At 59.8% G+C, this 57,671-nt stretch carries 44 protein-coding genes and 8 pseudogenes (1 of these 52 running past the window's edge); 31 read left to right on the top strand and 21 right to left on the bottom strand.

Annotated features, from left to right (window positions below):
* A protein-coding gene (locus tag M0D69_RS21995) for a metal-dependent hydrolase (protein WP_301784013.1) crosses the window boundary here: on the bottom strand, nt 1–154 show its 5' end (the start). It extends 353 nt beyond the left edge of the window; 154 of the gene's 507 nt are visible here — the first part of the coding sequence; its start codon is at nt 152–154; its stop codon lies off the left edge, out of view.
* A 93-nt stretch (nt 155–247) separates the two neighbouring features.
* Between M0D69_RS21995 and M0D69_RS21990 the strand changes: the two genes are divergently transcribed.
* The 3 genes from M0D69_RS21990 (at nt 248) to M0D69_RS21980 (ending at nt 2,020) form a co-directional block, all read left to right on the top strand.
* The gene (locus M0D69_RS21990; RefSeq protein ID WP_301784012.1) at nt 248–619 is read left to right on the top strand and encodes a hypothetical protein; all 372 of its coding nucleotides are present in this window, start codon (nt 248–250) and stop codon (nt 617–619) included.
* Between the two features lie 2 nt (nt 620–621).
* Nucleotides 622–801 (top strand): hypothetical protein, encoded by a 180-nt coding sequence (locus M0D69_RS21985; protein ID WP_301784011.1) that lies wholly within the window; start codon nt 622–624, stop codon nt 799–801.
* Nucleotides 802–964: 163 nt separating this feature from the next.
* Nucleotides 965–2,020, top strand: coding sequence for a serine hydrolase (locus M0D69_RS21980; RefSeq protein ID WP_301784010.1), 1,056 nt, complete (start codon nt 965–967; stop codon nt 2,018–2,020).
* Nucleotides 2,021–2,117: 97 nt separating this feature from the next.
* Here the strand turns inward: M0D69_RS21980 and M0D69_RS21975 are convergent, their stop codons facing one another.
* Both M0D69_RS21975 and fliM read right to left on the bottom strand, forming a co-directional pair.
* Nucleotides 2,118–2,330 carry a hypothetical protein gene (locus M0D69_RS21975; RefSeq protein WP_301784009.1) on the bottom strand — a complete coding sequence of 71 codons (213 nt, stop codon included), beginning with the start codon at nt 2,328–2,330 and terminating at the stop codon, nt 2,118–2,120.
* A gap of 276 nt (nt 2,331–2,606) precedes the next feature.
* On the bottom strand, nt 2,607–3,602 hold the full coding sequence (gene fliM / locus M0D69_RS21970; RefSeq protein ID WP_301784008.1) for a flagellar motor switch protein FliM: 996 nt from the start codon (nt 3,600–3,602) through the stop codon (nt 2,607–2,609).
* Nucleotides 3,603–4,217: 615 nt separating this feature from the next.
* Here fliM and M0D69_RS21965 point away from each other — a divergent pair.
* From M0D69_RS21965 to M0D69_RS21955, 3 genes and pseudogenes are all read left to right on the top strand, one after another.
* Nucleotides 4,218–5,183 (top strand): chemotaxis protein, encoded by a 966-nt coding sequence (locus tag M0D69_RS21965; protein WP_301784053.1) that lies wholly within the window; start codon nt 4,218–4,220, stop codon nt 5,181–5,183.
* 270 nt (nt 5,184–5,453) lie between these two features.
* Nucleotides 5,454–7,200, top strand: a pseudogene (locus tag M0D69_RS21960) (methyl-accepting chemotaxis protein).
* Nucleotides 7,201–7,274: 74 nt separating this feature from the next.
* Nucleotides 7,275–7,793: a chemotaxis protein CheW gene (locus M0D69_RS21955; protein ID WP_301784052.1), complete on the top strand. Its 519-nt coding sequence runs from the start codon at nt 7,275–7,277 to the stop codon at nt 7,791–7,793.
* Between the two features lie 193 nt (nt 7,794–7,986).
* On the opposite strand, the gene zwf is transcribed toward M0D69_RS21955, so the two are convergent.
* The 5 genes from zwf to M0D69_RS21930 all read right to left on the bottom strand — a co-directional run bounded on the left by zwf (nt 7,987) and on the right by M0D69_RS21930 (nt 14,562).
* Entirely contained in the window at nt 7,987–9,468 is a 1,482-nt protein-coding gene (gene zwf, locus M0D69_RS21950; RefSeq protein WP_301784007.1) for a glucose-6-phosphate dehydrogenase, read from the bottom strand.
* A 174-nt stretch (nt 9,469–9,642) separates the two neighbouring features.
* A complete protein-coding gene (locus M0D69_RS21945; protein WP_301784006.1) occupies nt 9,643–10,590 on the bottom strand; it encodes an ABC transporter substrate-binding protein in 948 nt (315 codons plus the stop codon).
* Nucleotides 10,591–10,689: 99 nt separating this feature from the next.
* Nucleotides 10,690–11,727: a ribose ABC transporter permease gene (locus tag M0D69_RS21940; protein ID WP_301784005.1), complete on the bottom strand. Its 1,038-nt coding sequence runs from the start codon at nt 11,725–11,727 to the stop codon at nt 10,690–10,692.
* Nucleotides 11,728–11,774: 47 nt separating this feature from the next.
* Nucleotides 11,775–13,325, bottom strand: a complete 1,551-nt coding sequence (locus M0D69_RS21935) for a sugar ABC transporter ATP-binding protein (protein ID WP_301784051.1) — start codon at nt 13,323–13,325, stop codon at nt 11,775–11,777.
* On the bottom strand, nt 13,312–14,562 hold the full coding sequence (locus M0D69_RS21930) for an ROK family transcriptional regulator (RefSeq protein ID WP_301784004.1): 1,251 nt from the start codon (nt 14,560–14,562) through the stop codon (nt 13,312–13,314). Before M0D69_RS21930 ends, M0D69_RS21935 begins: the two co-directional genes overlap by 14 nt.
* Before the next feature lie 310 nt (nt 14,563–14,872).
* Between M0D69_RS21930 and M0D69_RS21925 the strand changes: the two genes are divergently transcribed.
* Nucleotides 14,873–15,085 (top strand): AbrB/MazE/SpoVT family DNA-binding domain-containing protein, encoded by a 213-nt coding sequence (locus tag M0D69_RS21925; protein WP_301784003.1) that lies wholly within the window; start codon nt 14,873–14,875, stop codon nt 15,083–15,085.
* Nucleotides 15,085–15,480, top strand: a complete 396-nt coding sequence (locus M0D69_RS21920) for a type II toxin-antitoxin system VapC family toxin (RefSeq protein ID WP_301784002.1) — start codon at nt 15,085–15,087, stop codon at nt 15,478–15,480. The genes M0D69_RS21925 and M0D69_RS21920 overlap by 1 nt, the downstream gene beginning before the upstream one ends.
* Before the next feature lie 128 nt (nt 15,481–15,608).
* Here M0D69_RS21920 and M0D69_RS21915 read toward each other — a convergent pair whose 3' ends face one another.
* Complete coding sequence (locus M0D69_RS21915) at nt 15,609–16,361, bottom strand: IS6 family transposase (protein ID WP_301784001.1); 753 nt, start codon at nt 16,359–16,361, stop codon at nt 15,609–15,611.
* Here M0D69_RS21915 and M0D69_RS43840 point away from each other — a divergent pair.
* Complete coding sequence (locus M0D69_RS43840) at nt 16,345–16,476, top strand: group II intron maturase-specific domain-containing protein (protein WP_367619745.1); 132 nt, start codon at nt 16,345–16,347, stop codon at nt 16,474–16,476. The two genes, M0D69_RS21915 and M0D69_RS43840, sit on opposite strands and share 17 nt — an antisense overlap.
* Nucleotides 16,431–16,622, top strand: a pseudogene (locus M0D69_RS21910) (DDE-type integrase/transposase/recombinase); the annotation flags it as partial. The gene M0D69_RS43840 and the pseudogene M0D69_RS21910, both read left to right, overlap by 46 nt.
* A gap of 116 nt (nt 16,623–16,738) precedes the next feature.
* Here M0D69_RS21910 and M0D69_RS21905 read toward each other — a convergent pair.
* The 3 genes from M0D69_RS21905 to M0D69_RS21895 are packed head-to-tail and all read right to left on the bottom strand — an operon-like array spanning nt 16,739 to nt 21,133.
* Nucleotides 16,739–19,438 carry a CoA-binding protein gene (locus M0D69_RS21905; RefSeq protein ID WP_301784000.1) on the bottom strand — a complete coding sequence of 900 codons (2,700 nt, stop codon included), beginning with the start codon at nt 19,436–19,438 and terminating at the stop codon, nt 16,739–16,741.
* A gap of 27 nt (nt 19,439–19,465) precedes the next feature.
* Entirely contained in the window at nt 19,466–20,752 is a 1,287-nt protein-coding gene (locus M0D69_RS21900; RefSeq protein ID WP_301783999.1) for an ATP citrate lyase citrate-binding domain-containing protein, read from the bottom strand.
* A 27-nt stretch (nt 20,753–20,779) separates the two neighbouring features.
* Complete coding sequence (locus tag M0D69_RS21895) at nt 20,780–21,133, bottom strand: 2-hydroxycarboxylate transporter family protein (RefSeq protein ID WP_301783998.1); 354 nt, start codon at nt 21,131–21,133, stop codon at nt 20,780–20,782.
* Between the two features lie 61 nt (nt 21,134–21,194).
* On the opposite strand from M0D69_RS21895, the gene M0D69_RS21890 reads away from it, so the two are divergent.
* From M0D69_RS21890 to M0D69_RS21880, 3 genes and pseudogenes are all read left to right on the top strand, one after another.
* Complete coding sequence (locus M0D69_RS21890) at nt 21,195–21,347, top strand: hypothetical protein (RefSeq protein WP_301783997.1); 153 nt, start codon at nt 21,195–21,197, stop codon at nt 21,345–21,347.
* 166 nt (nt 21,348–21,513) lie between these two features.
* Nucleotides 21,514–21,957: pseudogene (tcuB, locus tag M0D69_RS21885) on the top strand (tricarballylate utilization protein TcuB); the annotation flags it as partial.
* Nucleotides 21,958–22,066: 109 nt separating this feature from the next.
* Nucleotides 22,067–23,383 (top strand): MFS transporter, encoded by a 1,317-nt coding sequence (locus M0D69_RS21880; protein WP_301783996.1) that lies wholly within the window; start codon nt 22,067–22,069, stop codon nt 23,381–23,383.
* A gap of 364 nt (nt 23,384–23,747) precedes the next feature.
* On the opposite strand, the gene M0D69_RS21875 is transcribed toward M0D69_RS21880, so the two are convergent.
* The gene (locus tag M0D69_RS21875; RefSeq protein WP_301784050.1) at nt 23,748–24,860 is read right to left on the bottom strand and encodes a porin; all 1,113 of its coding nucleotides are present in this window, start codon (nt 24,858–24,860) and stop codon (nt 23,748–23,750) included.
* An 862-nt stretch (nt 24,861–25,722) separates the two neighbouring features.
* On the opposite strand from M0D69_RS21875, the pseudogene M0D69_RS21870 reads away from it, so the two are divergent.
* The 4 genes and pseudogenes from M0D69_RS21870 to M0D69_RS21855 all read left to right on the top strand — a co-directional run bounded on the left by M0D69_RS21870 (nt 25,723) and on the right by M0D69_RS21855 (nt 32,136).
* Nucleotides 25,723–26,398, top strand: a pseudogene (locus M0D69_RS21870) (IS6 family transposase).
* A gap of 556 nt (nt 26,399–26,954) precedes the next feature.
* Nucleotides 26,955–27,515, top strand: a complete 561-nt coding sequence (locus M0D69_RS21865; protein ID WP_301783995.1) for a DUF2760 domain-containing protein — start codon at nt 26,955–26,957, stop codon at nt 27,513–27,515.
* Complete coding sequence (locus tag M0D69_RS21860; protein ID WP_301783994.1) at nt 27,512–29,359, top strand: Hsp70 family protein; 1,848 nt, start codon at nt 27,512–27,514, stop codon at nt 29,357–29,359. The genes M0D69_RS21865 and M0D69_RS21860 overlap by 4 nt, the downstream gene beginning before the upstream one ends.
* A gap of 5 nt (nt 29,360–29,364) precedes the next feature.
* Nucleotides 29,365–32,136: an Hsp70 family protein gene (locus M0D69_RS21855; RefSeq protein ID WP_301783993.1), complete on the top strand. Its 2,772-nt coding sequence runs from the start codon at nt 29,365–29,367 to the stop codon at nt 32,134–32,136.
* A 789-nt stretch (nt 32,137–32,925) separates the two neighbouring features.
* Here the strand turns inward: M0D69_RS21855 and M0D69_RS21850 are convergent.
* Nucleotides 32,926–33,213 carry a hypothetical protein gene (locus M0D69_RS21850; RefSeq protein WP_301783992.1) on the bottom strand — a complete coding sequence of 96 codons (288 nt, stop codon included), beginning with the start codon at nt 33,211–33,213 and terminating at the stop codon, nt 32,926–32,928.
* A gap of 1,399 nt (nt 33,214–34,612) precedes the next feature.
* Here M0D69_RS21850 and M0D69_RS21845 point away from each other — a divergent pair.
* The 5 genes and pseudogenes from M0D69_RS21845 to M0D69_RS21825 all read left to right on the top strand — a co-directional run bounded on the left by M0D69_RS21845 (nt 34,613) and on the right by M0D69_RS21825 (nt 41,004).
* Complete coding sequence (locus M0D69_RS21845) at nt 34,613–34,837, top strand: HlyU family transcriptional regulator (RefSeq protein ID WP_301783991.1); 225 nt, start codon at nt 34,613–34,615, stop codon at nt 34,835–34,837.
* A gap of 142 nt (nt 34,838–34,979) precedes the next feature.
* Nucleotides 34,980–35,993 (top strand): hypothetical protein, encoded by a 1,014-nt coding sequence (locus M0D69_RS21840; protein ID WP_301783990.1) that lies wholly within the window; start codon nt 34,980–34,982, stop codon nt 35,991–35,993.
* 193 nt (nt 35,994–36,186) lie between these two features.
* Nucleotides 36,187–36,660, top strand: a pseudogene (locus M0D69_RS21835) (tyrosine-type recombinase/integrase); the annotation flags it as partial.
* Nucleotides 36,661–36,802: 142 nt separating this feature from the next.
* Complete coding sequence (locus tag M0D69_RS21830; protein WP_301784049.1) at nt 36,803–40,201, top strand: DEAD/DEAH box helicase; 3,399 nt, start codon at nt 36,803–36,805, stop codon at nt 40,199–40,201.
* A 116-nt stretch (nt 40,202–40,317) separates the two neighbouring features.
* On the top strand, nt 40,318–41,004 hold the full coding sequence (locus tag M0D69_RS21825; RefSeq protein ID WP_301783989.1) for a DUF6880 family protein: 687 nt from the start codon (nt 40,318–40,320) through the stop codon (nt 41,002–41,004).
* Nucleotides 41,005–41,152: 148 nt separating this feature from the next.
* Here the strand turns inward: M0D69_RS21825 and M0D69_RS21820 are convergent.
* Nucleotides 41,153–41,890, bottom strand: a pseudogene (locus tag M0D69_RS21820) (IS630 family transposase).
* 553 nt (nt 41,891–42,443) lie between these two features.
* Between M0D69_RS21820 and M0D69_RS21815 the strand changes: the two are divergent.
* The 5 genes from M0D69_RS21815 to M0D69_RS21795 all read left to right on the top strand — a co-directional run bounded on the left by M0D69_RS21815 (nt 42,444) and on the right by M0D69_RS21795 (nt 45,924).
* Complete coding sequence (locus tag M0D69_RS21815; protein WP_301783988.1) at nt 42,444–43,109, top strand: hypothetical protein; 666 nt, start codon at nt 42,444–42,446, stop codon at nt 43,107–43,109.
* Entirely contained in the window at nt 43,106–43,711 is a 606-nt protein-coding gene (locus M0D69_RS21810) for an RES family NAD+ phosphorylase (RefSeq protein ID WP_301783987.1), read from the top strand. Before M0D69_RS21815 ends, M0D69_RS21810 begins: the two co-directional genes overlap by 4 nt.
* 727 nt (nt 43,712–44,438) lie before the next feature.
* Nucleotides 44,439–44,843, top strand: coding sequence for a hypothetical protein (locus M0D69_RS21805; protein ID WP_301783986.1), 405 nt, complete (start codon nt 44,439–44,441; stop codon nt 44,841–44,843).
* Complete coding sequence (locus tag M0D69_RS21800) at nt 44,843–45,067, top strand: transcriptional regulator (protein ID WP_301783985.1); 225 nt, start codon at nt 44,843–44,845, stop codon at nt 45,065–45,067. The genes M0D69_RS21805 and M0D69_RS21800 overlap by 1 nt, the downstream gene beginning before the upstream one ends.
* 56 nt (nt 45,068–45,123) lie before the next feature.
* Nucleotides 45,124–45,924 carry a Fic family protein gene (locus tag M0D69_RS21795; protein ID WP_301783984.1) on the top strand — a complete coding sequence of 267 codons (801 nt, stop codon included), beginning with the start codon at nt 45,124–45,126 and terminating at the stop codon, nt 45,922–45,924.
* A gap of 51 nt (nt 45,925–45,975) precedes the next feature.
* On the opposite strand, the gene M0D69_RS21790 is transcribed toward M0D69_RS21795, so the two are convergent.
* The 5 genes from M0D69_RS21790 to M0D69_RS21770 form a co-directional block, all read right to left on the bottom strand.
* On the bottom strand, nt 45,976–46,998 hold the full coding sequence (locus M0D69_RS21790; RefSeq protein WP_301783983.1) for a hypothetical protein: 1,023 nt from the start codon (nt 46,996–46,998) through the stop codon (nt 45,976–45,978).
* Nucleotides 46,999–47,168: 170 nt separating this feature from the next.
* On the bottom strand, nt 47,169–48,320 hold the full coding sequence (locus M0D69_RS21785; protein ID WP_301783982.1) for an ABC transporter ATP-binding protein: 1,152 nt from the start codon (nt 48,318–48,320) through the stop codon (nt 47,169–47,171).
* A gap of 8 nt (nt 48,321–48,328) precedes the next feature.
* Nucleotides 48,329–49,645, bottom strand: coding sequence for a sugar ABC transporter substrate-binding protein (locus M0D69_RS21780; protein WP_301783981.1), 1,317 nt, complete (start codon nt 49,643–49,645; stop codon nt 48,329–48,331).
* Between the two features lie 73 nt (nt 49,646–49,718).
* Nucleotides 49,719–50,639: a carbohydrate ABC transporter permease gene (locus tag M0D69_RS21775; protein ID WP_301783980.1), complete on the bottom strand. Its 921-nt coding sequence runs from the start codon at nt 50,637–50,639 to the stop codon at nt 49,719–49,721.
* 19 nt (nt 50,640–50,658) lie between these two features.
* Complete coding sequence (locus M0D69_RS21770) at nt 50,659–51,630, bottom strand: carbohydrate ABC transporter permease (protein WP_301783979.1); 972 nt, start codon at nt 51,628–51,630, stop codon at nt 50,659–50,661.
* 267 nt (nt 51,631–51,897) lie between these two features.
* Between M0D69_RS21770 and M0D69_RS21765 the strand changes: the two genes are divergently transcribed.
* The 3 genes and pseudogenes from M0D69_RS21765 (at nt 51,898) to M0D69_RS21755 (ending at nt 56,237) form a co-directional block, all read left to right on the top strand.
* Nucleotides 51,898–53,313 carry an alpha-glucosidase/alpha-galactosidase gene (locus M0D69_RS21765; RefSeq protein ID WP_301783978.1) on the top strand — a complete coding sequence of 472 codons (1,416 nt, stop codon included), beginning with the start codon at nt 51,898–51,900 and terminating at the stop codon, nt 53,311–53,313.
* Nucleotides 53,195–54,403, top strand: a complete 1,209-nt coding sequence (locus tag M0D69_RS21760) for a LacI family DNA-binding transcriptional regulator (RefSeq protein WP_367619744.1) — start codon at nt 53,195–53,197, stop codon at nt 54,401–54,403. The genes M0D69_RS21765 and M0D69_RS21760 overlap by 119 nt, the downstream gene beginning before the upstream one ends.
* Before the next feature lie 789 nt (nt 54,404–55,192).
* Nucleotides 55,193–56,237 (top strand): annotated as a pseudogene (locus tag M0D69_RS21755) (YhcG family protein).
* 565 nt (nt 56,238–56,802) lie between these two features.
* Here M0D69_RS21755 and M0D69_RS21750 read toward each other — a convergent pair.
* A complete protein-coding gene (locus M0D69_RS21750; RefSeq protein ID WP_301783976.1) occupies nt 56,803–57,249 on the bottom strand; it encodes a DUF29 domain-containing protein in 447 nt (148 codons plus the stop codon).
* A 147-nt stretch (nt 57,250–57,396) separates the two neighbouring features.
* Between M0D69_RS21750 and M0D69_RS21745 the strand changes: the two are divergent.
* Nucleotides 57,397–57,671 (top strand): annotated as a pseudogene (locus M0D69_RS21745) (helix-turn-helix domain-containing protein); the annotation flags it as partial.

Genomic DNA, 57,671 nt, shown 5'->3' with positions numbered 1-57,671 from the left:
GCCAGTCCGGTGCGGTGCCGCCGAACACGCCTGCGCAAAGACTCAGCGCGCTCCAGAGGTAATACGGTCCGGCTGCGCCGGACTTGCTGACGACTGCTGCTGCGATCAAACCTGCTGCCCACCCAGTCGCGTGATGCGCGTTCTTCGAAGCCATGAGTTGATGCTACGTATAGCAATGAAATAAGGTCGGGCATGTTGACACAAGAGCCGCGCGTTGTGCGCAATGTCGTAGTATGTTGAACGGAGGGTGACGGTTTTTAAACCATGCGTCGGGCAAGCAGGGCGGATCCACAGGGCAAAGATCGGGCTCGCGATTTGCTGTAAGAAGATATCGCCACTTTTATTAATGGCCATGTCTCGTTCAGTCATTACCGTTGCTTCGTGGCTCGGAATACTGCTGAACAGTGCGGTGTTTGCGGCGACCCACGACGAGCAGGCCGCAGCTTGCAGACGCGACGCGATCCGCTACTGTGCAGTGCACATTCCCAACGAAGCAAAAATCACTGCCTGCATGGAAGCGCATCTTCAGAAGCTGAGCCCCAAATGCCGGGCGATGTTCGAGCAGCCCGCGCCGAGCAATCAACAAGAAGGCGATCAAGCCGGCACGAACAAGGAGTAGTGATGCTGACGCAGACCTTCGAAACGATTCTCGCGCTGTGCTCGTTCTGCTTTCTTCGACTGTCGGCGCTTACGTCCGTGGGTATCGTGCAGGGGTTTGGCGCGGTGCTGGGGATCTTTGTCGGCGTGGTTATTCCGCTCGGTCTGGCAATGACCACGCGCAGGCAATCGGACAGGCTTTGAAAACTCGACCGGCTTACGCGGGATCGCTGGAAGAAGGGCGCTTGCGTTCGCCGCAAGCGTGTTTTTGTCTCCGATCGGTTCAGCGGACGTTTCCCGGTAGTCTTCGAGGTGCGCCAACAAAATCCGGGTGCTTTGAGCTTGCATCGATAACCAGGAGAAGGGTTTGGATTTTCTACGACCGGAAGTCTTGACTGCAGTCTTGCACGAGCAGTACGCGGCAATGGCCCTGTTTGTCACGGGCAAAAACGTGCCGAAGCCTTGGGGCACCGCGGCGGGGATGGCGGATGCGTCTACCGCCAGAGCGCTGACCATCGACACGCCGCTACGCGTCGCGAGCAATACCAAGACATTCGTAGCGGCGACGGTCCTGCGGCTGTGGGAGCAGGGTGAACTTGCCCTCGATGAGCCCATCTCGCCGCTACTCACGCCAATGCTGGACCGCTTGTTGAAGTCCCGCGGATATCGCACGGAGAAGATCACGGTTCGGCAGCTTTTGAGCCACAGCGCGGGCGTATACGATCATGCCGATGACCCGCGTTACTTCAAGACCGTGATTGCGGACCCTAAGCATCGCTGGACCCGTGAGGAGCAGGTTGGCCTTTCCTGTCATTACGCCGGGCCAACCAACGAGCCCGGGAAAGAGTACAGATATTCCGATACCGGATACGTTCTGTTGGGTGACATCGTCGAGCGCGTGACGCAAATGTCGCTGGCCGAGAGTGTTCGGCATCAGTTGCGTTTTGACGAGCGGCGGCTGGGATCGACATGGTGGGAAATCGCCGAGTCTCAACCTGCCGGGACGGAGGCTCGTGCGCGTCAGTTTCTTGACGACGCCGCCATAACCGACGTAACCGATCTAAGTGCGACATTGGACCTTTACGGCGGAGGCGGTCTGGTCATGTCGGTTCGTGATCTTGCCACGTTCCACCAGGACCTGTTCGAGAAGCGTGTATTCGACGATCCACTTACGCTCGCGGAAATGCTGCGCAAGGGCGACCATGAGGGCGCGGAAGATTACCGGCTGGGAGTTTCGGTGAAGCGCGTGGGCGGGCGAGCATGTTATACGCACGCCGGATTCTGGGGAACGGCGGTCTACTATGCACCGGATGCCGGGGTATCGATTGCGGGCTTTACAACCCATCGTGCCGAGCGGCCCGCGTTGACCGCGCTCATCGAAGAATCGATCAGTTCGGTTGCGGACGGCATGGATTTTGACTGAAGCAATTTTGCTGACTCGATTTTCGCCTCAATTCCATGATAGGTTTCTGGTGAAAATAGGTGGGGTGACCGAGAAGTTTCCTATATTTGAGGATACCTTATCGATATAACTGAACAGCATTCCAGACATCAGGCGCAGCGGCATCTTTGAGCCCGGGAACGGAGAGGTTGAACTGCCCCTTGCGAATGCGGTGCATCAACTCGATACGGGCAATCATGGTCGCGGCACTCCCGTACTGTTTGAAGCCGAGCACGTCACGGTTAAAGTAACGGCCCGGGAACAGCCCGTCCAGACTCGTCAGTTTGCTCATCACGGGCCCTCAAACTGGTCAGCCTGACACTCTAACAGATTCGTCAATCGCTATTTGCACCACAGCCCCTCGGTTGCCACCTTCGTTGCGGTGGTCGACATTATGGCGCTATTGTTAGAGCTGGAAATGGTACATGATGACGCCAATGTTACCGAGTGGCCAAAGTTGCTGCGGGAGATTGGATATTGGCACGCTTTCATTTAGCAGGGCCGGCGGATAGACCGTTGATCTTCTCAGGCATCGCGCCGATCTTTACCCGTCGGGCCATCAGTATTGCTAATATTCAACCGCCTTCATCGCTTGTTCTGAAGCGATCATTTTGTTCACGCGTAACGCGTATTGGCCATTGAAAATCCCATAGCCGCACTCCATGACCGGCACGGAGTCAACTTTGGCGGTGACGTATTGGCCGAGGTTAATCGGAATCACGTCGCCTGTGCGCATGCTCAGGATCTTCTCGAACGTCGTCGGTATGTCGACAAGATCAACGGTCACCTCGAGCTCAGCCGCCTGCAATTGCGTGGCGAGCACGCGTCCCCATCGTTGGTCGATGTCAAGCGTCTCTCCTTGATGCGGTGAAAACAGCAAATCACGAATGGGCTCGATCATTGAATACGGCAGGCAAACGTGGAGCGTTCCTCCGGTCGTGCCAAACTCGATGGAAAACTCGGTGACAATGACGATCTCATTGGGTGTCGCGACGTTCGCGAACTGCGTATGCATCTCTGACCGAACGTACTCCAGGGCCAGGGGGCGTACGTTTATCCACGCGGCCATATAGTGTTCAGAAACCACGTCGAGCAGCTTGCCAATGATGCGCTGTTCAGTGGCGGTGAACTCGCGCCCCTCTACACGAACGTGAAACCGCCCGTCGCCCCCAAACAAGTTATCTACCACGAAGAACACCAGATTTGGATCAAACACAAAGAGCGCGGTACCGCGCAGCGGTTTGACATGCACTAGATTCAGGTTGGTGGGAATGGGGAGGTTGCGCGTAAATTCGCTGTATTTTTGAACCTTGATCGCTCCGACCGAAATCTCTGCGGTGCGGCGCATCAAGTGAAAGATCCCGCCGCGCAGGAGGCGGGCGAAGCGATCGTTGATAATTTCAAGACCTGCCATCCGACCGCGCACTATCCGCTCCTGGGCGGAGAGATTGTAGGGACGTGGGACCGACGAAGAGGTTTGCTCGACGACCATGTCGGTCTCGCCGGTGACGCCCTTCAACAGCGCATCGACCTCCTCCTGCGACATGAATTCTTCGTGCGCCATTCCTGCCCTTTGATTTGATTGGTCGCGGTTTTCTAAAGCGGTACTTTGTCGCTTCGGGGAAAGGCCGGTACCTTGTGCAGCAAGTTCTTAATTCAATACGCTCCCGGTCCTTCATTTAAACGTAAGCCAAGCTTAGCCTAGTGCAGGGAGCGCAAGACCGCAAAGAGAGGCGCGATTGTGGCTTAGTTCACCGGCTTGGATGGCTACGCGGGTGCGTGAGGGACGGGGAACCACCGGTGAATATTGAATCGCCTTGTTTTTTTCGCATCAGGATGCCGACGTTGCGCACCGCTAGGCTCAAAAACCGGGTATGGCGGACAACCAGACGCTGAATCTTCAAGGACGTCCCATAGGGAAAACCTGAGGGGGCTTAAGAAAATCAAAAATAAAGCTGCTGAACTGTGTGTCGTTAACACATATGAAGCAATGGCTAGGCGACACACGTCCGCACGATGGAATTCGAAGTTCGACCAACGCTTACGGAACCCATCGGCGGCATTGGGGATTCTCACCTTGCGCAGCTCGTTTTCAGCCGAAGCAGAAAGCTGCGTCATCAACTATATAGAGGCGTGCTCCGAACGATCGGTCATGCCGCACAGAATCGAGGCGAATCAGATGAGTAGTTCCCAGCATGATGTTGAGCAACGGACTAACCTGGCGGGAAACAACCGGTTCGAACTGCTCCTATTCCGCCTTGGCGAGGCACCAAACTCGACGCAGCGTGAACTTTACGGCATCAACGTGTTCAAGGTTCGGGAGATCATTGAGATGCCTGCCTTTACGGTCATCGCAGGCGCATCGGACAACATCCTCGGCATTGCTGATATTCGCGGGCAGATCATTCCTGTCATTGACTTGCCCCGGTTGACGGGTTGTACACCGAGGGGGAAACCTCGGATCTTGCTGGTCACTGAGTTTGCCAGGACGACCCAAGGCTTTGCTGTCGAAGAGGTCGATGACATCGTTCGCCTTGAGTGGGATCAGGTGCTGTCTGCGGAGGCGCATTCGAGCGGAAAGACCGTGACTAGCATCGCACGTCTCGATGGAAACGTAGACGGCTCGCGTCTGGCTCAACTGCTCGACGTCGAGCAGATTTTGCGGGACGTGCTTCCGGGAAGCGAGCCTGATATTACTGAGGCTACCGTTGGCCGCGTCAATATTGCGCGTGGCGCCAAAATTCTCGCGGCTGATGATTCGGGTGTAGCGCGCAGCTTGATTGAGCAGAGTCTCACTGCAATGGGCTTGCCGTTCATCATGGCGAAGACGGGGCTCGAAGCGTGGAACGTGCTGGAGGCTGCGGAAAAACGCGCGCACGCGTCGGGGCGCGCGGTAAGTGACGAAATCGCACTGGTTTTAACGGACCTCGAGATGCCGGAAATGGACGGCTTCACCTTGACTCGCAAGATCAAGGGTAACGCCGCGCTGCGATCGATCCCGGTCGTCATCCATTCGTCGTTGTCCGGATCTGCCAATGAGGAACACGTGAGAAAAGTCGGCGCCGATGCGTATATCTCGAAGTTCGTTGCGCAGGAGCTAGCCACCATGTTGCGCGAAACGCTGGGGCAGGCCGTCGCAGCGTGATTCGCTGAATGGTGGGGTGCACCGTGACGATGTGCCGAGTGCGTCGGGTCCATGGATGCAATTGCATGTGCATGTTGGGATGCGCTCGGCAAGGGTTTGTTCCTCTACAGGAGAGGCGCGCGTTGCCGTAAAGCAGCGACACAGTCGTACCGCCTGCCGTTTGCCGCAAAGAGCACTGCCGCGTCGGATACACCACGCAGGCTGACAGGGCAAAGGCGCGTTCCCGGCAATCAGGGATTTCTCTTTTTATGTTGACCGGAGCACAAACATATGAATCTCAAACAGATGACCGTCAAGGCGAAGCTGAGCGCGGGCTTTGGCGTGCTTGCCGCTATTGTCATGGTTGTATCGGGCCTGTCAGTGAAGTCATTGAACGACTCGACCGAGCGATTTTCCAGTATGTCGCGGGCATCAGCGCGCGCGCTGACATGGCGGAGCGTGTTCGGACCGTCGTCGATCGGCGCGTCATCGCTACTAATAACCTCGTACTATTGACCACGCCCGCCGACCTCGAAACCGAGAAGGCCGCAGTCATCCAGGCGCGGGATGAAGTCCAGTCTCGCCTTCGAAAGCTGAACGAAATGATAGCCGGCGCGACTGACACGAGCGAAAGCCCGCAGTCTCGTTGCTGAGATCAACCGTATCGACGCGGCCTATGGGCCGGTAGCGCAGGCCGTTGTCATTCACGCCCTCGACAACAAGCGTGACGAAGCAGTGACGAAGATAAACGAGGAAGGGAGACCGCTGCTTGCGTCACTGATCAAGGCAACCAACGACTATTCGACGTTCACCGCTAGCCGTGCGGCGCAGATGGTGGAAGCGTCCGCGCAGCACGGCGCGAGCCAGCGCAATCTGCTTATCGCGATCTGCGTGGCCGCGCTTGGGGTGGCCGCGTTAGCTGGCGTACTGATTACTCGCGGCTTGACGCGTGCCTTGGGTGCCGAGCCTGCCGCCTTGGGCGAGGTCGCTGAACGCATAGCCGGTGGCGATCTGAGTCCCGTGCCGGGTGTACAGCACACGCCGGCAGGCAGTGTGCTCGCGCCCATGGGCGAGATGCAAGGCAGCCTGGTCAAGCTGATCGGTCAGGTTCGAAGTGCGACGGAGAGCATCGCTAGCGGGTCGAGCCAGATCGCGGCGTGCAACGTGGACTTGTCCTCGCGCCGAAGAACAAGCGGCATCGCTGGAAGAAACGGCAGCCGGCATTGAAGAGCTGACGTCGACGGTGAAGCAGAATGCCGAGAGCGCGCAACAAGCGAGTCCACTCTCGGCCAACGCATCCGACGCAGCGCAAAAGGGCAATGTGGTGGTGAGCCGGGTCGTCGACACGATGGGCGAAATCAGCCAAAGCTCGACGAAGATCGCGGATATCACCGGGATCATCGAAGGGATTGCTTTCCAGACCAACATCCTTGCGCTGAACGCGGCGGTCGAAGCCGCCCGTGCCGGCGAGCAGGGGCGTGGCTTCGCGGTTGTTGCCAGCGAAGTGCGCAGCCTCGCGCAACGTTCGTCGAGCGCGGCGAAGGAGATCAAGAATTTGATCGCCACGTCGGTGCTAAAGGTTCAGGATGGTTCGGCGCTGGCTGCAGACGCGGGCAAGACAATGTCAGACGTCACGCAGGCCATCTCCCGCGTGACCGACATCATCGGCGAGATCGCTGCCGCCTCCGGGGAGCAAAGCCGCGGAATCGAGCAGGTCAATCAGGCGATCACGCAGATGGACGAAGTCACGCAGCAAAACTCTGCGTTGGTTGAGGAAGCCGCAGCGGCCTCTCAATCGCTGGAAGAACAGGGACGGCATTTGACGGAGTCGGTGGCTTTTTTCCGACTTGGTGCGGCGACTCCCGATCACGCAGCCGATCGAGCAACGGCGGCACCGCGCCGCTTGGCGCCGGCTAAACGCCAAACGGCGCCGACCACCAAGACAGCGGCTTCCCTTGCTAAACGGCCGACCGCGAGAGCCGTACTCGCCCCCGCAGGTGCCACTACGTCCACCGGCGCGGCGTGGAAAACGTTTTGAGCCCGGCTTACATTTCGCACTCGGAGGATCTGATCGTGGAAGCGAATCAAGCGGGCGCTCGCGCCGCGACGGTCTTGGCAGCGCCCTCCGCGCAAGCGGGGGAACAAGCCCGGGTGGCTGCGTCGAAAGCGAGTGGCGAGTTCCTGATTTTTAACCTGGGGGCCGAAGAGTACGGCATCGATATTCAGCACGTTCAGCAAATTCGCTCGCACGATCCCGCGACCAGCATCGCAAACGCGCCTGCGTTCGTCAAAGGGGTGATCAATCTACGGGGCGTTATTACACCGATCCTGGATCTGAGGATCAAATTTGGTCTCAAGTCGGTGAAATACGACGAGCTTACCGTTGTCATTGTCGTGAATGTCGGCAAGCGTGTCGTGGGCGTCGTGGTGGATTCGGTCAGCGACGTACTGGCTCTAGATAGCGGCCAGATTAGCCCCGTTCCGAAACTTAGCTCTGCAGCCGATGTTGGTTTCATCACGGGTATCCGTTCGGCGTCCGGCGACGGTCATGAACGGATGCTCATTCTCGTCGACATCGACAACTTGATTTCCTCGGCAGATGTTGGCTTGCCCGAGATGGAATTGCATTGAGCGTATAGGTCTGGACTCGCTTGGGGACGAAGCGTCCCCGTAGGGCCAGCCGTACTTCGCTATTAGAGTGAGAGAGCCGGCTGATTCGGTACAGCGCGTGCTACCGGAAAAGCACGTCATGATCAGGTCGATTGGAGTGACGCTGGCCTGAGCGCGCGCGAGCGGCTTCGGCCACGAAACGTCCACCTCGCACTCAGTTCTCTTCTTCCTGCCAGCAGGTGTTGTGCCGCGCGAGCAGAGCGCTGGCTGCCGCCGGTCCCCATGTGCCGGATGCGTAGGATTTCGGAAGGCTTCCCTGCGTGGCCCAATCTTCGATGATTGGCGCGACCCAGCGCCACGCGGCCTCCTGTTCGTCACGCCGCACGAAGAGCGCGAGCCGCCCGGCGATCACATCGAGCAACAGACGCTGATAAGCCTCCATCCGGTCCTGCTTGAAGAATTGATCGAAGGCCAGATCGAGGTGCACGCCTTGCAGGGTCATCCCCATGCCCGGCTGCTTGGCGAGCACGCTGAGCCGAATCGATTCGTTCGGCTGCAAACAGATCGTCAGCCGGTTCGAACCAGGACGCAACGCTATCTCTCCCAACGCGGAGTGCGGCACTTGCCGGAAGTTGACGACAATCTCGGCAATGCGGCCCGCGAGCCGCTTGCCAGTGCGCAGAAAAAACGGCACACCCGCCCAACGCCAGTTTTCCACCTCGACTTTCAACGCGACGAAAGTCTCAGTCGGGCTGCCCTCGCTGACACCGGGCTCCTCGTGATAGGCGGGTACCGTTGCGTCCTTGATGGCGCCGGCGTGATATTGTCCACGGACCACGCTCCGTCCGATCTCGTCGCTAAGCAACGGTTTGAGCGCGCGCAGCACGCGCAGCTTCTCGTCGCGCACCGCATCCGCGTCCATCGACTGCGGCGGTTCCATCGCAATGATGGACAGCAGTTGCAGCAGGTGGTTCTGCACCATATCGCGCAGCGCACCCGTCTGGTCGTAGAAGTTGCCGCGGCCTTCAACACCCAATTCTTCGGCTACGGTGATCTGAACGCTCTCGACCCATTCGCGGCGCCACAACGGTTCGAACAACGAATTGCCGAAGCGCAGCGCGAGCAAGTTCTGAACCGCTTCCTTGCCGAGGTAGTGGTCGATCCGGTAGATCTGGTCTTCCTTGAATATCTGGCCGACTGCATCGTTGATCGCATTGGACGATTCCAGATCGCAGCCGAGCGGTTTCTCCAGAACGACGCGGGAGCCTTCGGTGAGCCCGGCCGATGCCAGGGCGCGGCAGATCGGCACGAACAGCGCGGGCCCGGTTGCTAGGTAAAAAATGCGTCTGCCGCGTACTGCGGCTAGCGTATCAGCCAGCAAGGAGAATGCTTCGGGCTGACTGGCGTCGAGCGCGACGTATGTGATGCGCTCGAGAAAACTTCGCCACACTGAATCGTCGATTGCTGTTGCCAGGACGTATGGCTTCACGTGCTCGTCGACCCATCGCAGATAGCTGCTGGTATCCAGTGCTGTCAGCGCGACTGAGACGATCTTGCCACCTGGCGCGAGCATACCGTCGCGGTGCGCCGCACAAAGCGCGGGCAAAATCTTGCGCATCGCCAGATCGCCCGTTCCGCCGAACAGGACGAAGGCGAATTGGGGGTGATCCGGCCCGCTGGTAGAGGGTTTCGTCATAGTATTCAATGATGGAAATCGATACGAAGGCTTTCGGAGGTTTTGTCGCGGAAAGGAACACGGTGAAACTGCGATCACTATGCAAAGGACTACCTATGTTGTCAGGCCGTTGAATTGAGCTCAACGTTAGGAAACCGGCGAGCGGCAGAGCGAACACCGCTCACCCGGTTACGTTCAATGCGGCGCGGTCCAGCCCTTGTAACTGGCTACGTTGTCGCGCGTCACGAGCGTCGACGGCATCAACATAAGCGGGTTGGCCGGCTTCTTGCCGTTCATGATGTCGTAGCCAATGGTCACGGCGTTCTGTGCCATCGTCCAGGGATCCTGGCTGGCCGATGCCTGAACCAGCGTGTCACTCTTGAGCGCCGTCTCAATGTCCGGCGCGCCATCCACCGACGTAATGAAGAGTTCCTTCCGATGCAACTGCTTCGCGGCAAGATCGCTGCCGACCGCCTGCGGGTCGTTGATCGCGAATACTGCATCCACCTTCGGGAAGCGCGTCAGATAGCCCTGCATCGCAGCCATGCCGCCTTCGCGCGATCCCTTGGCGTCCTGGTCATCGGACAGGATCTTGATACCCGGGCTCTTGGCCAGCACAGATTTACAGCCCTTCACGCGATCTAGCACAGCCGAAACGGGCGGTCCATTTTCAATCACGACGTCGCCCTTGCCGTTGAGCTTCTTCACAATAAACCCGCACGACAGTTCGCCGGCCTGGACGTTGTTCGTCTGAACGGTGGCATCGGCGCCGGCGGCGGCCACGTCGACTGCAATAACCACGATCCCTGCGGCTTGCGCCTTCTTCACTGCCGGCTCGATGGCCTTCGGGTCCGCTGCGTTCAACAGGATCATGTCCACGTGAGCGGCGATAAAGTTATCGATCTGCGTGAACTGTTTGCTCATGTCGTAGTCGGCCGATACAGCCGTCACGGTCGCGGCTGGGTTGATCTGCTTTGCCTTGGCCTCCGCACCTTTCACGATCGTGACGAAGTAGGGGTTGCCGAGCGATCCGACCGTGATGCCGATCGACTTGAGTTGCTTGTCGGCGGCGTGTGCCGGGGCAGTGAGGCTGAAGCCGAGCGCCAATGTAATGCTCGCGGCCGCGATTTTTTGTTTCAACATTTCGTTGTCTCCAAGGGGGGTCCGGTGTATTTTTCGGGCGCGAAGGGACCGTTTCGCGTCCGTCCTCTACCTTCTATAAGGCAAGATTCGATGGATACTTCAAGTGCGCGCTGAACCACGCTGGCGGAATCGGTCGAGCGTAACTGCGCCGATGATCACCAGACCTTTGATGATGTACTGCCACACGTCCGACACGCCGAGCAGCACGAGACCGTTGGTCAGGACCGCGATGATCAGCGCGCCCACCAGCGTACCGATGATTGATCCCACGCCGCCCACGAAACTAGTGCCGCCCAGGATCACTGCGGCTATGGCGTCGAGTTCGTACGATTGCCCCATCTGCAAACCATTCGCTGCATACAGGCGGGCCGCCGACATCACCGCGCCGAGACCTGCGAGCAAGCCGGAGATGACGTACACGAACATCTCGATGCCCCACACCCGGATACCTGAAAGGCGTGCCGCTTCGGGGTTACCGCCGACGGAATAGATCCGCAATCCCAGGACCGTCCGGCGCAGGATGAACCACGAGATTGCCACGACCGCGATGGCGATGATGACCAGCCAGGGAATGCCAAAGAGCGATTCGTTGCCGATGAACGCAAACGACAGTTGCGGGTTGAAGATCGTGGTGTCATGTCCCATCAACCGGGCGATGCCGCGCACCGCCGTCAGTGAGCCAAGCGTCACAATGAACGGCGGCAGTCTGAGCAGGGAAATCAGTGCGCCGTTGACCAGTCCGAAGCCGGCTCCGACCGCGAGCGCGACCGGCACGGCCAAGCCACCGAAGCCCGGAATATTCGATGCCAGCAAGGCCGCCACCGCCGCGGCCGACAGCACGGATCCCACCGACAGGTCGATACCTCCTGTGAGGATTACGAAGGTCATGCCCGCAGCCAGCACCACGTTGATCGACGCCTGCTGCGTGACGATCGACAGGTTTTGCAGGCTGAAGAAATTGCCCGTCGTGATCCCGAAGCCGATGCAAAGCAGAATCAGGATCGGCAGCATGCCGGCAGTTCGCATAAGCGCCTGCATGCGCTCGTGCCGCAAGATGTTCGCTTGCCGCTGAACCGGATTGGTCGCGCCCTCTACAGGGGTTGTGCCAACTTCCTGCGGCTTGAGTGAATTGCTCATGTCGTCCTCCAGAATATTCGTGACGTCTGATTTGTTCGGTGTATGGATCAAGCTGCCTGGTCGACCGGGGGCCGGGAGCCTGTTGCCAATTCGATGATGGCTTCCTGCGTGATCGGCGTGCCGGTATGGCCGCCGAGCTGGCCGGCGAGTTCGCCTTCGCGCATGACGAGCACGCGGTCGGCGACGCCGATGACTTCCGGTAATTCGCTCGAGATGACGATGATGCCAACGCCGGATCGAGCTAGTTCGTTGATGATTCGATAGATCTCGGACTTGGCGCCGATGTCGACGCCGCGCGTGGGTTCATCTAGGATGAGGACGCGCGGTTTCGTTTCCAGCAGGCGCGACAGCAGTACCTTCTGCTGGTTGCCGCCGGATAAGGAGCCCGCGTTGACTTTCGCGCTTGCCACGCGAATGGAGAGCGCGGAGATCGCGTCGCGGGCGCGCACCGCGCCTCGGGCCAGGTCGAGCACCCCAAGACGGGCGTCGCGGCCGCACACGGCAACGTTGATGTTGTCGCGCACGCTCATGTCGAGGAACAGGCCCTGGCGCTTGCGGTCTTCGGTCAGATAGACCACACCTGCATCGATCGCGTCGCGCGGCGAGCGCATGGCGAGTGTCTTGCCATCGACGGTAATGTCTCCTCGAATACGCGGCTCGGCGCCGAAGATCAGCCGGGCCAGTTCGGTGCGGCCCGCGCCGACCAGCCCCGCAATTCCGAGCACTTCACCTGAGTGAAGTTCAAGGCTGCAACCTTTGACGCGGCGGCCGTCGGCGACATCGCGGACCGACAGCACAACCTTGCCCGGGTCGTAGGGTGCATGCTGCTTTTTATAGAAGCCGGAAATATCTCGGCCGACCATCATTTTGACGAGACTCTCGGCTGACAGGTCCGCGCGATCGAGCGTGCCGACGTAGGCGCCATCGCGCAGCACGGAGACACGATCCGACAATTCGTAGATCTCGGCCATCCGGTGACTGATGTAGATGATCGCCAGTCCTTCGGCACGCAATGTCCGGATCAACTCGAACAGCCGGTCGGTTTCACGCGATGACAAGGGCGTGGTCGGCTCATCCATCACGAGGATCCGCGCGTTGGCGTGAACCGCCCGCGCGATCTCGACGAGCTGTTGCTCCGCTATCGACAGATCGCCGACGAGCGTCTGCGGCCGAAAGCTCGCGCCCAGCCGCTTGAGCACGTCCTCGCAGCCGCGCTCCATGCCCGCCCTGTCCACCAGCCCGAAGCGACCACCCTTGCGCAATTCGCGCCCGGCATGGATATTCTCGGCAACTGAAAGGTTGGGCGCGAGGCTTAACTCCTGATAGATCACGGCAACGCCGATTGCTTTCGCTGCAAGCGGGCCGTCGATGCTGGTCACTTTTCCATCGACCAGAATTTCGCCGCCGGGGTCCGCCTGGTAGGCGCCCGAGAGCACCTTCATCAATGTGGATTTGCCGGCGCCGTTTTCGCCCATCAGCGAGTGCACTTCGCCCGAATAGACGGTCAGCGACACGTTGTCGAGAGCGCGCACACCGGGAAAGGTTTTACTGATGCCGCGCATGGCGAGGATTGGGGACTTTGACTCAGACATGGGCATGATTGACCTCTTTCGATTTCGCGCTGGCGCTCTGGAGCAACCCGGCGTTTGGCGAAAAGTTAAAGAACATGGGCAGCGTGGCCGCGCCGATGGCGCCCGCATCTGATCCAAACGACCCCCGAACCAGTGCCGGGACGCTGCGGGCTTCTGGCACCGTGGCCGTCATCGCGGCCTGCAATCGTTCGAGCAGCGTATCGAGGAGTCCGCTGTCGACATCCGCATCGAGCACGATTGTCGGCACGTCCACCACGCACAACGTTGCGTGGAGCGCCGGGGCGAGCGCTTCGACGCAATCGTCGATCCACTCGTCCACCGCAGGCAGTTTGCGCTGGATGCAGGTGCTGAGATCGAAGCGATTTTGAATTGACTCGCCGCTATATCGCAGATGGCGCGCGAGCGCATTCAGCGACGCACGCGACAACAGGATGTCCCATTGCCCGCCGGGGAGCGGGGCGGAAGCGAGGCGGCTTGGGGGCACCGGCATGATGCCAATATCCCCCGCGTTGCCAGTCCCGCCGCGCAGGCAATCGCCATCGATCGCGATGCCGCCCCCGATCGCCGAGCCGAGGAAGAGATAGACGAAGTCATGACACTGGCGTCCGCAACCGTAAAATAGTTCAGCGATAGCGGCCGCGTTGCCATCGTTTTCGGTAAAGACGGGAAGGGACATCAGCTTGCTTAATTCGGCGGAGAAATCGATCTCATCCCACGCCCGGAAGCGTTCAGCCGACAGCCCAAGTTCGCGTGCCCAACTGCCCAGGTGGAACGGCTGGGCGACACCTATACCTGTCAGCCGCTGGCGCTCGCCCGGGGTGAGCAATGCCAGCATGTTCTGAATGTCGCGCTCAAGGATTTTCAGGACTTCGGCGGGGTGGGGAAGCACCCTGTCGAGGGTGCTGCGCGCCAGGACATCGCCAGAAAAATTCACAAGCACGGTTTCAATGCTGGTCCGGTCGATTCTTATGCCAATGCCAAACGCGCCGCGCGGGTTCAACCGGATCAGCGAAGCGGGCTGACCGCGCTGGCCTTCGAGCCGACGACCAATGTGTTCAATAAGACCGGCCTGGTCTAGCGACGTAATAATGCTTCCGACCGCCGTGCTGGTCAGATTGGCCTGACGCGCGAGATCCGCCTTGGCAGTAGGCTGCGAGCGACGCAGAGCCTGTAGTAAAAGCCGCTCGTGATAGAGGCGCAAGTTTGCCGAATTGCTGCCACGTCCAATGTGGGGGCTTCTCACTGTCTCCTCCTAAGAATTTGCTGAGTAATTATTAAATCAACATGATTTATTTAATCTGGATTGTGAGTGGATGTATAGGAGGGAATTCCCGGAGAATAGGTCGATGAGAGAGAGTGCCGCTCGCAGGCGCGCAGCGTCACGGAGGGCGGTCCTGGTTTCAGTGCAACGCAGCATTGATCGGCGGTCCTGAGCCGGCGCTGGGTATCAGTCCATTCAGCTGACTCTGGCAGACCGCTGGCAAGGCTAGATTGAGAGTGCGCGCGATAAAGTGTATTCTTACTTATAGGATATCGATTGATTTGGAGTAAAAATGACCGCGCTTGCAACGTTATCAAGCAAGTTTCAAATTTCTATCCCCAAGGAAGTTCGCGACGAACAGCATTGGCAAGCAGGCCAGGAATTCGTTTTCATTCCCAAAGGCAAGGGCGTGCTGCTGATGCCCGTGCCCGAGTTGAGTCAACTGGCTGGAATGGCGAAGGGCGCAGACACGAGTGATTACCGTGACCGGCAGGACCGGTACTGATGACGGCTCCGTTTCGAGTAGTGGACACCTCGGCCTGGATCGAATGGCTGACGGGTAGTGTGCTTGGCAAAAGGCTCAGCGACACGCTGCCGGACAAGTCCCGCTGCATCGTGCCAACGATCGTGCAGCTCGAACTGTCAAAGTGGTTGATACGAGAAGTCGGGGAGGAAAAAGCCGACGAAGTCATCGCCTACACACAAAAGTGCCGGGTCGTCCCGCTAGACACGACGATCGCGTTGCTGGCCGCTGACCTGTATCGGGAACACAAGCTGGCGACGGCAGACGCGATCGTCTACGCGACGGCGCGGCATCAAGACGCGGATTTACTGACCTGCGACCGGCATTTCGAGGGTCTGGCAAACGTCGTGTTCTTTCCGAAAACGAGCAACGACTAAGCGAGAATTAATGACGGATCGCCTTGCGCATGGGTCGATGATGCCGCAGTAGGGCTGTGTCAACTTGGTTGGCGTCGATTACCTGTGAAGCTAAAGAGTAGTTATCCTATAAAGAGTAGTTATCCTAATCAGATAATTTTCTCGATTGCGCCAGCAATAGTCCAACCATGCCATGTGGCGAAGCCTTCTTTGAGAACAGCACGATGACAGGCCGCATTCATTTGACGTCTGGGCAATGCGAAGTGTTGTCGGATTGGGCCAGAGCATGAAAGAAACGCCTGCGTGCGACGCGCATCGCGAAAGCCGCACATCTGGCGTTCGCGCCTGCGGGTCGGCTGGTGGCTGTTCTCGGCACGGTTGTTCACGCGTGCGGCCGCTTTGACGAAAACGTGCTTCACATGAGCGAGCTCGGGAATATCAGCCTTCGCCGCCGGATAGCTGCGCAACTGATCGGTGACGATCTTGCGCAGCACCGGGTTTGAGCGCAGCACAAGCTTGAAGAAACGTTTGGCGGCGGCCTTGTCGCGCTGCTCTTGTACCAGCACGTCGAGTTCGCCACCATGCTCGTCGACTGCTCGCCACAACAGATGCGGCTCGCCGCGCAGCGTCACGAACATCTCGTCCAGATGCCATGTGCTGCCTGCCTTGCGCCGCGCCGCTTTGGCGCGCTTGGCGAATCCTGCGCCAAACTTGTCGCACCAGCAACGGATCGTTTCGTACGTGACCACGACACCACGATCGAGCAACAACTCCTCGATATCGCGCAGGCTCAGGCTGAACCGGAAATACCAGCGAACCGCGCAGCTGATGACAACGGCAGGGAAGCGGTGACACCCCCCCAACAAGACGGCTAAACAGGCTAGCCTGATAAGGCTGCTCAATCCCGTTCTCCGAGGATGGGCGAATTACCACAGCCACGAAGGGGGCAGCAGCGCAGCAATGCGCTGCTACTACCCGACCAGGACCATCGTCACATCAAGTCCGGAACGAACGTGATGCGCGGGTTCAAACGGTTCAGGAGTGCCGCGACCACGATTTCAGGCATCGAGTTGATGCATCGTATTCGCAAGGGGCAGTTCGACCTCGCCATCGAGGGCGTCACTGCGCCCTCTGTCTGGAATGTTGTCCTGTTAAATCGATAAGGTATCCATATTTATAAGAAACATCTTGGCCATGCTACCTATTTGCACCAGATCCCCGCCGTGTCGAAGCCGATCAATCGGGCCGGGTCGATGCGCGATTTATCAGCCATGGTCAATCAGGCGACAAACTGGCACTGCGACGCCGGCGTGCGCGTGTCCATGTTGCGGCCACGGTTCATGTGGTCGTCAATCTCAGCGGCACAGCCGAGCATGCGTGGGTACAGGAAGATCGTGAACGCCGCCGTCTCAAGGGCCGCCCCCGTATATTCGCCCCTACGGTAGGGCTGCCATAGCATCTTCAGCAGCAGCGCGGCAATCACTGCGTCGATGTTGACGCAGTAGACATTGCGCGACACGCCTGTGTCGAACAAGCACTGGACGAGCGTGGCGTAGAAGTCATGGAAGACGTTGTATTCCTGGCGCCCGGCCAGTAACTCGCGAATGAAAACCTCGCGCGGATCGTGATTGACCGGCTTGTCCTTGAACACGGGATGATTGATGCCGGGAATCTTCTGGATGTCCAGGCTACCGGTGTTCTTCTTGTTCGACTTGTAGCGGGCATACGCCTCGACATACTTCAAGGCCAGCGCCTTCAGATCGATACCATGGTTGGGGTCGCCCGGATCGACCAGGCCCGTGTCCTTGAACTGCTCGATCAGAAAGGCGATACCTTCGTAGCCGTTGCCGCCGTGGGTGTAGCCGGTGTGGGTAAGGAAGCCGACCAGGCCCTTGTTGAGCTGCACACGCTCGGGGTCTTCGGGCCCGTCGGCCGAGACCGCGCCCTTGGCGCCCTGGGCCGAGATCGTGCCCGGCCCGTTGGACAGCAGCAGCCCCACCAGCACCTGGAACGAGAACAGATCAGCCGGCTGCGGCGCGAAGCCAAGCAGCGCGACGAACGCCACTTCGCTGATCGGCCTTTCCTGCAGGACATCGGTCATCGGAATACCGCAGAAGCCGTCGGGTTGGTGCTGATCCGCATTAACCGAGGCGCCAATTAACGCGCCGAACAAACGCAGCCACCACGGCAGGCTTTCGGCAGTCAGCCGCGAGACACGCTTGCGCATCAGTGGCCCCCAAGCCAGGGTGGTGCTGATCGCGGCAAGCACGGCATCCTCGGTGGGGTGACCGGGTAGTGCTTCAAGGTAACGCACGAAGATTGACTTGGCGCCTCTTGCGCGCAGGCCCGCGAGCATCGCGTCCGCGCGGGCGTCGGGATCAGCGCGGACGAACAGGCCAGGGTCATCCACCTTGATCCGGCTAGGATCGAAGCTTTCGTCCAGCGCATCGCTCAAGCCGGCCGCCGTGAAGGCGTCGATCAGCACCCGCGCGGCCTGTCGTGCCTCACCCTGGCAGAGCGGGCCGAGGATGCTGGCGGCAGCGGCGAGCACGGTGTTGGGCGCATTGCCAGCTTCGCGCGCGGCCTGTGCCGCGGCCAGTGCGGGGTGGCCGTGCAGGTTCAGGCCGGCGCCGATGGCGACGTTGATCAGGCGCCGGTCGTTCTCGCCGCCGGGCTCGTGCAACAGCGCGAGGCTCACGTTGGCTTCCAGCGGGTACTGCGCGGCCTCGAGCATCGACACGCCGTACAGGCTGGTGACTTGCGTCCTGGCATCCATCTGCGAGGCGCCCGAGGCGTCCTTTAACGTCTGACGCGGCGGCACCGCACCAATCTGCCGGTTCAGCGCCGCGACCTGTTCGTTATACGGGGCGCCGGCCTCGACGACGGGCAAGTCGAGCTCGGGCGGCAGCGTCAGCCCGTGGCTCGCACCGAACCACGGCTTGAGCGCGAGATTGCCCTCGGACGCGAAGTCAAGCCGGCAGGCGTTCTCGCCCATCACCGCAGTCAGTGCAGCCGGGATGTGGGCGATGTTGGTCACCAGCGCGCCCTTGGCCGAAAACACGGGATGCTCGGGCGTGAAGATGCCGTCGACGCCAAATTTCTCCATGAACCAGCCTTCCTTGCTGAGGGCGTCGTCGGCACCACCGGCCATGGCGCCGGCATGTCCGACCGCGCGGGTCAGCTTGGACTTCCAGCGCCCGACCACGCAGGCCACCACCGGCTTGGTGAAGTTGGCGTCGAGCTCGTAGTAGCCACCGGGCTCGACATAGAGCACGGCAGCCTTGCTGCGCGCATCGTTGGACAGCGCAAAGGCGAACTCGGGTGCCGCGAAGTGGATGTAGACATCCTTGCCGCAGGAAATCGAGGTGGTGGTGCCCCAGCCGGCCATGCGCAGATAGGTCGCGATCGTGGTCGTGAAGTTGCCCGAGTTGGAGAAGATCGCGATCGAGCCGCGGCGCAATGCTTCCTCCGGATGGTCGCCGCCCAGTGCGCCGCCGATCCGAACCTGGTTCCAGGCATCAGCCACGCCCAGGCTGTTGCCGCCGAAGATGTCGATGCCGTTGGACTGACCCATCGCGCGGATCTCGCGCGAGTCGTGCACGGCCAGCTTCTCGGTGACGATGAAGATCTTCTTCAGATCCGGGTTCACCCGGATCAGTTCGGCCACGCCGTCACGCGCCGCCGCGGGCGGCAGGTAGATCACGCCGCAGTTGAAGCGATGGCCGTCGTTGATGCCTTCCAGCACGTTGTTGTAGACGGGCACGCTGCCCAACGCCGTCTCCAGCACCTGGCCGCGCTTGCCCGGCGCGGTGCCGAACACCACGTTGCCGCCCGAATAGACATGGCCTACCGGTGTCACGTCGCTCGACTCGCCACCCAGGATGTTGAGCACGCAGACCCGGTCTTCACGCGTGGCCACCTGGGCGAGAGAACTGATACCGACGAAATACTTGAAATCGCCTACGCCTTGCTTGTACATGACACGCTCCTTATGCGCGGGCAACCCTCAGGCGGCCTGGTTCGACGCGATGCCCAGCCGGGCGGCCACCTGCTCGCGGCCGCCCGCTTTCATCCACGCATCGACCTTTTTGGCATGCAGAACGACCTCGCTCATGTCGGAGTCGAAGCCGAAAAACCGGTACGGCAGGCCTAGCGCATCGAGCGTGTCGCGCATCGCACCCATCCCGCGCACCAGATGCGGTCCGCCGCGGCCAATGACCACGTAAAGCGGCGTCGCGCCATGCCGGCTGAAGTGCTCACGTAGCGCATCGGCCATCGCGCGGAAGGTCTCGAAGATGTCAGTGTTGTTCGATTTGCCGCCGATGATAAACAGCACATTGCTCTGTTTGATCCAGTGTTTGAAGCAGATGCGTGCCACCTCCTTCATCTTCTCGTAGGGCGGGTTGCCGCCAAAGTCCGACGAGATGATGGCATCGTCGCCGAGCATCTGCGTGACGAGCGAATTAGCGCCGCCGCCGAAGGTCGGTGCGAGGATGGTGCCCGCGACGTTGATCACGTAGACGTCGCTCTGGCCCTGGTAGGTGCGCAGCTGATTGATCTCCTGCTCGAAGTCGGAGTAGTCGACCGCGAACAGGCTCGCCGGCAGCTTCAGACGGCGCCAGCGCGGGTCGTCGCGATCGAAGCCGCATTTGAAGTCGCAGGCCACGGGTGTCATGCGCCCTTTCTTGTCCTCCCGCATGCGGATCGGATTCAACTCCAGCGTAGTCATGCCGTAGTCGTGGTACAGCTCCCACAGCTTGGGCAGGTGCTGCACCAGCGGCGAAATGATCTGCTTGGGCGCCCCGAGCGCGGACAGCGCATTGGCCACGACAAAGGCTTTCAGCCCCGTGAGCGGATCGAAGGGTACCTGCGCCACCTGGCTCCTTTCGAGTTCCTCGATGTCGATGCCGCCATGGTGAGTGAGCGTCATCGTTGGCGCGCGGAAATGCGTCGAGTCAGTGATCGAGAAATAGACTTCGTGCTCGGCGGGCACTCCGGCTTCGAAGGTGACGCCATTGGCCTTGGCCACCGTGTGGCCGACGCGGTGCTCGACGAAGTACAGACGCTCCTTTTCCCTCAGCGCGGTCTTCAAGTCAGTAGCCTTGCCGATCAGGCCGGCCTTGCCCTTCTTGCCGACACCGCCCTTGAACACTGGCTTGATGAACACCAGGCCGTGCTTGTCGATCAGCGCGCGGATCTCTTCTTCGCTGGCGTCGGGCCCGAGCACCTCAGTGGTCGGGAAGTCGACAAACTGGAGCATTTTGGCTCCGTGCAGCATACCTGTGACTTGCATGGTGACCTCGCAGTGGAGAAGCGCTGGTTAGACATAGCACGGCAGGATAATCAGCACGGTCGTCACGGAGATCACCCCGCCGATCCGGGTCGCGATCTGGGCGAACGGCATCAGCGTCATGCGATTGGCCGCCGTCAGGATGCGCTTGCCGATCTCCGCGAGTGTGAGACCGAGGAAGGCGAACATCACTATCACTAGCGATATCTCGTTCGGAAGCTTACCGATGTACACGAGCCCCGCGATGAGAGCCCCGACAATCACATAGATCGGCAGCGGAATGATGGCGATGCGGATTTCCATCAGCTTCCACCATCCGTGGTGCCAGAAGGCCTGCTTCTTCGCCTGGTTCGGCGGTAGACGCGTGGAAGCCGCTGTCATCATCAACGTCTCCTGAGCGGATATTTATCTGCTTACCATCGTCACCCGTGCCTGAGGGACGTACGTGGTCAGCGTGCTGCTCGCCGGCATCTTGCTGAAGACGATCGTTGCACCGGTCGAGGATGGGCAACTTGCACTGCTCGATTCTCAAGCTGCTGACTTCGTCTTCGTGAATTTACGGAGGCACTCGTCGGAGACGCGGTTGGCGATCGACTGATAATTCTGCTTATTCAGCTCGCTATCGACTTTCTGGATTGTCAAAGACACTCCTCATGCATGCCGTGACGGCTGAACGGGTTGTCCGCAGCTTGGCTGAAATCTGTACTTAATAGCATCGGGCGCATAGCATTCAGAGCGTAGCACCGCGGGGGCAGCGCGGATAGTTTGCGGTGAAGGTTGCGGCGGCAATGGCGAAAGTTTGTGTTGAGACGTATGCTGAATATGCATGGTCACCGTTCATGGGTGCGCTCGACAAACGCAATGGCTTGACTGTTTCATTGGCACTGGCGGGAGGGCTGGCGTTGCTTCTGATGCTCGACTTGATGTTGGGAGGGCAGCTGTTCAATACCCGGCTAGTCGGCAAATTCTATGCCATTTCCCCGCACAGCCCGCTTGCGTCGATATCAGTGCGACGGGGTGGCGTTCCTCGCCTGGCGCGACACGGCTGCGATGGCGTGGCTACTCGCAGCCCATCTGGGCGTGGTGATGGCGCTGTTTGCAACACTTCCTTGCGGAAGTTCGCGCACGGCATCTACCGCAGCGCGGCGTTACTGAAATCGGCAATCGAAAAGCGACAGAAGAGCGGTGTACAGGTGGGATCGGAATGACGCTGTTAGCGGTTCGTTTTCAAAGTGCGGTGCCGTCAGGTCAGCAAGGCAAATGCTCCGGACCTGCCGGCTCACAAGCCAGACAGACAAACGCAAGGAGACAGTAATCATGAACCCTTCAACCAGCATGGTGGCAGACGCACCCAGACCGTCCCACTCCAAGGTCGGCGCCGTTCTGCGCGTCACCAGCGGTAACTTCCTCGAACAGTTCGACTTCTTTCTGTTTGGCTTTTACGCCACCTACATTTCGAAGGTGTTTTTTCCGTCAAGCAGCGAGTTCGCCTCGCTGATGTTGACGTTCGCCGTGTTCGGCGCGGGCTTCCTGATGCGGCCGTTAGGCGCCATCGTGCTTGGCGCCTACATCGACGAAGTCGGCCGTCGCAAGGGCCTGATCGTGACGCTGTCGCTCATGGCTAGCGGCACGATACTCATCGCTGCGGTCCCCGGCTACGCAACGATCGGCATGCTGGCGCCGGCACTGGTGCTGATCGGCCGGTTGCTGCAGGGCTTCTCGGCGGGCGCCGAACTGGGCGGCGTGTCGGTCTATCTGGCTGAAATGGCGACGCCAGGCCACAAGGGCTTTTATACGAGCTGGCAGTCGGCAAGCCAGCAGGTTGCGATTGTGGTTGCAGCGGGGCTCGGCTATGGACTCAACAGCTGGATGTCCGCGGCAAGTATCGGTCTGTGGGGCTGGCGCATCCCGTTCTTTATCGGCTGCGCGATCGTACCGTTCCTGTTCGTGTTGCGCCGTTCGCTGCAGGAAACCGAGGAGTTCAAGGCGAGGCAGCACCATCCGAAGGCAAAGGAAATCCTCGCGACGATGATGGCGAACTGGCAAATCGTGTTCGCCGGCATGCTGCTGGTTGCGATGACGACCACCACGTTTTATCTGATTACCGTCTACACGCCGACATTCGGCAGGGCCGTCCTGAAACTCAGCACCGCCGACAGTCTCGTCGTTACGCTGTGCGTTGGCGTTTCCAATTTCATCTGGCTGCCGATTGGCGGCGCGCTGTCGGATCGTATTGGACGCCGGCCGCTTCTGATCGGCATCACGGTGCTTGCCATTTTCACCACCTATCCGGCGCTTTCGTGGCTGGCGGCAGCGCCGAGCTTCCTCAGGATGCTGATCGTCCTGCAGTGGCTCTCGTTCTTTTTTGGCATCTACAACGGGGCAATGGTCGTCGCGCTGACCGAAGTGATGCCAGTGAGCGTCCGCGTGGCAGGGTTTTCGCTGGCGTACAGCCTCGCGACGGCGCTCTTCGGCGGATTTACACCTGCGGTGTCGACTTTTCTCATTGAGGTCACGCATGACAAGGCTGCACCGGGATACTGGATGAGTTTCGCCGCGTTGTGCGGGCTGGTTGCGACGCTTATGCTGTATCGTCGCGGTGGCGCGGTGGAACGTTCGGCGAAAGTGGTTTGACGGTAGCCGGTAGCTCAGGCGATAGACGTCATCCCTGGCGCCCGGGGGCGAAGTGGTGACGCCTTGCCAGGCGGCGCAGTTTTTTTGATAGCCGCGACCTTGAGCGGGTCGGACTGGGCTACCTGGGGTTGGGGTTTGCGCAGTCGAAACCCATTTGCCCAAAGATGCGCTGGCACTGACGCACCCCCAAGGCTGACTCAGTTGCGCTTCGCTTCGCTCGCTGTGATCAACTCGCGGTGGAACTCACACCCACAAGAGTGCGCCCATCCTGGGCGCACCAGAAAACAGGCGGCGGCGGATAAATCCGCCGCCGCAAGCCGGAGCATATCGATGAATGGATCCGCCGGGAGGAGCAGATCCCCGATCAGAAGCGGGTGCGGATGCCCGTGGTCAGTTCGACCTGGTTGGTGGCGCCGAAGGTGGTACTGACCGTATATCCGCCATGAAGCCGCATGTAGTCGCCAGCCAAATACACTTCAGTGCGTTTCGACAGGTGATAGAACGCCGACCCGTACAGCGTCTCCTTGTAGCCGTTGTGAAGGCCCGACGTCGGGTCAAACGCACCGATGTTCGCGTTGGGGATATCGCCGTCGCTATTGTACGCGGCGTTCTTCACGCGCATCTGCTGATAGCCGAGTTCGTAGTCAAACGCACCCTTCGGCGCCAGCTTGAGCGACACGGTCCACGCGTTGTCCTGACGCTGGCCGAGCGAGCCCTGATTGCCCAAGTAGCGGAAGTACCCCGCATTGGTGCGCAGAATACCGAACGTATAGTTACCCCCCACTGAGAACGACTGGTTGGTGAAGCCCACGCGATTCGCGTGGCTATAAAAGGACGACACGTTGAACGGGCCGCCGTTGTACCCAAGCGCCGCCTGGTAGTTGGAGTTGGAGCCGAAACTCGTTGTGTTCCCGAACGCGTAGCCCGCACTGGCGAAGATGCCATTGCTGAACAGTTTCTTCCACGCGAGGCCGTTGGTATAACGGGTGCCGGTGGCACTGGCCGCGTAGAAAATCATCTGCTTGAAATTGTTAGCGTTGGTCCAGCCGCCTTCCTCGGTCGTCAATCGAGCGCTGCCGTACGGATCGCCATAAATCGTCGATGCATCGCGCGCGATTGTATTTTGAAAGCCCTCCGTGAACTTACCCAACGTATCGTCTTCATAGCCAACCCATGCGTCGCGGTCAAAGATCTGGCCCGGGTCTTCCATCTGGCCGTCGCTCATGCGGTATTCACTTTCCAGACGGAAGATGATCCGCGATCCGTTGCCAATGTCCTCCACGCCCTTGAGGCCCCAACGGCTGCCACTGAACCACGGCTCCCCGCCAATGCCCATGCCCACGACGTGATCTCCTTTTGCGTCGGCATGTGTTTGATACGACGGCGCGCTCAGATCAATCAGGCCATAAAGCTGAACGCTCGATTGCGCGTGTGCGCTGCTTGCGGCGAATGCGCTCGCTGCCACAGCCAAGGTCAGATATTTTTGCTTAAAGGTAGTCTCCTCAGATTACTTCATTGAAGTCCCCAGCTCTTTTCCGCTTCTCGCAACCGGATTCTGAATACCCAATGGCCGTGCCTATCTGACGATCAATCGCAATCCTATCTACTTCAATCCTTCTCGCTTCTTTTTGTGCCACTTGCACAACTAAGTGCATTCACTCATATACGTCGCCGATTTATAGGAGTTTTTGCGGAGGTCAATGTCTTGATCGCACGATACCGGCCGCGGCCGCCCGACGCATTCCAACGCCCGAGCAGCGGGCGCTAATGTGTGAAGAGGTATTTAAGGATCTCCTGGTGCTGATGCGAGGTGACGGGTGTGCGCGTGCCAAACCAGATCGTGACGTGCGCTGCCAAGCGGTTGATGCGATGCAGGTGGGCATGTCACGGATCACTACCCAGTCCTTTACAGAAGACGGCAGACGGTGAACTTCGCGCAATTCACGCAACGGTTTCGGATCACCATCAAGCGCTGACGACTCCGCTCTGCCACCGCGGGATGAACCCCCTGAAGGCTGCGCCAACGCTCCTCCGCCGATTCCCGACCACGCGAGCAGCAAACTTCGCCCGGGTCACGTCAAATCGAACGGACATTTCTGTATCACTTTTAAAACAACCTATGAATGCTGATGCGACTTGGGTTTGAGGCCCGCAAACCAGGGGGTTCAAATGACACTATCAAATTCCGATGCGCCTCCAGTAAGGCATTGAACAGATGAAAGCGTTTTCGCGATTAATCGGACGGATAGCGGGACATTGTCAGGTTGTTGGGCTCGTCACGTAAGATGGCAAGATGAAGAAATCGAAATCGCTATCACGGTCACCGTTTCCCAGCCACGATCATCAGTTGCGCCGTGCGCTGGTATTTTCGCTTTCAGCTCAGCTTGCGCGACATTGAAGAACTGCTGTTCGAGCGCGGGGTGATCGTGACGTACGAGACAATCCGATGCTGGTGCGAGAAGTTCGGTAAGGGCTTTGCTCATCGGGTGAAAGCCGCTCGGCGTAAGCCCGGTAGCATGTGGCACCTCGACGAGATGTTCATCACGCTGCGAGGTGAACCGTACCTGTTGTGGCGTGCGGTCGACGAGCATGGCGCCGAACTCGACATCCTGGTGCAAAAGCGGCGCGATAAAGCCGCCGCCAAACGCTTCTTCAAGCGTGTGCTGCGCTCGAACCCGCGCAGGATCGTCACCGATCAGTTGCGCAGCTACCCGGCGGCGAAGGCCGAGATACCGGAGCTTGTGAACATGAAGCACGTGTTCGTCAAAGCTGCAGCCCGGCTCAATAACTGGGCCGAGAACAGCCATCAACCTACACGCGAACGCGAGCATCGCATGCGCGGCTTTCGCGACCTGAGAGGCACACAGAAGTTTCTCTCGTGCTTCGGGCTGGCAACATTTCGCGCTCAAGCGGCATCTGCTGCGGGCTTCACGTTACCGCAAACAGCTCGCTGCCCGGTTCGTCGCTTGGCGGGAATTCACTGAGCTCGCCCAACATCCGTCTCACGCGTTCTAAGGCATTCACGTCTCTGTCTTCATTGCTGCCTCTGCAGCAACAAGTTGAAAAGCCATCGATTCGCCGAACTTAGCCAAAATCCGTCCGGTTTTTGAGGGAAGGTCAGTCTACCGAATTACTTCGAGCCCAATGCGTTAGTGTGAACGCCTTTGCTCGTCCCTCCCGTCTTACTGCGACACAACCCCATCCTTTGCCGATGGTGAGAGCGGTATGTCGATGCGCTCAGGCACAGCCCACGCACTCGCGCACGCGGTATCGCAATGGCGGCAATAAGCTGCGACATTCGCGTATTGAACGGCTCTTGGCCACATCAAGGCAAAATACGGGTTTTGGCCCCCGCTGGGCTTACATATTGAATCTCTTCGTGTCGAATTCCCCGCCGCTCGCGGCGTAGGCCGGTTGAAAACCGGCAGCTTGGGAAAGTGCAGTTCATACCCCGCAGCTTGCTGCGGGGAGCTTGATTGCCGGCACCCGACCTCCAAGGCTCTCAACAAGCCTCGTCCCGCGTCCGGCAGGATAGCTCGTCGTTCAGGCGAACCCACAGGAGCATTTTTGTATGATCAAATCGAACATGTCCTTCCTCGGCAGACTTTCCCTTGCCGTCGGCACCTTTTTCGCTGTCCTGGGCGACCGCGAGTTCGCCGCCCAAGTGCGTCGGCTACGCGACGGGGCAGTAGTGGCGGCGCCGTTCACGGCGGCCCAACCCGCGGCAACGACGGCACCCACGATCAAGGAGGCAAGCCCGGAGGCAGCGCTTCAGCTTCTGGGACTTCTCCAGCGTGGCGCACGCTTCGTCGACTTCGTCGAAGAGGACATCGCGGGCTATTCCGATGCGGACATCGGCGCCGCCGCGAGGCTCGTGCACGACGGTTGCCGCGCGACGCTGCGCGAACATTTCACGATTCGCCCAGTACGTGACGAGGCCGAAGGCAGTCGCGTCACGCTCGCCGACGGCTTCGACGCAACCGCGATTCGGCTGACGGGCAACGTGGTCGGCAAGCCGCCGTTCAACGGCAACATCAGTCACCGCGGCTGGAGAGTCGAGGAGGTCAGGCTCCCGATGTTGACAAAGACGCATGACGCGACGGTGATCGCACAGGCTGAGGTGGAACTATGACTGAGCCGCGCTATTCGATCGGCATCGATCTGGGCACAACCCACTGCGCCCTCTCGTACGTCGACCTCTTCGCCAGTGACGGCGAGAAAACCAGTCACGGCGTCCTGCCGATCACGCAGCTCACCGCCGCGGGGGTCATCGAAGCGCTCGATCTGCTGCCCTCGTTTCTCTACCTGCCCCATCCGAGCGAGCTGACACCGGGTGACCTGGCTTTGCCGTGGACCATAGAGCGCGACTTCGCGGTCGGTGAAATGGCGCGCAGCCGAGGCGCGGGGACGCCGATTCGTCTGGTGTCGAGCGCCAAGAGCTGGCTCTGTCATCCCGGTGTGGACCGTCGCGCGGCGATTCTGCCGAGCGACGCGCCACCTGAAGTGACGCGCATCTCGCCGCTTGAAAGCTCGGTTCGCTATCTCACGCATTTGCGTGAAACATGGGACCACGCACATCCCGATGCACCGTTCAGCGAGCAGGAGGTCACGGTCACCATTCCTGCTTCTTTCGATCCGGCCGCGAGAGAACTGACGGCCGAGGCTGCACAAGCGGCTGGCTACGCCCGCATGACGCTGCTGGAAGAACCGCAAGCGGCGCTCTATAGCTGGATCCAGAAAAGCGACGGCGCCTGGCGCAAGCAGGTGAAGGTCGGCGACGTCATTCTGGTTGTGGACGTGGGCGGTGGGACGACGGACCTGTCGTTGATCGCGGTCATCGAACATGAAGGCAATCTCGAATTGCATCGTGTCGCGGTCGGCGAACACATCCTGCTGGGCGGCGACAACATGGATCTGGCGCTCGCGCACGTGGTCGCGCGCAAGCTGGCCGCGCAGGGAACGCAGGCCGATCCGTGGCAGTTGCGCGCACTCACCTATGCGTGCCGGGCAGCCAAGGAAACACTGTTGACCGACCGCAGTACGGATACGGTGCCGCTGGTCATACCGAGCCGCGGATCGAAGCTGATTGGCGGCTCGATCCGCACCGAACTGACCCGCGCCGAACTCATGCAGACGACTCTCGATGGCTTCTTTCCGCAAGTCGTTGCGTCCGCCCGGCCGATGAACCGAGCGCGTGGCGGCCTGACACAGCTCGGCCTGCCGTATGCGCAGGATGCGGGCATCACGCGGCACCTTGCCGCCTTTCTTGGCCGACAGGTCGCAGCGCTCGCCGAGCTCGACGGATTGCAGCACGTGCCAGCCGAGAACGCGAGCTTCCTGCATCCGACAGCGGTCCTGTTCAACGGCGGCGTGTTCAAGTCAACACTTCTCGTCGAGCGAATTCTCGAGACCCTCAACGGCTGGCTCACAACTGAGGGTGCAGCGCCTGCGCGCCTGTTGGGTGGCGCCGATCTCGACCTCGCGGTCGCACGCGGCGCGGCGTACTACGGCTACGTTAAACGTGGCAAGGGCGTGCGCATTCGTGGCGGCACGGCACGCGCTTACTATATTGCGGTCGAGTCGGCCATGCCCGCCGTGCCCGGCGTGGAGCCGCCTGTCCAGGCGTTGTGCCTCGCGCCCTTCGGGATGGAAGAAGGAACGGACGCGGCGTTGCCGACTCAGGAATTCGGTCTCGTGGTCGGCGAACCCGTGCACTTCCGTTTCTTTGGTTCGTCGGTGCGTCGGCAAGATCAGGTCGGCACGATGCTCGACTACTGGTCGCCCGACGAGTTGCAAGAACTGGAGGAAATTCAGGCCACGCTGCAGCCCGAAGGACGCACGCCCGGCGAAGTCGTGACGGTGAAGCTGCATGCACGGATCACTGAAGCCGGCACACTGGAACTCGAAGCCGTGCCGCACGGCACAAGCGAGCGCTGGAAAATCGAATTCGATGTGCGCAGCAGCGCGAACGCCTGAGTCCGATGAAACAATACATCGTCGGCATCGATCTCGGCACGAGCAATACGGTCGTTGCGTACGTCAGGGCGGATGCTAACGAGATCCGCGTCTTCGATATCGATCAGCTCGTGGGCCTCGGCGAGGTCGGTGCGCAAGACCTGTTGCCGTCCGTGCGCTATCACCCGGCGCCGGGCGAGCTGGCACCAGGCGATCTGCAATTACCGTGGAGCGGCGCCGATGACCGCGAGATGCAACCAGCCGTGATTGGACGGCTCGCTCGCACGCTGGGCGCACAGGTGCCGGGCCGGCTCGTGACCAGCGCGAAAAGCTGGCTGTCGCATGTGTCGGTCGACCGTCTCGCGCCGATTCTGCCGTGGGGCGCGGACGATGAGGTCAGCAAGGTCTCGCCAGTGACCGCAAGCGCCAGCTATCTGGCTCACGTACGCGCTTCGTGGAACCAGCGGTTTCCGCACGCGCGGCTCGAAGATCAGGACGTGGTGCTCACCGTGCCCGCATCGTTCGATGACGGCGCGCGTGCGCTGACGCTGGAAGCCGCGCACATCGCGAAGCTGCCCGCCCTGCGCCTGCTAGAAGAGCCTCAGGCCGCTTTCTACGACTGGCTGTTTCATCATCGCGCGACGCTTGGCACCGAACTCGCCCAGACGCGGCTCGTGCTGGTCTGCGATGTGGGCGGCGGCACGACGGACCTCACGCTCATCAAGGTGCATTTCGAGGACGGCGAGCCGCAACTGACCCGCATCGGCGTCGGCAACCATCTGATGCTCGGCGGCGACAACATGGACCTCGCGCTGGCGCATCTGGTCGAGGCGCGTTTTGCCAAAGAGCAAACGCGCCTGTCGGCGGCCAGCCTGTCTCAGCTCGTCGAACGGTGCCGCGCCGCGAAGGAAGAACTGCTCGGCGCGCAGGCGCCCGATTCCGTCGCGATCACGCTGCTCAGTGCGGGAGCCCGGCTTGTCGGCGGCGCACGCACGATGGAGTTGAGCCGGGAAGAGGTCGAGCAGATCATCGTCGATGGGTTCTTTCCAACGGGCGGCTCGGACGAACTGCCTCGCCGGTCGCGGGCGGGAATCGTCGAGTTCGGCTTGCCCTACGCGGCCGACCCGGCAATCACGCGGCACATCGCGGCGTTTCTGAGCAGGCTCAATGCGCAGTCGCGCGACGCATTGGATACGTCGGATAGTGCGCCATCATTGTTGCCGATGCCCGATACCTTGCTGCTCAACGGCGGCGTCTTCCGTGCCAAAGCGCTCTCCGAGCGTCTGGCGAGTTCGCTCGGCGCATGGCGCCAGAAGCCTCTGCATGTGTTGCAAAACGACCATCCCGATGTCACTGTCGCGCGTGGCGCAGTCGCTTACGGCCTGGCCCGCGCGGGACACGCGCCGCGCATCGGCGGCGGCTCGCCACGCAGCTACTTCCTCGTCCTCGACGAGGATGCGCAGGCGTCGCGAGGCGTGTGTCTGTTGCCACGCGGAACCGAAGAAGGCCACGAGGTGCACCTCGAGGATCGCGTGTTTGCGCTGCGACTCGGGCATCCGGTGCGTTTCCACCTGATCTCTACGGTCGCCGACACGGCCTGGCAGCCAGGCGAGCTTGCCGACCTCACGACGCGCGACTTCGTCCGCTTGCCGCCGGTCGCGACTGTGGTGCATCAGCAGGACACGAGGGGCCCTCGCGAACGACTGGTCAAACTTACGACGTCGCTGACGGAACTCGGCAGGCTGGAGATGCACTGCACCGCAACCGACGACGCTTCGCAGCGATGGCTGCTCGAGTTCCAGTTACGACGTGACGATGCCGAACACAATGTCTCCGCGGCTATACGTCATCCGTCGCTCGACAAAGCCATCGAACTCATCGACCGCACGTTCGGCGCCCGCTCGGCGAATGTCAATCCCAAGGAAGTGAAGCGCTTGCGTGCAGGACTTGAACAGCTACTGGGGCCGCGTCAGAGTTGGGATGGCGCATTGCTCCGCGAACTGTTCGGGGCGCTCTGGGAACGGGCGGGCCGGCGGCGGCGTTCCGCGGATCATGAACGCCTTTGGTTGAATCTGGCCGGCTATTGTGTGCGGCCGGGATTTGGCTATCCGCTCGACGAATGGCGCATCGAACAGCTTTGGTCGCTGTTCGACGACGGCATTCAGTATGTCAACGAAGGGCAGGTGTGGTCGGAATGGTGGACGCTGTGGCGTCGCTCGGCGGCCGGCCTGCATGAGGATGCGCAGCTTCAGGTGCTCGATGCAATGGCCTGGCTTCAGGCTGCTGCGGGCGCGAAGCGGCAAAAGTTGCCCTTCGATCCCACGAAGGTGGGTTACGCGGATATGCTTCGCCTTTACGCGTCGCTTGAACGCATCCCCGTCGATCGCAAGATCGAAATTGCGGAACAGCTTCTCGCCCGGCTTCAGCGGTCCTCAGAAAATCACCAGAGCTGGTGGGCGGTTGGACGCATCGGTGCGCGTCGGCCGTTCTATGGTAGCGCGCATGGTGTCGTGCCAGCGGACGTGGCGACCCGATGGCTGGACGCAATCTTCGCGCTAGACTGGAGAAAGGTTGAGCCGGCCGTGTTTGCCGCCGTGCAAATCTCGCGTATGACAGGCGACCGTTCAAGGGATCTGCCGCTGCCGGTCCGCGAAACCGTCGCGCGACGACTCGAAGCCGCGAACGCACCGCCAGCGTGGATGGAAATGGTTCGTGAGGTCGTCGCGCTCGATAACGCAGACACGGGGCTCGTGTTCGGAGAGTCACTGCCTGCCGGATTAAAATTGATCGTCGGATGACTCGTCTTGCGAGGCATGGGCCGCGTTTTGTTAAGGGCCGAATGTTGCGTTTGAGCGCCGACGTCGGCCGGCGAACATAGATTCCGTAGTGCGATAAGCGGCTCCATCTTCTGTTCCCGGGAAGCTCGCGCAGTAACTGGTCGTAGCGGACGTCCGCGCCAACACAGAAACACTGCTTCGCGAATGACGGATTTGGCGCCGAAGTCCAACCGCTCAGGCAAGCTTTGATGATTGGCTTCCCGCCGGCGAAGTACTAGACTTCTTGCGCGCCATGCACGCCGTTTCAACGAGGTGCTTTATAAGAGGAAACCGCTCGATTCAACTGTCATAGATGCGGCTGCACGGAAGTGTGGCTCTTTGAGGCTGTTCAGCCGCCGCGCGCTTTCGGCCATTTCGGGAACGGCCAAACGACCGCGCTTGGTTCGGTGGTGTGGGCGGTCGCGCCGAGTCCCCGGCATCCACATGACGTGCGGAGGCCGCTTCTTACGTAGCTAGACACAATGATCTTCCCGGACCCGCAGTCGCACTGAAAAAACCAGCGCGCGCCGTTCTTGCCGTGATTCACGTAATGGGACGCAGTGAGCTGGCCAAAGCGATGGCCGGGCGCAATTTCAATCTGACGCAAGCAGCCGCACGATAGGGTCTTTCGGAACTTCACGCTCCGCGAATCGAGAACTTTTTCGGTGCCACACGCGCACTTGAATCGCCAGAGAGAACCGTCCTCGCGGGCTATCGCAGTGAGCCTGCCAAACGTCCGACCGGTGATGTCGACTGCCATGCCAAATCAGATCAGAGCAACACGGCTTGTTGTAAGAGCTCCAGGGCTTTCATTTCGTCTAAGCGACCAGTGCGTGCTTTGCCCGCGAGTGTCTTTATCAGCGCCTCCGCTATCGGTTCAATCCCGTGCAGATCGTCCAGGCTGGTTGCCGAAGTGAGACGGCGCGGCTCCGTGATGACCGGCGTTACGGAGGCTGGCGCAAACTGCTGGCGGGCGGCGGAGAACGAGACATCGTTATCAGCGGGTTGCCGACTCGCCGGATTGGCGGCGGACGAGAGTGCTTGATCTTGTTGCCCCATGACCGCATTCGTCTCAGCGGCGACGTTCGTTGGAACGCTCGTGTGATTCGCATAGAAGGGGGGGCGTGTCGAGCACCCGCATTTTTCGCCTTCGTACCCGCAGGCGTCTTCGCCGCTGTCGCTTTTAGCTCAATCGCGGGTGGCAGTTCTTGCTGAGCGGACGCATGGCGACGCGACGGGGGAACAAGCAAATCCGACACCGACTCAGGGATGTCCGTTACTGAACGCGGAACGTCCAACCAGCCAGTCGGCAAACCAAGGCGTTCGGCGAACCGGTTTGCTTCAGCATCGTTCATACGATTCAGTCCGTAGAAACGATTGGCCATATTGGAGTCGCTAATTTCCATCACCGCGCCGAGCCGCACCTTCGATCCTTTCCGGGATGTAAGCACGTGCAGGTTCGTAGCTGACGCGATAGCCCATGACGGGCAAGGCTCCGGAGAAAATCGCTGTCACGCCGAATTTTATCAGCGGGCACGGTTTTTCGGCTCTTTTTACGGTGACGATCCGACTTACGTTTTCGGCGTCCACATGAAGCCGCCGTCGGCGACTGAATCGGCCTCTTGTCGGGTTAGCTTACGCCAGCCGATTGGCTTCATTTTTTAATAAATAAAACTAACTAAAATTTAGAAATTGTATTTATGTTGCTTTGCAGGCACGTCCTTTGTGTTTTTGCGTGGGAGGACGTCATGGTCATAGAGACTCGACTCGAGCACTGCGGGTACTCGTTCCATTCTGTCTTTTCGTCGCGCGAGAGTACCGGATTTTCGTTTGCGCTGAACGAATGTGGAACCGGCTATTCGTCACCGACGCGTCTGCAGTGGCTTTCGGTTGCCAGGCTCAAGATTGATATCTCATTTGTGCAGGGAATGCTTGTCGACGCGCGCCAGCGTACGACGGTCGCGCTCAGTCATCGGGATGGCCCGTGCGCTTGGCGGGCAGTCGCTGGCCGAAGGTGTCAGGACGGAGAGCCAACTACGGCAGTGCATGAACTGGGCTGCGATTCGACGCACCCCTACTGGTTCGGCGATCCAGTGCCGACCACGGTGTTCGCAGAGAACTGGCTAAGCACAAAGAGCGATGTACTGCTTCACTAACACAGCCGTACTAAAAACCGGGCGTCACCCCTCATCCGGAGGGCTTGCAAGCGGGGCGATCGGAATCTCGACCGAGCGGTACGAGTGACCGTGTTGCTAATTGCTTAGGGTAGCGCGTGGAGGCCAAAGCAACGAGGATCGCCGCCAAAAAATGCTAAATTACCTTTATAGATTGGACACAAGCAGACGAAGTAGGCGCACCACGCTGCGCCGAACTCGATCGGATGAACGCGGATACGCGTAAGCTGGGGTGGCGTTCTCTACGCTGTTTTCTCACCTTTTGAAACCGACGGCGAACTAACGTGATCAAGCACACTGACTATCGCGAATGGACGATCCGCGCCACACCAAACTCTAATGGGCAAAACTGGACCGCCTCGGCCGAGGTCGAGCGCGGCCCGAGCACGGGCGAACTGAACGGTGCGTCGTTTGTATTCTCCGACCTGGGCGAATGCGCCACCGCAGCGAGCGCAGCCGACCGAGCGACCGCATGGGCGAAACGCTGGATCGATGAGAATTACGGCTAATACGTATGTTGAGAATCCAGTCGTTTCGACTGTGAATGTAACGGGGTTTCCTCTGTGAATAGGTATTCGGATGTGGTTTGGCAGAAATCGATGGTTTGTCGTCAAAAGGGGAAGCTAAAACAGCGGCGAGCATACCCGCGAATTGGAACGCCTGGTGTTGTGGCTCGTGATCGTGCGGGGCGTGGCGCTCTCGTCGATGACGGTGGAAGACTGCGAGGCGTACAAGGATTTTCTGAAAAGTCCGATACCCACGTTCGTCGGCCCCAAACGGCCACGTTTGAGCGGGCGCTGGCGCCCGTTTACACTGGAGGGCTTATCTGCTGACAGCCAGGCGCATGCGGTGCGCGCGATTCGGGCGGCGTTCGCGTGGCTCACCACGGTGCGCTATCTCGCCGGCAACCCGTGGAGCGCGGTGACGGATCCTGCGACCACGTCGCGGGAGGTCGACGTGCAGGTCGAGCGGGCGCTGTCCGCCGATCTCTGGACGCAGGTGCGCGCAGAACTGGCCGCCCGGTGTGAAGGCGAAGACCTGAGCGGGCTGACGCCGACCGACGAGGAAGCGCGCCAGTGGCGCACCGCGCGGGCGGCGATTCTATTGATGGGCGACTCGGGTTTGCGGCGCGACGAAGCGGCCAATGCCCGGTGCGAAAACCTGAGCGTCGCGGTCGTGACGTCGGGTGGTCCCGGGAAAACGTCCACTACGGTTTCTGCGAAGTCGTCGTCAAAAGCCGCACCGAGTGACGCAGCAAGCGGCGCATCGCCAGGGCAACCCGTGACGGTGTGGGCACTGACCGTCGTCGGCAAGCGCCGCAAGCAGCGCACGGTTCCGGTGAGCGGGGCGACGGTCGCCGCGTTGCGCGCGCACTGGGCCGATCGGGAAAAAGATTGCGAGGCGCTGTCGGTCGCGGCACCCCTGATCGCGCAGGTCGTGATCAACGGCACCGAGGCGTCGCTGGCCAAGCATGGCGGCGGCACGGACGGAAACAGCGAGGCGCCGTATTCGGCTGACGCACTCGCGCGACTGGTGCGCGAGGCGGTGCGACGCATCGCGGGTGACCTGTTGCGCAAGGGCGCGCTATCCTGCGACGCGCATGGAAAATTGCTCGCTACGTCGGCTCACGCGTTTCGCCAGGGCGGGATTGCCCCGGGTTATTGAGCAGTTACTGTGATCGAGTCAAAGTTCGGGCTAAGGCAAGATGGCCTGTGTTCTAACTGGAGAGTGCGCCATTCCTGGGGCTGGAGCTTCTGTGTCTTCGTCTTTCGCACCGCTGCGCGCCCGCAAAAAAGGCAACGCCAACTGTCAGTCGAAAATCGGAGGTGACGCCAGCCCCCGGAATGGCGCGCTCTCGCACGTCATCGGCAAGGGCGGCGCCGAGGGCGAGGTGCCGGTGAGCGACACGTTGATGGCGGACTTTGCGCGCTATCGTGCCTTTCACGACCTGCCGCCCGTGCCGTGCGCAAGCGAGACCGGTCCCGCCGTGATGAGCATCGCCGGCGACACTGCGCGGCATCCGACACCCGCGGCGATCTACCTGATCGTCAGGGAAGTGTTCCGCCGCGCCGCTGACGCGCTCGAAACCACCAACCCGGCCGGCATCGCTACGCTACGTCGCGCATCGATCCACTGGCTTCGCCACAGCGCCGCCTCCCATCAGGCCGACGCCGGTACGGACCTGCGCTTCATCCAGAAAAATCTGCGGCACGCGTCGATCGAGACCACCGGCATCTATCTGCAGGCCGAAGACGACCAGCGACATACACAAACGACACGTAGCAGTGAACATCCGGGCGAGCCGTCCCGTCAGCCGAAGGCGCTCGCGTAAAATACGCATCCATCACCGGCAATGGATGCTGGAGACAAACGCAGGCAAGCAGCCAATGTGGTGAGCGGAACCTCGACTTTTCCTCTGCACACCTGCGTTGCTGTCATCACCGGCTTGAACTTGCATGGATGGGTTTTCCTCGATGTCGTCAGTTTTTTATGATCGCGCGCAGATTACGAACTGGTTAGGCTCCCACACGGTCGCCAAGGGGCGTGAGTACGTCCGCGCCGTGTCGGGTTTGCGCTGGCGGGACCACAGGCTCAGCGGCAAGGTGAAAGGTTCGGCCTGGCACCCCTATGAGACGGAGGTGCATTTCTACGAGTCGGAAGAAGGCCTCTGGATCGAAAGCGAATGCACGTGTCCCGTCGGCTTCGAGTGCAAACATGCGGCGGCGCTACTGCTCGCGGGGCTCGAAAATATGCCCGGCCCCACACCCGATGCGACACGCGTGGCGACACCCAGCGTGCGTCCCGAACTCGTGAGCTGGCTGGAGACCTTCCGCGCGCAGCGTGCAGCGGCGGTGCCCAGCGCGAAGAAGGCCGCAGCCAGGCCCACGCAGGCGCTGGCCTACGTGCTGGTCTGGGTGGACTATCGTCAGCGTCACGAGGTTCAGATCTACAAGGCGGGCTTAAGCAAGGACGGTACGCTCGGCACGCGCGCCGAGTCATGGAACAACGTCGAAGCCGCCCTCATCAAACCGCCCAAATTTGTCACCGCCGACGATCTAATACTGCTGCGCGGATTATGGCTAGGACGATCCCGTGAAGATTACGGGGCCTTTGCGCTGCAGGGCACAAACGGTGCCGACGTCCTGTCGAAGCTGGTGGCGAGCGGGCGCTTCTTTATTGAGCAAAAGGCGGCGCAAACTTCGTATATGCAGCTGGATTTATCGGCAACGGGTCCTGCACTCGTCCAGGGGATTGAACGGCCGGGCCAGATCGCGTGGCAGACGCAGGCCGACGAGCGCGTGCGGCCGATGATACGCACCGAGCCGAACGCCACCATGGTCATCGCGACGGAACCCGCGTGGTATGTCGACACACAGACCGGTGAAGCGGGCATCGTGCAATTGTCCATGTCGTTGGGAGCGCTGCGGGATTATCTGTCGATGCCGCCGATCTCTCTGGCCGAAGCCCCACTCGTGGCTGCGGTGCTGCGCGAGAGCGCACCGGATCTGCCGTTGCCGCCGGCGCACGATACGTCAGCGATTCGCGTGATCGATACCGAGCCTGTACCGGTTCTGTCACTCGATACGCGGCCTTTGTATTCGTCGGGCTTTAGCAGTCGCGACCCCCGCAAATATGACCCTCGGGCGCATGCGTTCGATTTCGCAACGCTCAGCTTTGACTACGACGGCGTGAGCGTCAATGCGGATAACAGCAAATCGCTATTCGTGGCGCCAAATGGCGACGTGACCCAGGTCAAACGCCGCCCCCATGCTGAAAAACAGCGCTTGCTCGAACTGCGCAAGACCGGACTACAGAAGGTCTCCCCCGGCTACGGGCCGCAGCCCTTTGCTGAGGCAATGCTCGGGTTGCCGGAGCCCGCGGCATGGCCCGTCTTCGTGAATGAGTCTCTGCCCGTGCTGCGCAGCAACGGCTGGCGGGTCACCATGGGAGCGGCGTTTCGTTTCAATGTTATCGAGATCGTTGACATTGACGGGATGGTACGTCATGCCGGCGATGGTTGGTTCGATCTGGAAATGGGCATCACGGTGGGCGATCGCACGGTGCGCCTGGAGCCGCTGCTGGCTGAGTTGTTCCGGCGTGACCGGCGCTGGCTGTCGGGCGAACTCGACAGCATTGCCGATGACGAAGCGATTGAACTCAAAACCGATCAGGGCGAACGGCTGCGCCTGCGTGCGGACCGGCTCAAGCCCGTCGTGCGGGTGCTGGTCGACCTGTTCGACACTGTCGGCGACGGCTCCCTGCGCATCTCGGAACTCGACGCGGCTCGCCTAGAAGCATTGAGCGATACGGGCCACTGGCAGTTCCAAGGCGATGCGTCGATCCGCCAACTGGCGCAACGCCTGCAAGCGGGACCTGGCTTAACCGAGGCACCGGTGCCAAGAGGCCTGCGTGCTGAACTACGGGCCTATCAGCATCAAGGCCTGAGCTGGATGCAATTCCTGCGGGAACAGAATTTAGCGGGTGTACTCGCCGACGACATGGGCCTCGGCAAGACCGTGCAGACGCTGGCACACGTGCTCGCAGAGAAGGAGGCCGGTCGTCTTGACCGGCCCGCGCTGATTGTTGTGCCCACTACCCTGGTCCACAATTGGCGCGAGGAAGCCCGTCGCTTTACGCCGGATCTGAAGGTGCTGGATTTGAATGGGCCCCAGCGTAAGGATCGTTTCGATCAGATTGGAGAACACGATCTCATCCTGACGACCTATGCGCTGCTGTGGCGCGATCAGGCCATCCTCGCCGAGCACGACTATCACCTGCTGATCCTCGACGAGGCCCAGTACGTCAAGAACGCCACCACCAAAGCGGCGGCGACCATCCGCGAACTGCGGGCGCGGCACCGCCTGTGTCTGACAGGCACCCCGCTTGAAAATCACCTCGGTGAATTGTGGTCGCAGTTCGATTTTCTCCTCCCTGGATTCCTCGGTAGCCAGAAAGATTTCACGAAGCGCTGGCGTACCCCGATCGAGAAAAACGGCGACACCGTGCGCAGCAATCTACTCGCGCGGCGCATTCGCCCCTTCATGCTGCGCCGGCGCAAGGATGAGGTCGCCACAGAACTGCCGCCCAAGACCATCATCGTGCGCACCGTTGACCTCGAAGGCGCGCAGCGCGATCTGTATGAAACCGTACGCGCGGCGATGCACGAAAAGGTTCGAGCCGCCGTCACTGCCAAAGGGCTTGCCCGCAGTCACATCATCGTGCTCGAGGCGCTACTCAAGCTGCGCCAGGTTTGCTGCGATCCACGCCTCGTCAAGCTGCAAAGAGCCTCCAGCGTCAAGGAATCGGCCAAGCTGGATCTACTGCTCGCGATGCTGCCGGAACTGATCGACGAAGGCCGGCGTGTGCTGCTGTTCTCGCAGTTCACCGGCATGCTGGCACTGATCTGCGCCGCCCTCGAGAAGGCCGCCATCCCATACGTCATCCTCACCGGCGACACCACCGATCGCGTGACGCCCGTGCAGCGCTTCCAGCAGGGCGAAGTGCCACTCTTCCTGATCAGCCTGAAGGCCGGTGGGGTTGGCCTGAACCTGACGGCCGCTGACACCGTGATTCACTACGATCCGTGGTGGAATCCCGCGGCCGAAAACCAGGCCACCGACCGCGCACACCGTCTCGGTCAGGACAAACCGGTGTTCGTCTACAAGCTGATCGCCGCCGGTAGCATCGAGGAAAAAATTGTCGCACTGCAGGAGAAAAAGGCCCAGCTCGCCGACAGCATCCTGTCCGAAGACGCCGCCGGCGCTGTCAAGTTCTCGGATGATGATCTCGAAGCACTGTTCGCGCCGATTCCCTTCGCGACGCCCGTTTCACCGGCAGCGAAACCGAGGCCAGCCACCAGGACCGGAACGTAGGATGGAGCATTTTTTGACGTTCTCCGAAATCAAATTTGCACGAAATCGTAGATAGGCAAGTCTGTCCCGACGTTGCCCTGCCCAGTGGCCGATCTTTCAAACACGGAATTGACACAGTGAACCACGAAGGCAAGATTGATCTTGCGGCCCTAGCGGCGATCAGCCCGGAACGCCTCGCGGCAATGTTAGCCGAGGCTGCCACGATGCTTCCATGTATGCAGCGTCGATTGGATTTCGAACTGTGCGTGCAGAAAGGCGGAAACGTCGTCACTGCCACTCGTGAATGGATCGATGAATTCAGTCGGCAAACGTCGTTTCTCGACGCAGAGCAGATCCGTGAAGTGGCTTGGGAACTGGATGCGATACGAGCAGTCATTGTGACGCATGTCGCTCTCGCAGCCCCGGATCATGCGCCTGACATGATGTGGAGGTTCTTCAAGTTAGCCGAAACCGTATTCGAACGCACTGCCGAAGAAGGATGGGATGTCAGTTGCGTTTTCGACGAAGCTTGTGCCGACCTGATTAAGGTGACCGCTCACGCTGGTACCGAGCCTACAGTCTTTGCCGAGGAAGTCCTCGCGGCCGTCGCTTCCAACGAGTACGGACAATACAACGCACTGGTTCGGGCTACTGCTGAAGCTGAGCCATGGGCGGCTGCCTACCTCTCCCAATTGAAGGTGCTGTTGCAGCAATCTTTGGACAAACAGCCGGGAGCGAAAGACGGCACGAGCGGCAGTCGCAACCTCAAATTGCAACTGCTGCAAGACACCATGCAGGGACTGTCGATCCGACGCGGAACGTAACCGGCCGACTATTTTAGTGCTGGGGTGAGCCTCTGAAAGTCAAACCAGATAAAGGTTTGAGGAAGATTTTCTCTTTTCGGGGGATGGGCAAAAATAGCCACCATGCGCTGAATCCCTGTGACTATTGAAATTTCCATAATTTATGACGTCACCAGAGCGTTGCCTGCATCCAGCATGCCGCAATGATCGAGGGTCGTTTTTGAGCGCTCTTGAGTTTGTTGCGTGCGGTGGCGTGCAACTCGCTCAGATCGTTGGGACAGTAGTTGGCCAGTGCGTGTCGCTTGAGCCACGCCCACAGATATTCGACGGGATTGAGGTCGGGGGCATACGGGGGAAGAAAAGCAATCTGAATGTGCCCGTTCAGCCCATCGAGATAGTCGCGCACCGGGCGGCTTCGATGTGCCTTCAAACCATCCCAGATCACCAGCAGAGGTTGCTTGAGATGGGCCCTGAGTGCTTTGAGAAATTCGACGATCTCTTCCTTGCGGATGCTGCCTTCGTGAAGCCTGAACAAACAGTTGGTGTGCGTGAGTCCGGCAATCACCGAGACGTGATTCCAGTTGAAGTGAAACTAGATGACGGGCGTCTGACCCTTGAGCGCCCAGGTGCGCACGCGCGTGGGGCGCTCGCTGATGCCGGACTCGTCTAGAATGGCTCGGCGCAAGCCTTCCAGCTGGGACTCGTCCAGTCTGGCCGGACGGCCTCTCGACGGCACCGAGCGCAGCGCATCGATTCCGCCTTCATCGAGCAAGGTCTTCCATGTGTACACGGTTTGCCGGGCCACGCCCACAACGAGCGCGACTTCGGCAGGCTTTTTCCCCCTGAGCAGCAGTCGCCCTGCACGCAATCGCTTCCTTGTCGCCTCGTCCGATCTTCCCTTGACCATGCCCCATACCTCTAGACAGTGCGTTGAAGATATAACGCACAGGACTACGATTGGTTGTCATGTTTTACGGAAATATCAATAATTGCCTTGCACGTTGCAAATGTCCGGCGCAATAATTCCCCGCCATGAAAAATCCTCTTACTTAGACCCTCGACGCAGACGGCCAGCCGATTCCCTGCGAGGACGGGGAACAGTTCATCACGAGTGGTGGCTGAGCTGCGGACGCTGTCACGAAGGCTGCAAGTACCGCGTACCGGTAGCGCGTGACCCGATTGGGTTCGACTGGGAGTATCCGCCGTTCGTCGAGTACGACGTCGTGGGTCCGCTTTTCCCGAAGGGGAAGCTGCTGCCTGATGCTTGTAACGCAGACGTGATTTGAATCGCGCCCCTCCTTGAGGGGCGCTTGTTCATGCCGGCGACAGACCAGCCCTTTGCCCCATTTTTGGGAATGGGGTTGACAAACGCTATCGTTTGTCATGTTTGTCTTATTTGACAATCGAGGGAATTTGTGCAATGCTTTCGGGTATGGGAATTCCGAAGGAGGAGGCCTGAAATGACCACAGCAACGGCACTGAAGCGTGTCACCAGGGACGCCGCTGGCGATTCCGTTGACCGGGCGCTAGGCAACGCGGCCGGCGCTCTCTCGTACGCGGAACACCTCGAGGTCATCTTCGAGATGCCTGATGCTGAGGTCGGACGCCTCATCAAGCAGAAAGCTCGCTCATTCAGACGCATGATTGAACAAACGGACAGCCCGGTGGCTGGGCGTTTGACTGAGCCGGTGGTCCTCGAGTTGCCGCAGGAAGCGGACGACGCTGCGCCGGAGACGGTGAAGCAGGATGACTTCGACATCGCATCGCGCGAATTCAGGCGCAGCCTCATCAAGCGGCAGCTGCTTTCGTCGGCAAACCTGCAGGCAGCCCTCAGCTTGACCCGTCAGGCGGTGAGCGCCGCCTCGCGCGCGCGCCGGCTCTTCACGGTCGATGTTGAAGGCCAGAGCTACTTTCCGGCGTTCTTCGCGGACGGAAAGGTCGGCCGCGCCACGCTAGAGAATGTCTCGCGCATTCTCGGTGAGCTGCCCGGCTGGACCAAGTGGGACTTCTTCACAACGGCGAAAGGCTCGCTCGGGGACATCAGTCCCCTGGAGGCGCTCCGCAAGGGCAGGATAGAAGAAGTGAACAGGGTCGCGTCGGCGTTCACCGAGGAGGCCTCGCGTTGAGCCTGAAATATCCGGATGTTGCCTTCTCCGAGCTCGTTTTGCCCGTCATCGAAGTCGACGCGGCGAAGCTTGTTCGCATTTCCCGCCGCAACAGCGGCGAGCCGTATTTTGGAAAATCTGGACTGAATCGGTTCGATGACCCTCGCGGTCATTTGCCGCCGGCCGACCGGTACGGCACCTGTTATTTCGGGTTCACGCTCGCCTGCGGTTTTGCTGAGACGGTGCTTCATGACCGCACGTCTGACGGCGGCAGGTTCAAGATTCCGTACACGGAACTGGACCGGTGGGTTATTCGATTCAAGGGCGATAAGCTGAAGCTAGCCGTGCTGACAGGCAAGCACTTGAAGCGACTGGGCGGGGAGGGGTCCCTGTCGTCCATCGTGCCCTATGAACTGCCGCAGCAGTGGTCACTGGCGATTCACGAGCACCCGGCGACAGTGGACGGATTCGTCTACATGTCGAGGCACCTGAACACCGAGGAAGCCGTAGTGTTGTTCGACCGGGCGCTTGGCAAGCTGACCGCCAAGTCCCCGTACAAAGAATTTCAGGACTGCCCGGGCTCGCTGAGGGTGCTGCGCGAGTTCAACGTGCTGCCGTACTGAGCTTCGGTCTGCAGGACTCTTGCGTGACGATGTTGTTCCGGATTGACAAAACCCCAGTGCTGAGATCAGCGACTGGGGTTTGTAAAATACGAAGGGGAAGTGACCACTGACGATGTTCGTGCTGGAAAAGCGCTCACTGCGCAGCGGCCGCTTCAGTGGGCCGCCGACGACCTGGTGTCGCTGCCTCCAGATGCGGAAGTGCCGGACAGGGAAAATCAATTTCGAATGATTTTACGCGTGACACACGCGTCCGTGATTGCGTTATCGCATTGCAGAGGGAAGGGGTAAAGTGCGGGTCTGACGACAGATGGCAAACAACGGACGCTCTTCAAACGCCTCGGCGTCGGAACGTTATCTTCCTTGGTGTGTCGGAAACCAAGTCGTAGGACGCCCAAGTCAGGCAGCGAGGACTGGAGTCTCGACGGCTTCACGCCCGTGCGGTCGTGATTTTTAAAGTGGTGAGATGAGGCAGACCGATCGGCGCGCGGTACAGGCGCGAACAAAATTGGCCTAGGCTCCGTCAAGCTTGTCGCTATATGCCGCTGAAGGAGGCCTATAGCTTTCATGGACGGTTAGAAATGTCATTCGTGACCATCATAGCGGAGCCAGGGATGTCCGTTCATTGACTGTAAGCGGCCGCGCGTCGCAGTCCGGACCACAGACCGCTACGGGTCGGCATGAGCCGCCCGACGTAGAATCGCAGCACTTCCACAAGATTAATTACAATATGAAGCGAGCGAAACTGTTCACCGTAACTGCGACGGCGAAGATCAAAGGGGTCAAGGACCGGCGCAACATTCGCCCCCTCGCGGAGATCAAAGAGCGCATTGCATACGATCCAGCGAAAGGCTCGTTCACGTACCGTATTGACTGCGACGCGGGTAATGCCGGAGAGGACGCAGTGTGGCGCTGTCGCCGAACTGACAATGTTGGTACACCCTACGAAAGCACGCGCTACTGGGAACTGGTCAAGTTCGCGAGCGACCAACGGTGCGATCCGCGCAAACTCGCATACTACTTTGTGACTGGCGTGTGGCCTCCCATAGACACGTGGGTCGCAGGTGGCGAGAAATTTGATTACTCGGCCAAAATGCTTCAACTCGTGGCCTCCGGCGTTAGCGGGGTAACCTAATGGCTGCGAAAAAACCGGTGGCGGTCTCGCAGCAGGAATTTCTGCGAGACGCGATGCAGCGGCTGAAGTTGACGCGGGCAGGCTTCGCCAAGCGAATCAGCGTGCCCGAGAAGACGCTCGATAAATGGCTTGCGCCAGCTAATACGGCCGACTTTCGGAACATGCCCGATGTGGTTTGGGCATACATCCGCGAGATTTTGGACTGGGATGTAAATAGGTCTTGATATACCCCCAGTGGGGGGTATATTGTGAGCTTCAATGAATCTCTGCCGAGAAGCAAATGTCGACTCAGACTGCCGAACTGATGAACATGATCGATGCCGACAAGGCGACGCTCGACGCTGCGCGCCCGCTGCCTCCGAATACGGTCGCCTCGCTGCGGGAGAAGTTGACGCTGGAGTGGACGTATCACTCGAACGCCATCGAAGGAAACACGCTGACGCTGCGGGAGACGAAGGTGGTGCTCGAAGGCATTACGGTCGGCGGAAAGTCCCTTCGCGAGCACTTTGAGGCGACGAACCACCGCGACGCGATTCTCTATGTCGAGGACATCGTCTCGAAGGCCGAGGCGCTGTCGGAATGGCAGATCCGCAACATTCACGGACTCGTGTTGAAGGGCGTCAACGATGGCGAAGCGGGTCGGTACCGCCGCGAGAATGTTGTGATCGCAGGTGCGAGCACGACCCCGTCGGACTTTCTGCATTTGCCCGCCGAGATGGAGGCGCTGATCGACTGGTACGGTCAGGCCGCTACGATGCACCCGGTCGAGCGCGCGGCAGAGTTGCACACGCGGTTCGTGAAGATCCATCCCTTCGTCGATGGGAACGGCCGAACGGGCCGGTTGCTGCTGAATTTCGAGTTGATGAAAGAGGGCTACCCGCCCGCGATCATCCGCAAAGAGGATCGGCTTGCCTATTACGACGCACTCGACAATGCCTGCGTCAGTGGCGACTACGGCGACATCACGCGGCTAGTCGCGGAGTCGGTGCAGCGCTCGCTCGACACGTATCTCGACGTGCTCGGGCTGCGCCATGCCCCTGCACCGGATACGGCACCACCATCACCGGGTTTTCGGATGTAACGGAGGAAAAGCCATTGCGTGGCCTGTAGCTTGTTGTTTCCCCGGGCCATCTCACTTGTGTACAACGAACACTCGGACAGCTATGCCTCGGTCATTTTTTTTGTGCTCCCCTTCTAGATCCTTAAGTGCTTCGGGATTGGTTAGAGAGTGCTCAGGGTCGTACACGACACACCACAGCTTCTTGCATCCTGGGTGCGTTGCATAGTGGACAATGTCTAAGAGCAGTTCGTCCCCGACTCCCTTCGCGTGCTGCCTGTCTCGGACGCACTTGGTCTCGATGACCAACTCGTGAGCGGGCAGGTAGAAGTCCATGCGGGTACTCTTGCCCGCGTAGCTTGGGGTGTACTCTTCAGGCCTCACGTCTTGTACCCAGGGCCGAAGCAAGGCGTGGAGCAGATCTTGCACATCGTATTCATTGGCGAAATGCATCTGCTCTGCTCCTTTTCGCCGATATGTGAGCGGGTGCATGGCCCGACGCAGACCCTGAATCACGACCTGAACAACTTCGTCTACGTTGTTGGGCTTTGCGGGAACAAGACGAGCAGAGACTTGACTGATGTCTTCACTCTCAGCTACGCGGCCTACTGGGAGCACCCTTCCATGCCGGTAGTAACGGAGTCCATCTTCTGCTAAGGCCGCTTCAATGCGAGCCTTATTCTCTTTCCATGCAAGATCGTCCGGGCTCGCGGGAACAGTGTCCATATATTCTTCGAGCACATTTCCCAAAACTTGGAGGCTATCGACGCTGGCGTCTTGCCCAGATCGGAAAAGCCATTCCTTCCACTTTCCGGCATGCGAGAGTGCAGGCGGCTCTCCAGGAGCGCCAGAAGATATGAAGAGGGCATCAAGCGTTGAATGGCCGCCTGTAGACTGGATAACGTCGCCGACGATCTTGCAAAGTGCCCGTGAAAGCCGTGTGTTTGTCATTGTAAACAACACTATACCTGAGCGCCCAGGATCGCTTCCGAACGGAAATCGCCACTCGTCCTTTGCCGGAAACCTGCCCTGAATTTCGATGACGGGAAAGGCGAATGACGCATATGTGCCGACGGCCGACTTTCGCCCCCTTGCCACCCAATCTCTCGTTGAGCAGTCTTGCCATGAGTTGGACAAGATCGTAATGGGCGATGGATTTTTCGCATGCGAAAAAATGTCTGTGTAACGCAAAGACACGAGTTTTGAACCACGCCCGCGAAACGCATGTATAGCTTCGGCGGATTACGCACAAGACGTCGGTTCCGCGTTCAGGCTGCACGCGGCAGTACCAGATCGGCGCTGGGAGCGCATCGCTTTAGCGCCCGCGCCTCGTTGTCGAACAGGTGCAATGCAGCGGCCGGCAGCGTCAGCGCAATGCGCTGCCCCGGCGTGGCGTGGGTATGACCCGGCGCCTTCACCACGAGAGGCTGGTTGACCACGCCGCTATCCAGGTACAGGTAAGTGGATTCTCCAAGCCGTTCCTGCCACTGCACTTCGCGCACGATATGCTGTGACGCAGTGCCGGGCTCCGCGTGCTCCGGGCGCAGCCCGACGGTCACAGGTACCCCAGGTTTCAAGGCGCTTGCGTCAACCAGCACATCGATCAGCTCTCCTGTTGTTAATCTGACCCGGGCGCGGCCGGCATGCCCCTCCACGACAACGGCCGGCAGGAAATTCATCTTCGGCGAGCCGATGAACCCGGCCACGAAGAGGTTGCTGGGGTAGTGATAGAGCTCCAGTGGCGAGCCGCATTGCGCGACGCTGCCGTCCCGTGCGACCGCTTCGCCACTGTTAAGCAACAGGATGCGGTCGGCGAGCGTCATTGCCTCCACCTGATCGTGCGTGACGTAGATCGTGCTGGCGCGCCCGAAGTCGCGATGGATCTTGGCGATCTCGAAACGGGTCTGCACCCGCAGCGCGGCGTCCAGATTGGATAGCGGCTCGTCGAAGAGGAACACGCCCGGCTCGCGCACGATCGCGCGCCCGATGGCGACGCGCTGGCGCTGCCCGCCTGAGAGCTGTTTCGGCTTGCGATCGAGCAGGTGCTCGAGTTGCAGCACGCGAGCGGCAGCCGTCACTTTTTCACGGATCGCGGCCTTGTCGACTCGCGCCAGTGTCATACCGAACGCCATGTTTTCGTAGACACTGAGGTGGGGAAAGAGGGCGTAGCTCTGGAAGACCATCGCCACTCCGCGTCGCGACGGCGGGGTGTCGTTCATCCGCACGGAATCAATCAGCAGATTGCCCGCGCTGATGTCTTCAAGACCCGCAATCATGCGCAACAGGGTCGACTTTCCGCACCCGGACGGTCCCACGAAGACGCAGAACTCACCCTCCAGGACCGACAGGTCGACGTTGCGAATCACTGCTGGCTGCTCACCATATGCTTTGACAACCGATTGCAATTCGATGCTTGCCATGATGGGCCTCAGTTCTTAACCAGCTGGTTCGCCGTCGCGTTAGCGGCCTTCATGGCGGAGGGAGCGTCTGACTTGCCGATCAGGACGGATTCCACTGCGTCGGTGATCACCTGGTTGACCTGCGCGGCGTTGTCGCCAATTGGCGGAAGGAAGGTCTTGGCCTTCGACATCGTCAGGAATGCGGATGAATCTATGCCCTTGGCTTTCTGTACTTCCACCGCTTTTTGCGCCATTCCCTTGATGGATGGGAACACGACGCCTTGGGCGGCCACTACACCCTGACAGTCCGCCGAGCCGAGGTATTTGACCCATTTCCACGCCTGTTCCTTGACCTTCGAGCCGGCCCAGATCGAGTCGCCCAAGCCATTGAACATCGTCGCGCGGGTACCGCTCGGACCAACAGGAAGTGGCACCCATGCGGTGTCAAAGTGGGCATTTTGTCTGAAATAGTTGATCATCCACGAACCCTCCGTTACGACCGCGACGCGGCGCGCGACAAACATGGCGTCCACACCGAGCGTCTTCGCGTCCGCGTAACTGCCGGACACACCGTGGCGCGGCAGGCCAGCCAGCCAGGTGAGGGTCGCGGCGAGCTTCGGGTCATCGTAGTAATACTTCTGCGCCCACGGTTTGTCCTGAAACCTGAATCCGTCTGAGACCGCGAAGAAGCTCCACTGGGTTTGACCGGTCATGTCGCCATTGCTCGCGTTCTGATAGCCGTACATGGCGACCTTCTGCTTGTCGAACTTCGGATCGAACGCGTTCGCGCCATGAGTGTCGACGGTCAGCTTCTTCATGACCTGCTCGAAACTCCCGCCATCGCGCGGGTTCCAGGTCATGGACCGCAGGTCGGCCAGCGTGACGCCCGCCTTCTTGGCCGCGTCCAGATTCACGATCATCGCGATCGTGTCCCAGTCCTTCGGCATGCCGTACTGCTTGCCGTCGCGGCCCCAGATGTCGTACAGATTTGGCTCGAACACGCCGGTGTCGAACTTGTCGCGCTGGATATAGGGCGTGAGGTCGGCAATCTGGTCGCTCTTGGCGAATTCCGTGTATTTGCTCAGATGATCCGTAAAGACATCGGGTGCGGTGCCGGATACAAAACCGGTCGAAAGCGTTGACCAGTAGTCAGCCCAACCTGTCTGCGTAATCTTGATGTTGATGTCCGGGTTCTTCTTGTGAAAATCGGCAGCGCATTGCCGGTAAGCGGGCAACTGGTTCGCATCCCACAGCGCATAGCTCACATCCGCGGCGCTCGCACTGCTCGCGGCAAACGTGAGCGCGGCGGTGACGGCACATGCGAATGCCCATTTTGTTTTCAACATGAAATGTCTCCTTTTTTAACTTCCAGGGTAGTTCGGCTAAACGAGGCTGTCCCGAGGCGGTCCGTTATGTCCGCTACTTGCCGCCGCTGAACTGCACCGATTCAACGACGCGTCTGCCAAATGCGAGTAGCAGGACGATGGTTGGAAGAATCGAAATGGTGGTGGCCGCCATCAGGCCGGTCCAGTCGGGTTGCCCTTGCGGCGTCTGAGACTTGAAGGCCTGCAGCGCGACCGGAATCACCCGATGCAGTTCATCGTTACCCACGAGGTATGGCCAGAAGAATTCGTTCCACATGTTGATGCCGGTCAGCATGGCGATCGTGATGATCGGCGTCAGGCTAAGCGGAAGAATGACGCGCACGAAGATATAAAAATGCGACGCACCATCGAGCAAAGCGGCTTCTTCAAGATCCCGGGGAATCGACAGGAAAAACTGCCGGAGGAAAAACACGGAGAATCCTTGCATCAGGCAGAACGGTGCGACCAGACCGATCATGCTGTTAAGCCAGCCAAGCTCTTTCATCAGGATGAAGTTCGGGATAAACGTGACTACGCTCGGCACCATCATGGAGCCGACAAACAGTCCGAACAGGACCTTGCGGCCGGGAAATCGCAGGCGCGCGAACGCGTACGCAGCCATCGCGCTGCAACTGATCTGGGTCACAACAACGATCGACGTAAAAAGCATCGAGTTGCCGAGTGCACGAAGAAAATTGATGTCGGCGCCTGAACCGCCGGCGGCCTGACTCTCGTCCGTACTCAGCAGGCCAAGCACGCGCTTGAAATTGACGAGCGTCGGGTTGGCGGTAAGCAACTGGGTTGACTGCGTATAGAGATCGTCCGAGTGGGTGAGAGCCGTTTTCAGTGCTATCCAGAGCGGCGTCAACGTGATGGCCAGCATGACAGCGAGAGCCGCCCACGCGAGCATCCGTCCCGTTGGTAATCGCCGGCGCGCCCGCCGGGGCGCAAGCTGGGCCACTAAAGTCTCATTCATCGCAAGGCTCTCCGCAGGTTCACGCCAGATCGTTTTCAGATGCCCGCATCAGGCGCATCTGGACGACGGTGTATAGCAACATCAGCACGCACAAAGCCATCGACATGGCCGAGGCATAGCCCATCTTGTAGTAGCTGAATGCGTTCTGGACGATGTAGTAGACGAGCACCCGGGTCGAATCGAGTGGACCGCCCTTGGTCGTGACTGCAATGGTGTCGAATATCTGGAAGGAACCCGTCACACTCGTGACAAGCACAAACACCATCACAGGACGGAGCAGCGGCAGCGTCACGCGCCAGAACATCTGCCATTCGCTGGCGCCTTCGAGGGAGGCAGCCTCATACAGTTGACGAGGGATGTTCTGCAGGCCGGCGAGGAAAAGCATGGCAACAAGACCGGTATATCGCCAGATGTTGACTGCCGCCACGGTGATGAGCGCCTGATCGACGCCGCCGAAAAACGGCTGACGTTCGATGCCGACGGTGCCAAGCAGGGAATTGATCCAGCCGAGCAGGGGGTCGAGCATCCATAGCCACATCATCGCGACGAGTACATTTGAAAGCAGGTAGGGCAGCAGGACCACCGACTTGATGAATAACGAGCGTGACAGCCTGTCCATTGCGACGGCGAGAAAGAGGCCCAGTGCTGTCTGGAGAGGAATGTTCAGCATAACGTAGTAAGCGGACAGCTTCATACCTTGCCAGAACTGGCCGTCCTGGATCATGGCGGCGTAATTGCCGAGCCCGACGAATCGCGGTGGGCGCAGCAGATTCCAGTCCGTGAAGCTGATCTCGATAGCCCGCAGCGTGGGCCATCCGTAGAAAACAATAAAACCGGTCAGTGCGGGCAGGACCAGCGCCCAGGCGGTGAGCGTCTCAGCGCGGCGGTTGCGTCCGAGTGCCCACGATTTTGCCGGCGTGCCCGCCGCCGCCGCTGACGCCGGCGCCGTTTTCGTGACCTGTCCGGCCAAACCGGGTGACAGGTGATCCATCGTATGTCTCCTCAGGGTCAGGACGCTGCGCCGACCCGATTTGGCGTGCCGGTTAGGCGAGTCAATTTACAAGAACCGGCTAACTCGTGTTAGAGCCGCTACTGTGCTCGTTTTCGCAGGGCCGTAACAATGCGTGGAAACCCCTAACTAACGCGCTTTAGTTTTTGGCTTTTTCGTCCTAGAATGCCAACGAAACATGGGTGGCGTTCGTGTCTGCCGTCCGGCGCATTGGCTGGTTTTCTAAACCCTTTCCTCTCGAGAGTTTCTATGCATTCACGTCGCCTCAAGATCGCGCTGATTGGCGCCGGCAGCATCGTATTCACCCGCAACCTGCTGGGAGACATCCTGTCATATCCGGAGTTGTCGAACTGCGAGATCGCGCTGCACGACATTGACGAACATCGTCTCCGGCTGGCGGAAAAGGTCGCGCGGAGGATTGCGACGGGGCTCGGTGCGAAACCTGTGATTACGGCCTCGATCGATCGCCGCAGCGCGCTTGAGGGCGCACGTTTCGTGATCAGCACGATTCAGGTGGGCGGTTACCGCCCGGCGACCGTCACGGACTTCGAGATTCCAAAAAAATTCGGACTGCAACAGACCATCGGCGATACGCTCGGGATCGGCGGGATCATGCGCGGCTTGCGTACGATCCCCGTTCAGCTGGACATGCTGCGCGACATGGAGGAAGTGTGTGCCGAGGGTGCGATCCATCTGAACTACGTCAATCCCATGGCGATGATCACATGGGCGCTCAATCTTGCATCCACGCGGATTCCGACGATCGGCCTGTGCCACAGCGTGCAGCATACCGCCCAGGAGCTGGCTCACGACCTCGGTATTCCGGTTGGCGAGATTGATTTCCGTTGTGCCGGCATCAACCATATGGCCTTCTACCTGAAGTTCGAGCGTGAAGGGGTAGACCTCATGCCGAAGCTCAGGGAGATCCAGCGCGAAGGTCGCATGCCCGCATGGAACCGCGTGCGTTATGAAATGCTGCGTCAACTTGGATACTTCCCGACTGAATCGAGCGAGCACTTCAGCGAGTACGTACCCTGGTTTATCAAAAACGGCCGTGAAGAACTGCTGGAGAAGTTCAACATTCCGCTTGATGAATATCCCAGCCGTTGCCAGGTGTTCGAGCACGCATGGCCGTACATCGAACGAGAACTGGAGCATCCCGGTTCGCAGGATGTTCACGCGCTCGAGGCTGAACTGGCAGCGGCGGACATTCACGTCATGCCACGCGAACTGGCGCATGCCGCGCGTCTGCTCGAAGGGCTCGACACGATCGAGCGCTCGGTGGAATTCGGCAGCACCATCATCCATTCGATGGTGACCGGCAAGCCCAGCGTGATCTATGGCAACGTGCTGAACCATCATCTGATCGACAATCTGCCGCAAGGCTGCGCTGTCGAGGTGCCCTGCCTGGTCGACGCAAACGGTGTGCAGCCAACGCGCGTCGGAGCGCTGCCGGTTCAACTGGCCGCCCTCATGCGTACCAATGTCAATGTGCAGGAACTCGTCGTTGAGGCCGTGTTGAAGGAGAACCGGGAGCATGTGTATCATGCAGCCATGCTTGATCCGCACACCGCTGCCACGCTCGATCTTGAGCAGATCCGTGCAATGGTCGACGAATTGTTGCAGGCGCACGCTGCGTATTTGCCGCAGTATTTGCATCTCTAACACCACTGCGATGCCATCGATCACCAAAAAACGTCCCACAAGCGCTCAGGTGGCGCGCCGCGCCGGCGTGTCACGTACAGCTGTGTCCTTCGTCCTGAATAACGTCATGGATCAGGGCATCAGCGCGGCGACTCGCGAACGCGTTCTGCAGGCAGCACGCGAGTTGGGCTACGAGCCGAACGCGGCCGCGCGCATGCTGGCGAGCGGCACGACGGGAACCGTGGCGTTGGTGATTCCCAAGGCATCACACCTGTATGTCGATTCATTTCTTGCACAACTGGTGGCAAGCATCAATGAAGAGTGCCACAGGCACGGATTGAAGTTGCTCATCGAGTCAACGGAAGACGAGGGCCGGGAGCCTGGAGGTTTCGTCAATCTGGTTCGCAGCCGCAGCATTGATGGACTCATCGTCGTCAACCTGCGCACCACCGAGCACGAACATCTGCAGCGGCTTCACGATGCGGGTATTCCTATGGTGGTGTTTAGCCGCGGCGCGATGGAGGTCAAAAACATTCACACGATGGGCAACGACACGACGCAATCGGCCCGCATCGCGACTGACCATCTGCTGAATCTTGGGCATGAGCGGATTGCGTACGTGAACTTCGCCCCGCGTGAATATCGCGCTGTCAGTGAGCGGGAGCAGGGCTGGCGCGAAGCGCTTCAGGTTAGAGGCATCGACGTGGACCCCACCTGGGTCGAGTATGCCGACATCGATGCGATGAGCGGCTACCTCGCAACGCAACGGCTGATCGAACGAGGGGTGAAATTCACTGCGCTCTTTGCAGGCAACGACACGATTGCGTTCGGTGCGATCAAGGCGCTGAACGAGGCCGGCATCCGGATTCCGCAGGACGTCGCGTTGATGGGCTACGACGACATTCCGCTAGCTGCTTTTGCGACCCCGGCGTTGAGCACGATGCGCTCCGACCCCGTGGGGCACGGACGGGACGCAATGCATGTGCTGCTCGCGCAGATGCAGGGGGAGTCGGCTACCCATGGCTCTCACGTCGAGCGTGTTGCGCAACTGGTCATTCGGGATTCGTGCGGAGCGAATACTGGGAGCACCCTAAGTCCGGGCACGCTTTGACGAGGTCAGCCGGCATCATCGTATCGAGTCGGCTTGCTGGGTACCAAGTCGGTGACAAAATGGGCGGAACTCGGGGTTAATTATTCTGGTCGCCAAGTCCAACGTTTGACGATGCTCCGCGACAAAATGCATGCGCTCGTGCTGATCCTGCGGGATCGGACGCATCGCTGCCAGCGCCCAGACGACGATTCATTTTGGTCCAATGTCTTTTGTTGGAAATTCGCAGAGTACGCGTTCAGTACGCGTCATTTGGAATAACGGCCCGTTATTGGAAGTCTGAAGGTCGATATCGGGGAGGGTAGTCAGTACAATAACCGCGGTCACGCGCCTGGGCAAGGTTGAGGCTCCTCTCCCGTACCAGCACGTGAACGGGCCTGCTGTTCTTGAGGGCCCGTTTGGATGGCCGGAGCACTCTAATAGCTGCCGCTAAAGCACCGACAGCGCGACCGGCGACTGTGGGTCGGGTACGGCCGACCGCCTGTGGGGAAGAGGTCGACCACAACTCGTCGCTCAGCGATTTGGGATACCTGCCACTGAATCGGCTGCTTCACTCTGAGACCTGACGGACGAGCTACGCTCACAATTCGACCAACGCCGCCGTTTGCGCGCTCCGTTTGCTGTCATTCCCAATGACCTGTTTGACACGCGCCGAACAGGCGCTTAGGCGCTCTGTCAATCTTCGCTCGGACTCCAATGCAGCGCAGCTTCGAGACGTCGACGGAAGGGAGTATCAATCTGGCGGGGCGCGTTGCGCACATACTTTTCGGCCACTTCGCGCGTTCGGCCTGCATGACCGATAACCTGCCCAACGATTCGTGGGACGACGACTACAGACGCTGGCTCGCTGAACTTAAACAGAGGGTCGAGCGAACCCGACTTCGCGCAATCACCAGCGTGAACCGCGAACTCGTGACGCTGTACTGGCAGATTGGCCGGGAAATCTTGGATCGTCAGCAGCGACAGGGGTGGGGTGCCGGAGTAGTTGACCGGCTCGCCCGGGACTTGAAAGCAGCGTTTCCCGACATGCGAGGTTTTTCTCCGCGGAACCTGAAATATATGCGCTCGCTGGCGCAGGCCTGGCCAGACGCAGAATTTGTGCAGCAGCCTGCTGCACAATTGCCCTGGTTCCATCTCTGTACCTTGCTGGACAAGATCAAGGATCCGGAGCAACGGAGTTGGTATGCCGGCAAGACGCTTGAGCACGGCTGGTCGCGGCAGGTGCTGACGATGCAGATCGAGACAGGGGCCTATACGCGAGCCGGCGGTGCCGTGACGAATTTCAGGGAAACTTTACCTCCGCAACAGTCCGATCTCGCTCGAGATGCGCTGAAGGAACCGTACATTTTCGACTTTCTCGGCCTCACTGAAGATGCACAGGAGGCGTGATATCGAGCGGGCGCTCACCCGTCACATCACCCGGTTCCTTCTTGAGTTGGGAGCGGGATTCGCGTTTGTCGGGTGGCAATACCGGCTGGACGTCGGAGGTGACGAATTTTTCATTGATCTCCTGTTCTACCATCTGAAGCTGCGCTGCTACGTGGTCGTTGAACTGAAAACGACCCCATTCCGTCCAGAGTATGCGGGCCAGCTTAACTTCTACCTTTCTGCGATCGATGCGCAGGTGAAAGCGCCGGATGATCAACCTACGATCGGCTTGCTCCTGTGCAAGGAAAAGAATCGGCTGGTCGCGGAATATGCGCTGCGAGGCGTCGCCAAGCCAATGGGCGTGGCCGAGTATCAATTGCTTCGACAGGTGCCCGAATCACTGGAAACAACGCTGCCGTCGATCGACCAGATCGAAGCAGAGCTTCGGCCAGATTTGCCCGACATTTAATACAGGCGCGCTAGCAGGTGCGCGAATACGCGAACATTACAGACTCCCCCGATCTTTATTTGACATAAGATAAATTATCAACTTTTCTGCATCCAGATAATTCAAAGTTAAGCGCTCGTTGAATGCAGCCGCAAATACAGGACCGGACACCCATCCGGTCTTTTTTTCCGCTGTCAGTCGAGCCCATCATGACACCCGCCACACGGAAAATCCTCACCCGTCACAACGCCTCACCAGTCGCCGAATTCCTACTACGCGCACGGCATATCGCTGCCGATCCTTTGCCGACTTCTACAGCGCAGCAAACGGACCATCACCGAATGGCTCAACGGCGCACGCATCATTCCAACATGGGCCGTAGCCGTCCTACGTTTGCAAACCCTTGAACACGAACTGAAGCTCGACGAAATGGGCGTCACACGCGACCTGGACGAACCGGTCGAGGACCTCCGACGTGGACCCGCAGCAAACGCACACGCATACGTGATCAATGCGAATGCGCCAGCCTTCCACGAGCGTAAAAAAACCCGCCAGCAGCGGGTTTCATGTTGGCAGCGCCGCAGCTTCACGTGCCCGGCCAAAAGCGTTCATCCAACGTCTGTTCGATCGTATACGGACACACATCCGAAAACGTACTCTCAGGCAAGCCCGTTTCCCGCTCAGCCTCAATCTGCGCATAGCCATAAGCCGTCGCAAACGCAGCAGGCAGCACCGACGTCAAACTCGGATTGTCATCCAAATGAGCCGCAACCTTACGCCGCTGCTCAATCACCGTCAGTTGCCAGCTACGCCCCCGAAACGCAGATTGAAACTGCCATTTCAGCAGATGCGTCAACAGAACCGTCAGGCGATTCACCAGCTCACGCTTTTCACTGCGCCCCATGCTCTCGATTTCCTCTGCAATATGACCAAGATCGGCATCGGCCAACCGCCCTTCGCGCAACAACGCCGCTTGCTCGTTCGCCCAGGCATAAAAATCCCGCTCATAAAGCGCGTCATGAGTCGCAGCCATCAGATCACCCCATTCAAGCTATTGGCACACGAAAAAAGTATAGCACCCGCTCTGTTGGTGATCACGGTCGCCATCTAGTGTGGTGCGTCACAAATAATGCAACTTAATCGCGATCTGCGAGTCTCCTTTTTTACGGAGGGAGAACTCATGAGAATCGCGGTGAAAATTGAGCTAAGCGAAGCACAGCGCAAACAGTTAAAGACGTGGGCTACTGGCCGGACGATTCCGGTTCGACTGGCTGAGCGCGCCAAGATGATTTTGCTCGCAGCGCAGGGCAAGACAGACAAAGAGATCGGTGCGGACCTTGCTATCTGGCGAGGCACGGTAGCACGCTGGCGCGCTGGCGCGCTCGCTTTATAGCTGACGGTGTGACGGGGATCGAGCGCGATGAGACACGACCCGGGCGCAAGCCGAAGATCGCC

This window comes from Caballeronia sp. SEWSISQ10-4 2, from assembly GCF_030464885.1.
Taxonomy (GTDB): Bacteria; Pseudomonadota; Gammaproteobacteria; order Burkholderiales; family Burkholderiaceae; genus Caballeronia.
Note: the sequence above shows the minus strand (reverse complement) of the source record. Positions and strands in the feature narration are given on the sequence as shown.

Coding starts and splice junctions, on each gene's coding strand:
- M0D69_RS21985 (WP_301784011.1), top strand. CDS start 622: ATGCTGACGCAGACCTTCGAAACGATTCTCGCGCTGTGCTCGTTCTGC.
- M0D69_RS21975 (WP_301784009.1), bottom strand. CDS start 2,330: ATGAGCAAACTGACGAGTCTGGACGGGCTGTTCCCGGGCCGTTACTTT.
- fliM (WP_301784008.1), bottom strand. CDS start 3,602: ATGGCGCACGAAGAATTCATGTCGCAGGAGGAGGTCGATGCGCTGTTG.
- M0D69_RS21965 (WP_301784053.1), top strand. CDS start 4,218: ATGAGTAGTTCCCAGCATGATGTTGAGCAACGGACTAACCTGGCGGGA.
- zwf (WP_301784007.1), bottom strand. CDS start 9,468: ATGACGAAACCCTCTACCAGCGGGCCGGATCACCCCCAATTCGCCTTC.
- M0D69_RS21945 (WP_301784006.1), bottom strand. CDS start 10,590: ATGTTGAAACAAAAAATCGCGGCCGCGAGCATTACATTGGCGCTCGGC.
- M0D69_RS21940 (WP_301784005.1), bottom strand. CDS start 11,727: ATGAGCAATTCACTCAAGCCGCAGGAAGTTGGCACAACCCCTGTAGAG.
- M0D69_RS21935 (WP_301784051.1), bottom strand. CDS start 13,325: ATGCCCATGTCTGAGTCAAAGTCCCCAATCCTCGCCATGCGCGGCATC.
- M0D69_RS21925 (WP_301784003.1), top strand. CDS start 14,873: ATGACCGCGCTTGCAACGTTATCAAGCAAGTTTCAAATTTCTATCCCC.
- M0D69_RS21920 (WP_301784002.1), top strand. CDS start 15,085: ATGACGGCTCCGTTTCGAGTAGTGGACACCTCGGCCTGGATCGAATGG.
- M0D69_RS21905 (WP_301784000.1), bottom strand. CDS start 19,438: ATGTACAAGCAAGGCGTAGGCGATTTCAAGTATTTCGTCGGTATCAGT.
- M0D69_RS21900 (WP_301783999.1), bottom strand. CDS start 20,752: ATGCAAGTCACAGGTATGCTGCACGGAGCCAAAATGCTCCAGTTTGTC.
- M0D69_RS21895 (WP_301783998.1), bottom strand. CDS start 21,133: ATGATGACAGCGGCTTCCACGCGTCTACCGCCGAACCAGGCGAAGAAG.
- M0D69_RS21880 (WP_301783996.1), top strand. CDS start 22,067: ATGAACCCTTCAACCAGCATGGTGGCAGACGCACCCAGACCGTCCCAC.
- M0D69_RS21865 (WP_301783995.1), top strand. CDS start 26,955: ATGATCAAATCGAACATGTCCTTCCTCGGCAGACTTTCCCTTGCCGTC.
- M0D69_RS21860 (WP_301783994.1), top strand. CDS start 27,512: ATGACTGAGCCGCGCTATTCGATCGGCATCGATCTGGGCACAACCCAC.
- M0D69_RS21855 (WP_301783993.1), top strand. CDS start 29,365: ATGAAACAATACATCGTCGGCATCGATCTCGGCACGAGCAATACGGTC.
- M0D69_RS21850 (WP_301783992.1), bottom strand. CDS start 33,213: ATGGGGCAACAAGATCAAGCACTCTCGTCCGCCGCCAATCCGGCGAGT.
- M0D69_RS21830 (WP_301784049.1), top strand. CDS start 36,803: ATGTCGTCAGTTTTTTATGATCGCGCGCAGATTACGAACTGGTTAGGC.
- M0D69_RS21815 (WP_301783988.1), top strand. CDS start 42,444: ATGACCACAGCAACGGCACTGAAGCGTGTCACCAGGGACGCCGCTGGC.
- M0D69_RS21805 (WP_301783986.1), top strand. CDS start 44,439: ATGAAGCGAGCGAAACTGTTCACCGTAACTGCGACGGCGAAGATCAAA.
- M0D69_RS21800 (WP_301783985.1), top strand. CDS start 44,843: ATGGCTGCGAAAAAACCGGTGGCGGTCTCGCAGCAGGAATTTCTGCGA.
- M0D69_RS21795 (WP_301783984.1), top strand. CDS start 45,124: ATGTCGACTCAGACTGCCGAACTGATGAACATGATCGATGCCGACAAG.
- M0D69_RS21785 (WP_301783982.1), bottom strand. CDS start 48,320: ATGGCAAGCATCGAATTGCAATCGGTTGTCAAAGCATATGGTGAGCAG.
- M0D69_RS21780 (WP_301783981.1), bottom strand. CDS start 49,645: ATGTTGAAAACAAAATGGGCATTCGCATGTGCCGTCACCGCCGCGCTC.
- M0D69_RS21775 (WP_301783980.1), bottom strand. CDS start 50,639: ATGAATGAGACTTTAGTGGCCCAGCTTGCGCCCCGGCGGGCGCGCCGG.
- M0D69_RS21770 (WP_301783979.1), bottom strand. CDS start 51,630: ATGGATCACCTGTCACCCGGTTTGGCCGGACAGGTCACGAAAACGGCG.
- M0D69_RS21765 (WP_301783978.1), top strand. CDS start 51,898: ATGCATTCACGTCGCCTCAAGATCGCGCTGATTGGCGCCGGCAGCATC.
- M0D69_RS21760 (WP_367619744.1), top strand. CDS start 53,195: ATGCAGCCATGCTTGATCCGCACACCGCTGCCACGCTCGATCTTGAGC.
- M0D69_RS21750 (WP_301783976.1), bottom strand. CDS start 57,249: ATGGCTGCGACTCATGACGCGCTTTATGAGCGGGATTTTTATGCCTGG.